Annotated in this window: 53 protein-coding genes and 4 pseudogenes (1 of these 57 cut by a window edge); 32 read left to right on the forward strand and 25 right to left on the reverse strand. The window is 70.3% G+C overall.

The annotated features are described in order from the left end of the window. Window positions 1-248: 248 nt before the first annotated feature. Entirely contained in the window at window positions 249-542 is a 294-nt protein-coding gene (locus tag FE633_RS24470) for a putative quinol monooxygenase (protein ID WP_138047340.1), read from the reverse strand. A gap of 428 nt (window positions 543-970) precedes the next feature. Here FE633_RS24470 and FE633_RS24475 point away from each other — a divergent pair, with 428 nt between their 5' ends. The 4 genes from FE633_RS24475 to FE633_RS24490 all read left to right on the forward strand — a co-directional run bounded on the left by FE633_RS24475 (window position 971) and on the right by FE633_RS24490 (window position 5,094). Beyond that, a complete protein-coding gene (locus tag FE633_RS24475; protein WP_138047341.1) occupies window positions 971-1,996 on the forward strand; it encodes a sugar ABC transporter substrate-binding protein in 1,026 nt (341 codons plus the stop codon). Window positions 1,997-2,148: 152 nt separating this feature from the next. Next, window positions 2,149-3,144, forward strand: a complete 996-nt coding sequence (locus FE633_RS24480) for an ABC transporter permease (RefSeq protein ID WP_138047342.1) — start codon at window positions 2,149-2,151, stop codon at window positions 3,142-3,144. Continuing rightward, entirely contained in the window at window positions 3,141-3,974 is an 834-nt protein-coding gene (locus tag FE633_RS24485; protein ID WP_138047343.1) for an ATP-binding cassette domain-containing protein, read from the forward strand. Before FE633_RS24480 ends, FE633_RS24485 begins: the two co-directional genes overlap by 4 nt. A gap of 73 nt (window positions 3,975-4,047) precedes the next feature. Next, window positions 4,048-5,094, forward strand: coding sequence for a LacI family DNA-binding transcriptional regulator (locus FE633_RS24490; protein WP_138047344.1), 1,047 nt, complete (start codon window positions 4,048-4,050; stop codon window positions 5,092-5,094). A 27-nt stretch (window positions 5,095-5,121) separates the two neighbouring features. On the opposite strand, the gene FE633_RS24495 is transcribed toward FE633_RS24490, so the two are convergent. Together FE633_RS24495 and FE633_RS24500 are read right to left on the reverse strand one after the other, a co-directional pair. Next, entirely contained in the window at window positions 5,122-6,936 is a 1,815-nt protein-coding gene (locus FE633_RS24495; RefSeq protein ID WP_138047345.1) for a DUF6055 domain-containing protein, read from the reverse strand. 171 nt (window positions 6,937-7,107) lie between these two features. Further along, window positions 7,108-8,451 (reverse strand): glycoside hydrolase family protein, encoded by a 1,344-nt coding sequence (locus FE633_RS24500; protein ID WP_138047346.1) that lies wholly within the window; start codon window positions 8,449-8,451, stop codon window positions 7,108-7,110. A 113-nt stretch (window positions 8,452-8,564) separates the two neighbouring features. Here FE633_RS24500 and FE633_RS24505 point away from each other — a divergent pair, with 113 nt between their 5' ends. The 3 genes from FE633_RS24505 to FE633_RS24515 all read left to right on the forward strand — a co-directional run bounded on the left by FE633_RS24505 (window position 8,565) and on the right by FE633_RS24515 (window position 11,787). Continuing rightward, on the forward strand, window positions 8,565-9,908 hold the full coding sequence (locus FE633_RS24505) for a sugar ABC transporter substrate-binding protein (protein ID WP_246113814.1): 1,344 nt from the start codon (window positions 8,565-8,567) through the stop codon (window positions 9,906-9,908). A 158-nt stretch (window positions 9,909-10,066) separates the two neighbouring features. Continuing rightward, complete coding sequence (locus FE633_RS24510) at window positions 10,067-10,942, forward strand: carbohydrate ABC transporter permease (RefSeq protein ID WP_138047348.1); 876 nt, start codon at window positions 10,067-10,069, stop codon at window positions 10,940-10,942. After that, complete coding sequence (locus tag FE633_RS24515; RefSeq protein WP_138047349.1) at window positions 10,939-11,787, forward strand: carbohydrate ABC transporter permease; 849 nt, start codon at window positions 10,939-10,941, stop codon at window positions 11,785-11,787. The genes FE633_RS24510 and FE633_RS24515 overlap by 4 nt, the downstream gene beginning before the upstream one ends. 25 nt (window positions 11,788-11,812) lie before the next feature. Here FE633_RS24515 and FE633_RS24520 read toward each other — a convergent pair whose 3' ends face one another. Beyond that, window positions 11,813-14,287, reverse strand: coding sequence for a SpoIIE family protein phosphatase (locus FE633_RS24520; protein ID WP_138047350.1), 2,475 nt, complete (start codon window positions 14,285-14,287; stop codon window positions 11,813-11,815). A gap of 130 nt (window positions 14,288-14,417) precedes the next feature. Further along, a complete protein-coding gene (locus tag FE633_RS24525; protein ID WP_138047351.1) occupies window positions 14,418-15,365 on the reverse strand; it encodes an ROK family protein in 948 nt (315 codons plus the stop codon). 212 nt (window positions 15,366-15,577) lie between these two features. On the opposite strand from FE633_RS24525, the gene FE633_RS24530 reads away from it, so the two are divergent. From FE633_RS24530 to FE633_RS49540, 4 genes are all read left to right on the forward strand, one after another. Continuing rightward, window positions 15,578-17,596 carry a SpoIIE family protein phosphatase gene (locus FE633_RS24530; protein WP_212747271.1) on the forward strand — a complete coding sequence of 673 codons (2,019 nt, stop codon included), beginning with the start codon at window positions 15,578-15,580 and terminating at the stop codon, window positions 17,594-17,596. A gap of 85 nt (window positions 17,597-17,681) precedes the next feature. After that, window positions 17,682-17,813 carry a hypothetical protein gene (locus FE633_RS49280; RefSeq protein ID WP_281291250.1) on the forward strand — a complete coding sequence of 44 codons (132 nt, stop codon included), beginning with the start codon at window positions 17,682-17,684 and terminating at the stop codon, window positions 17,811-17,813. Between the two features lie 134 nt (window positions 17,814-17,947). Next, a complete protein-coding gene (locus FE633_RS24535; protein WP_246113815.1) occupies window positions 17,948-19,075 on the forward strand; it encodes a PP2C family protein-serine/threonine phosphatase in 1,128 nt (375 codons plus the stop codon). 210 nt (window positions 19,076-19,285) lie between these two features. Next, a complete protein-coding gene (locus FE633_RS49540; RefSeq protein ID WP_342791209.1) occupies window positions 19,286-20,452 on the forward strand; it encodes a sigma-70 family RNA polymerase sigma factor in 1,167 nt (388 codons plus the stop codon). Window positions 20,453-20,531: 79 nt separating this feature from the next. Here FE633_RS49540 and FE633_RS24545 read toward each other — a convergent pair whose 3' ends face one another. Continuing rightward, window positions 20,532-20,876 (reverse strand): ArsR/SmtB family transcription factor, encoded by a 345-nt coding sequence (locus FE633_RS24545; RefSeq protein ID WP_138047354.1) that lies wholly within the window; start codon window positions 20,874-20,876, stop codon window positions 20,532-20,534. Window positions 20,877-21,012: 136 nt separating this feature from the next. On the opposite strand from FE633_RS24545, the gene FE633_RS24550 reads away from it, so the two are divergent. After that, window positions 21,013-21,990: a quinone oxidoreductase family protein gene (locus FE633_RS24550; RefSeq protein WP_138047355.1), complete on the forward strand. Its 978-nt coding sequence runs from the start codon at window positions 21,013-21,015 to the stop codon at window positions 21,988-21,990. Between the two features lie 155 nt (window positions 21,991-22,145). After that, window positions 22,146-23,150: a LacI family DNA-binding transcriptional regulator gene (locus tag FE633_RS24555; RefSeq protein WP_138047356.1), complete on the forward strand. Its 1,005-nt coding sequence runs from the start codon at window positions 22,146-22,148 to the stop codon at window positions 23,148-23,150. Between the two features lie 299 nt (window positions 23,151-23,449). Here the strand turns inward: FE633_RS24555 and FE633_RS24560 are convergent, their stop codons facing one another. The 3 genes from FE633_RS24560 to FE633_RS24570 form a co-directional block, all read right to left on the reverse strand. Continuing rightward, window positions 23,450-24,922 (reverse strand): streptophobe family protein, encoded by a 1,473-nt coding sequence (locus FE633_RS24560; protein WP_246113816.1) that lies wholly within the window; start codon window positions 24,920-24,922, stop codon window positions 23,450-23,452. A gap of 311 nt (window positions 24,923-25,233) precedes the next feature. After that, entirely contained in the window at window positions 25,234-25,911 is a 678-nt protein-coding gene (locus tag FE633_RS24565; protein WP_138047357.1) for a response regulator transcription factor, read from the reverse strand. Beyond that, entirely contained in the window at window positions 25,908-27,134 is a 1,227-nt protein-coding gene (locus tag FE633_RS24570; RefSeq protein WP_212747272.1) for a sensor histidine kinase, read from the reverse strand. The genes FE633_RS24565 and FE633_RS24570 overlap by 4 nt, the downstream gene beginning before the upstream one ends. Before the next feature lie 295 nt (window positions 27,135-27,429). On the opposite strand from FE633_RS24570, the gene FE633_RS24575 reads away from it, so the two are divergent. Continuing rightward, on the forward strand, window positions 27,430-29,613 hold the full coding sequence (locus tag FE633_RS24575; protein WP_138047358.1) for an MMPL family transporter: 2,184 nt from the start codon (window positions 27,430-27,432) through the stop codon (window positions 29,611-29,613). 1 nt (window position 29,614) lies between these two features. Here the strand turns inward: FE633_RS24575 and FE633_RS24580 are convergent. The 6 genes and pseudogenes from FE633_RS24580 to FE633_RS24600 form a co-directional block, all read right to left on the reverse strand. Then, a pseudogene (locus FE633_RS24580) lies at window positions 29,615-29,854 on the reverse strand (DUF2255 family protein); the annotation flags it as partial. Between the two features lie 36 nt (window positions 29,855-29,890). Continuing rightward, complete coding sequence (locus FE633_RS47410) at window positions 29,891-30,052, reverse strand: hypothetical protein (RefSeq protein WP_171060109.1); 162 nt, start codon at window positions 30,050-30,052, stop codon at window positions 29,891-29,893. Window positions 30,053-30,136: 84 nt separating this feature from the next. Further along, complete coding sequence (locus FE633_RS24585; RefSeq protein ID WP_138047360.1) at window positions 30,137-30,802, reverse strand: SDR family NAD(P)-dependent oxidoreductase; 666 nt, start codon at window positions 30,800-30,802, stop codon at window positions 30,137-30,139. Continuing rightward, a pseudogene (locus FE633_RS24590) lies at window positions 30,799-31,029 on the reverse strand (alcohol dehydrogenase); the annotation flags it as partial. The gene FE633_RS24585 and the pseudogene FE633_RS24590, both read right to left, overlap by 4 nt. A gap of 179 nt (window positions 31,030-31,208) precedes the next feature. Next, window positions 31,209-31,374, reverse strand: a pseudogene (locus FE633_RS49830) (cation transporter); the annotation flags it as partial. A 396-nt stretch (window positions 31,375-31,770) separates the two neighbouring features. After that, window positions 31,771-32,985: a DUF418 domain-containing protein gene (locus FE633_RS24600; RefSeq protein WP_138047361.1), complete on the reverse strand. Its 1,215-nt coding sequence runs from the start codon at window positions 32,983-32,985 to the stop codon at window positions 31,771-31,773. 190 nt (window positions 32,986-33,175) lie between these two features. Here FE633_RS24600 and FE633_RS24605 point away from each other — a divergent pair, with 190 nt between their 5' ends. Further along, window positions 33,176-33,847: a response regulator gene (locus tag FE633_RS24605; RefSeq protein ID WP_171060110.1), complete on the forward strand. Its 672-nt coding sequence runs from the start codon at window positions 33,176-33,178 to the stop codon at window positions 33,845-33,847. After that, window positions 33,844-34,962, forward strand: a complete 1,119-nt coding sequence (locus FE633_RS24610) for a sensor histidine kinase (RefSeq protein WP_138047362.1) — start codon at window positions 33,844-33,846, stop codon at window positions 34,960-34,962. The genes FE633_RS24605 and FE633_RS24610 overlap by 4 nt, the downstream gene beginning before the upstream one ends. 332 nt (window positions 34,963-35,294) lie before the next feature. On the opposite strand, the gene FE633_RS48655 is transcribed toward FE633_RS24610, so the two are convergent. Beyond that, window positions 35,295-35,483: a nuclear transport factor 2 family protein gene (locus tag FE633_RS48655; RefSeq protein WP_342791211.1), complete on the reverse strand. Its 189-nt coding sequence runs from the start codon at window positions 35,481-35,483 to the stop codon at window positions 35,295-35,297. 6 nt (window positions 35,484-35,489) lie between these two features. Further along, window positions 35,490-35,843 carry a nuclear transport factor 2 family protein gene (locus FE633_RS48660; RefSeq protein WP_246113818.1) on the reverse strand — a complete coding sequence of 118 codons (354 nt, stop codon included), beginning with the start codon at window positions 35,841-35,843 and terminating at the stop codon, window positions 35,490-35,492. A gap of 314 nt (window positions 35,844-36,157) precedes the next feature. Here FE633_RS48660 and FE633_RS24620 point away from each other — a divergent pair, with 314 nt between their 5' ends. The 3 genes from FE633_RS24620 (at window position 36,158) to FE633_RS24630 (ending at window position 38,439) form a co-directional block, all read left to right on the forward strand. Further along, on the forward strand, window positions 36,158-36,739 hold the full coding sequence (locus FE633_RS24620) for a TetR/AcrR family transcriptional regulator (RefSeq protein WP_138047363.1): 582 nt from the start codon (window positions 36,158-36,160) through the stop codon (window positions 36,737-36,739). 342 nt (window positions 36,740-37,081) lie between these two features. Next, window positions 37,082-37,708: an NAD(P)-dependent oxidoreductase gene (locus FE633_RS24625; protein ID WP_138047364.1), complete on the forward strand. Its 627-nt coding sequence runs from the start codon at window positions 37,082-37,084 to the stop codon at window positions 37,706-37,708. A 254-nt stretch (window positions 37,709-37,962) separates the two neighbouring features. Beyond that, complete coding sequence (locus tag FE633_RS24630) at window positions 37,963-38,439, forward strand: tautomerase family protein (RefSeq protein ID WP_138047365.1); 477 nt, start codon at window positions 37,963-37,965, stop codon at window positions 38,437-38,439. 28 nt (window positions 38,440-38,467) lie between these two features. On the opposite strand, the gene FE633_RS24635 is transcribed toward FE633_RS24630, so the two are convergent. Beyond that, window positions 38,468-39,052, reverse strand: a complete 585-nt coding sequence (locus FE633_RS24635; RefSeq protein WP_246113819.1) for a TetR/AcrR family transcriptional regulator — start codon at window positions 39,050-39,052, stop codon at window positions 38,468-38,470. 189 nt (window positions 39,053-39,241) lie between these two features. On the opposite strand from FE633_RS24635, the gene FE633_RS48665 reads away from it, so the two are divergent. The 8 genes and pseudogenes from FE633_RS48665 (at window position 39,242) to FE633_RS24670 (ending at window position 46,133) form a co-directional block, all read left to right on the forward strand. Further along, on the forward strand, window positions 39,242-39,565 hold the full coding sequence (locus FE633_RS48665; protein WP_246113820.1) for a hypothetical protein: 324 nt from the start codon (window positions 39,242-39,244) through the stop codon (window positions 39,563-39,565). Continuing rightward, window positions 39,490-39,915: a PaaI family thioesterase gene (locus tag FE633_RS48670; protein WP_246113821.1), complete on the forward strand. Its 426-nt coding sequence runs from the start codon at window positions 39,490-39,492 to the stop codon at window positions 39,913-39,915. The genes FE633_RS48665 and FE633_RS48670 overlap by 76 nt, the downstream gene beginning before the upstream one ends. Before the next feature lie 227 nt (window positions 39,916-40,142). Next, window positions 40,143-41,186, forward strand: coding sequence for an AraC family transcriptional regulator (locus tag FE633_RS24645; RefSeq protein WP_138047367.1), 1,044 nt, complete (start codon window positions 40,143-40,145; stop codon window positions 41,184-41,186). 56 nt (window positions 41,187-41,242) lie between these two features. Beyond that, a complete protein-coding gene (locus tag FE633_RS24650; protein ID WP_138047368.1) occupies window positions 41,243-42,763 on the forward strand; it encodes a flavin-containing monooxygenase in 1,521 nt (506 codons plus the stop codon). Window positions 42,764-42,765: 2 nt separating this feature from the next. Next, window positions 42,766-43,902 carry a serine hydrolase domain-containing protein gene (locus tag FE633_RS24655; RefSeq protein ID WP_138047369.1) on the forward strand — a complete coding sequence of 379 codons (1,137 nt, stop codon included), beginning with the start codon at window positions 42,766-42,768 and terminating at the stop codon, window positions 43,900-43,902. A gap of 136 nt (window positions 43,903-44,038) precedes the next feature. Next, window positions 44,039-44,652: pseudogene (locus tag FE633_RS48675) on the forward strand (AMP-binding protein). Window positions 44,653-44,713: 61 nt separating this feature from the next. Continuing rightward, window positions 44,714-45,037 (forward strand): putative quinol monooxygenase, encoded by a 324-nt coding sequence (locus FE633_RS24665; protein WP_138047370.1) that lies wholly within the window; start codon window positions 44,714-44,716, stop codon window positions 45,035-45,037. Window positions 45,038-45,113: 76 nt separating this feature from the next. Beyond that, window positions 45,114-46,133 (forward strand): zinc-dependent alcohol dehydrogenase, encoded by a 1,020-nt coding sequence (locus tag FE633_RS24670; RefSeq protein WP_138047371.1) that lies wholly within the window; start codon window positions 45,114-45,116, stop codon window positions 46,131-46,133. A gap of 332 nt (window positions 46,134-46,465) precedes the next feature. Here FE633_RS24670 and FE633_RS48680 read toward each other — a convergent pair whose 3' ends face one another. Together FE633_RS48680 and FE633_RS24680 are read right to left on the reverse strand one after the other, a co-directional pair. Then, on the reverse strand, window positions 46,466-46,675 hold the full coding sequence (locus tag FE633_RS48680) for an MmyB family transcriptional regulator (RefSeq protein ID WP_281291255.1): 210 nt from the start codon (window positions 46,673-46,675) through the stop codon (window positions 46,466-46,468). Window positions 46,676-46,851: 176 nt separating this feature from the next. After that, on the reverse strand, window positions 46,852-47,817 hold the full coding sequence (locus FE633_RS24680; RefSeq protein ID WP_138047372.1) for a pirin family protein: 966 nt from the start codon (window positions 47,815-47,817) through the stop codon (window positions 46,852-46,854). Between the two features lie 132 nt (window positions 47,818-47,949). Here FE633_RS24680 and FE633_RS24685 point away from each other — a divergent pair, with 132 nt between their 5' ends. The 3 genes from FE633_RS24685 (at window position 47,950) to FE633_RS24695 (ending at window position 49,328) form a co-directional block, all read left to right on the forward strand. Continuing rightward, on the forward strand, window positions 47,950-48,432 hold the full coding sequence (locus FE633_RS24685) for a MarR family winged helix-turn-helix transcriptional regulator (protein ID WP_138047373.1): 483 nt from the start codon (window positions 47,950-47,952) through the stop codon (window positions 48,430-48,432). Further along, window positions 48,429-48,875 carry a MarR family winged helix-turn-helix transcriptional regulator gene (locus FE633_RS24690; RefSeq protein ID WP_138047374.1) on the forward strand — a complete coding sequence of 149 codons (447 nt, stop codon included), beginning with the start codon at window positions 48,429-48,431 and terminating at the stop codon, window positions 48,873-48,875. Before FE633_RS24685 ends, FE633_RS24690 begins: the two co-directional genes overlap by 4 nt. Before the next feature lie 105 nt (window positions 48,876-48,980). Further along, complete coding sequence (locus FE633_RS24695) at window positions 48,981-49,328, forward strand: tetratricopeptide repeat protein (protein ID WP_138047375.1); 348 nt, start codon at window positions 48,981-48,983, stop codon at window positions 49,326-49,328. A gap of 190 nt (window positions 49,329-49,518) precedes the next feature. On the opposite strand, the gene FE633_RS24700 is transcribed toward FE633_RS24695, so the two are convergent. After that, on the reverse strand, window positions 49,519-50,919 hold the full coding sequence (locus tag FE633_RS24700; RefSeq protein ID WP_138047376.1) for a PepSY-associated TM helix domain-containing protein: 1,401 nt from the start codon (window positions 50,917-50,919) through the stop codon (window positions 49,519-49,521). A 187-nt stretch (window positions 50,920-51,106) separates the two neighbouring features. On the opposite strand from FE633_RS24700, the gene FE633_RS24705 reads away from it, so the two are divergent. Next, window positions 51,107-51,760, forward strand: a complete 654-nt coding sequence (locus FE633_RS24705) for a peptide deformylase (protein WP_138047377.1) — start codon at window positions 51,107-51,109, stop codon at window positions 51,758-51,760. 102 nt (window positions 51,761-51,862) lie between these two features. Here FE633_RS24705 and FE633_RS24710 read toward each other — a convergent pair whose 3' ends face one another. Next, window positions 51,863-52,390, reverse strand: coding sequence for a hypothetical protein (locus FE633_RS24710; protein WP_246113822.1), 528 nt, complete (start codon window positions 52,388-52,390; stop codon window positions 51,863-51,865). 45 nt (window positions 52,391-52,435) lie between these two features. Then, complete coding sequence (locus FE633_RS24715; RefSeq protein WP_138047379.1) at window positions 52,436-53,866, reverse strand: dihydrolipoyl dehydrogenase family protein; 1,431 nt, start codon at window positions 53,864-53,866, stop codon at window positions 52,436-52,438. Window positions 53,867-53,985: 119 nt separating this feature from the next. Between FE633_RS24715 and trxA the strand changes: the two genes are divergently transcribed. Then, a complete protein-coding gene (gene trxA / locus FE633_RS24720) occupies window positions 53,986-54,372 on the forward strand; it encodes a thioredoxin (RefSeq protein ID WP_138047380.1) in 387 nt (128 codons plus the stop codon). Between the two features lie 70 nt (window positions 54,373-54,442). On the opposite strand, the gene FE633_RS24725 is transcribed toward trxA, so the two are convergent. Further along, window positions 54,443-55,879 carry a benzaldehyde dehydrogenase gene (locus FE633_RS24725; RefSeq protein ID WP_138047381.1) on the reverse strand — a complete coding sequence of 479 codons (1,437 nt, stop codon included), beginning with the start codon at window positions 55,877-55,879 and terminating at the stop codon, window positions 54,443-54,445. 103 nt (window positions 55,880-55,982) lie between these two features. Further along, window positions 55,983-56,635, reverse strand: partial view of a LacI family DNA-binding transcriptional regulator gene (locus FE633_RS24730; protein WP_138047382.1) — the 3' portion only. The gene runs 382 nt beyond the window's last position; the window shows 653 of its 1,035 coding nt (coding positions 383-1,035); the start codon falls outside the window, past its right edge; it ends in the stop codon at window positions 55,983-55,985.

Genomic DNA, 56,635 nt, shown 5'->3' on the forward strand with positions numbered 1-56,635 from the left:
GGCGCGCGAGGCCGAGGCCGAGGAGCGCCGGGTCCGCGACCGGCAGCGCGACAGCGACCGCGCGGCGCGCCAGGCCCAGCGCCGCGCCGACGCCGCGGCCGCACGCCTGAAGCGCCTGTCCGGCGACATGTAGTCGTCCCGCCCCCAACTCCCCCGTCCCCACGTCGTCGACCGGCCGGCGAGAGGAAAACGCCCTACGGCGCCCAGAGTTCACCAGGGGTCACCAGGGATGGGACAACCGGCCCGGATCAGGCCAGGGGGTCGATGAAGGTCAGTACCGAGGCGTCCTCTTCGATCAGCGGGGCGAGCGCGATGTTGAACGGCCCGCCGTACGGGGCGTTCAGGTGCGCCTGGAAGGCGTCTTCGTCCCGGTACACCTCGAAGATCCAGTAGGCGCGTGGGTTGGACGCCTTGGTGTAGACGTCGAAGGCGAGGTTGCCGTCTTCCTCGCGCACCTTCCGGGCGTAGTCCCGCATCAGGCGGGCGACGTCGTCCTCCTCCCCTTTGCGGGCGGTGAATTCGGCGAACAGGGTCTTCGTCACGGTGTCGCGTCCTCGCGTTGTGGGGTGCGGACGGTTGTCCACGGCGCTCGACCGAGCCATGTCATCGTTGACTTATGTCAGCGATGACATCGAACGGGAACCGATGATGAGCGAAGCCTCGTCGCCGCGTCAACCGTTCGAACGTGACTGCTCCTGAAGGTCCCGCACGAGAAGCCCCCGCGGGTCCCCCGACCGCCGTGTCCGCGCGCCTGCGATGGCCGTCGGCAGCCGCGACGACCTGCGCCCGTTCGCCGTCCCGCGACTTCGGGACGTTGCCGAATTGTGACGGGTGCAAGGCATTGACGTTCCCGGGAGCCGGGTCCATCATCCTCGGCAAGTGTCAACGATGACATAAGTCAACGATGACACCAGGGGACGGCATGCATCGATGCCGGCCGCCTCATCCGCAACCCAGCAGGAGCCCCTCCATGTTGCGCACCACTCGTTCGACCGCCTTCCTCCTCAGATCTGCCGCATGCCTGGGCGTCGCGGCCCTCTCCCTGACGGCTTGTGGGCCCGGCTCCGGGTCGGATTCCACCGGCTCCGGCTCGGGGAAGGATGTCAAGGTCGGTCTGATCACCAAGACCGACACCAACCCGTTCTTCGTGAAGATGAAGGAAGGCGCGGAGAAGTCCGCCAAGGAAAACGGCGTAAAGCTGGTCAGCGCGGCGGGCAAGTTCGACGGGGACAATGCCGGGCAGGTCACCGCCATCGAGAACATGGTCGCCTCCGGGGTGAAGGGCATCCTGATCACCCCGAGTGACTCCAAGGCCATCCTGCCCGCGATCGAGAAGGCCCGGGCCAAGGGAATCCTGGTCATCGCCCTGGACAGCCCGACCGAGCCGCAGGACGCGGTCGACGCCCTCTTCGCCACCAACAACTTCAAGGCCGGCCAGCTGATCGGCGAGTACGCCAAGGCGGCCATGAAGGGCAAGAAGGCCACGATAGCCACGCTCGACCTGGCGCCGGGTGTCGCCGTCGGGGTCCAGCGGCACGACGGCTTCTTGAAGGGGTTCGGCATCGGCGCGAAGGACCCGGCGGTCGTCTGTTCCCAGGACACCGCGGGCGACCAGTCCAAGGGGCAGACCGCCATGGAGAACTGCCTTCAGAAGTCGCCCGGCATCAACGTCGTATACACCATCAACGAGCCTGCCGCGCTGGGTGCGTACACCGCGCTGAAGGCCAAGGGCCGGGAGAAGGACGTTCTGATCGTCTCCGTCGACGGCGGCTGCACCGGCACCCAGGCCGTCAAGGACGGCAAGATCGCCGCGACGTCGCAGCAGTACCCGCTGAAGATGGCCGCCGAGGGCGTCAAGGCCGTCGCGACGTTCGCCAAGGACGGCAAGAAGGCGTCCGGTTACACCGACACCGGCGTCACCCTGATCAGCGACAAGCCGCAGGACGGGGTCACGTCCAAGGACACCGCCTACGGCCTGGACAACTGCTGGGGCTAAAACCGCGTTTCCGAGGCCCGTTCGACGCCGCCTCTCCCCCTAAGCGGGGCGGCCGGTCCCAACCCCTCCCCGGCCTGGGACGGCCGCCCCCTCGTCTGCTTGTCCTCCGGCAAGGAGTGACAAGGGCTTCTGTCTTCCGACAAGGACTTCGCATGACTGCCACGTCCACGCCGTACGCCGACCTCAAGGCGCCGACCACGGCCCGCAGGCTGCTCACGGCGCCGACCGCCGGCCCGCTGGCCGCCCTCCTGATTGCCTGTCTGTTCTTCTCCCTGACGACCGACCAGTTCCTCACCGGCGGGAACTTCTCCCTGATCGTGCAGCAGGTCATGGTCGTCGGCACCCTCGCCATCGGACAGACCCTGATCATCCTCACCGCGGGCATCGACCTGTCGTGCGGGACCGTGATGGCGTTCGGCAGCATCGTGATCGCCAAGATGGCGGCCGAGGGCTCCGTGCCGCCCCTCGTCGCCATCGCTCTGGGGCTGGCCGTCTGCGGCGGCTTCGGCCTGGCCAACGGGCTGCTGGTGCAGAAGATCCCGCTGCCCCCGTTCATCGTCACCCTCGGCATGCTCAACGTGGCGTTCGCGCTGACGCACATCTATTCCGAAGAGCAGACGATCAGCAACCTACCCGGGCCGGTGACCGCACTGGGGGAGACCTTCCCGCTCGGCTACACGGACATCACCTACGGGTCCCTGTTCACCATCGCCCTCTTCCTCCTCTTCGCGTACGCGCTGAGCAACACCTCCTGGGGCCGGCACGTCTACGCCCTGGGCAACAACAAGGAAGCGGCGCGGCTGAACGGCCTGCGCACCTCCCCGCTGACCATCGGCATCTACACCACGGCCGGCGTCCTGTACGGAATCGCCGCGCTGCTGCTCATCTCCCGCACCGGAGTCGGCGACCCCCAGGCAGGCCAGACCGACAACCTCGACAGCATCACCGCCGTGGTCCTCGGCGGCACCAGCCTCTTCGGCGGACGCGGATCGGTCCTGGGCACCTTCATCGGTGTCCTCATCGTGGGCGTTTTCCGCAACGGCCTGCAGCTGATGGGCGTCGCCTCCATCTACCAGACCCTGATCACCGGAGTACTGGTGATCCTGGCGGTGACCGTCGACCAGATCTCCCGGAAGAAGGCCCGATGACCGCCACCGCTCCCTCCCCCGTTCTGCAGGCCCGCGGTCTGGTCAAGCACTACGGCCACGTCACCGCCATCGACGGCGCCGACTTCGACCTCCTGCCCGGCGAGGTCCTCGCCGTCATCGGCGACAACGGAGCCGGCAAGACCAGCCTCATCAAGGCCCTCACCGGCGCTCTGGTCCCCGACGCGGGCGAGATACGTCTCAACGGCGAACCCATCCAGTTCTCCGGGCCGCAGAGTGCGCGCAGCCACGGCATCGAAACGGTCTACCAGGACCTCGCGGTGGCCGCCTCCATGGACATCGCCTCCAACATGTTCCTCGGCCGCGAACTGCGCCGCCCCGGCCTCCTCGGCAGCGCCTTCCGCATGCTCGACAAGAAGCGCATGCGGAAGGAGGCGGCCGAGCACATGGCCGACCTGAAGATCGGCCTGCGCTCGCTCACCCAGGCGGTCGAGACGCTCTCCGGCGGCCAGCGCCAGGCCGTCGCGGTCGCCCGCGCCGTGGCATGGGCCCGCAGCGTCGTCGTCATGGACGAACCCACCGCCGCCCTCGGCGTCAAGGAGTCCGGCCAGGTCCTGGACCTCATCCGCCGCGTCCGCGACAAGGGCATGCCGGTCGTCCTGATCAGCCACAACATGCCTCATGTCTTCGAGATCGCCGACCGGATCCACGTCCACCGGCTGGGCCGCCGCGCCGCCGTGATCAGGCCCTCCGACTACTCGATGGCGGAGGTCGTCGCCATCATGACCGGCGCGCTCACGGTCGACGAGGCCGGAGGTACTGTCGTCGCGGACTCGGATGCCGCGAAGGCCGCGGGAGTCCAGGCCAACTGACCATCACTCAGCACTTATCGGTTCCGGCCGGCGCAGCGGCCGGAACCGATGAGCACACAGGAAACGGCTCTACATGGCAGCGAACCGCCGCCCCACCCTGGCCGACGTCGCCCGAGAAGTAGGCGTCAGCGCCAAGACGGTCTCTCGTGTTCTCAACGGGGACGGACCCGTTTCACCCCGGACCAGGGAACAGGTTCTCGCGGCCGTGGCCGAACTCGGCTTCCAGCCGAACCTCATGGCACGCAACATCCGGGTCGGCGGACCCGACACCACCATAGGACTGGTCGTCCCCGACCTCGGCAACCCCTTCTTCGGAGCCGTGGCCGGCGGTATCGAGGACACCGTCCGCGACCGCGGCCTGACCCTGCTCATGGGCTCCTCCGCCGAGGACCCCGACCGTGAACGTGACCTGACGGAGAAGTTCCTGGCCCGCCGAGTCAGCATCCTGATGGTCGTGCCGTCCGCCGGCGCCGACCACTCCCACCTCAGGACCCATCGCGCCACGGGCCTGCCCGTGGTCTTCATCGACCGGCCGGCTGTCGGCATTTCCGCGGACAGCGTTGTCAGCTCCAACCGTGCGGGCGCGCACGACGGTGTCGCCCACCTGATCGCCCACGGTCACCGGCGTATCGGTTTCGTCGGCGATCTTCCCGCCAAGCTCTACACACGCCGCGAACGTCTGAGCGGATACCGCTCGGCGCTGCGGGAAGCCGGCATTGCCCATGACCGCTCCCTGGTCACCAGTGCCCACGACCAGCATGGGGCGGCCGACGCGACCTCCCAGCTCCTCGCCCTGGCGGATCCCCCGACAGCCCTGTTCGCCGGAAACAACATGGTCGCGCTGGGAATCGTCGCCGAACTCTCCCGCAGCAAACGGAAGGACATCGCCGTCGTCGCCTTCGACGACCTGCCGCTCGCCGAGGCACTTGAACCGGCCCTGACCGTCGTCGCGCAGGACCCCGAAGAAATCGGCAGGACAGCCGCGGCCACCGCCCTGGCACGGCTGGACGGCGACCGCTCCCGCACTCGCTCCCGCACGATCACCGTCCCCACCCGGCTGATCGTCCGAGGCTCGGGCGAGCGCCCTGCCCCCGCGATGCAGGGTGCTGCCTCCAACTGACGTGCGGCGGCGGGTGGATCGACGCACTCACTGGATGGTGATCGCGAGTTCCTCGTCCGTGAACGTGCGGTGCTGCGGGTTGATGTCGCTCTCGCCGCCCCTGCCGTCGCAACCGCGGTCGGGATGGAACATCAGGTACGTGCCGGACGAGCAGGTGATCCACATCTCGGCGTCTCCGCCGAGCACGGTGCTGCCCGAGAGGTCGGCGCCTCCCTGAACGATGGCGTTGTCCTTGACGACTGCGTTGCCGCTGATCCGGGCGCCGGAGTTGACCCAGGCCAGGCCTTCGATACGGGCGTTGCCGGTCACGGTCGAGCTGCCGAACACCGCGGCGCGTGGGCCGACGTACACGGTGGAGGCGACACTGGCCCGGTTGTCGACCCAGCCGCCGCCGTTGGAGTGCCAGTGGCCGCCGCCCGTCGCGGCCGGTTTCTGGTGGCCGGGTTCGTGGCCGGAGGGGGTGGCGCCGCTGATACGGAACTCGTACGGATAGCGGTGGTTCTTGGGATAGCCGTCGAGGAAGCCGTAGTGGTGCACGGTGTTCGGGGTGCCGGTGACGACCAGGTAGACCTCCTTCTCGCCTGGTTGGGTCTGGAAGCTGATCTGGCCGTCGGAGCTGCTGGAGACGGTCCCGTAGCGGGGAGTGCCGTTCCTGACGGCCACGAAACCGTACGACCAGCCGGAGCCCCCAGCCGCGTTGACGTGCCCCTTGAGGTGCAGCTTGATCAGGGCTCCGTCACTGGCGGGCACCAGCTTGATCTTGTTGTAGCCGTAGTCGGAGGGCGCGAGGGCGTCCGGGATCGCGTAGTGGCCGGCCGACTGGTTCACGGCGTTCACGGGGACGCCGTTGTAGGCGTTGACGAAGCCCGCGCCGTACACGTTGTTGATGAACGGCATGATGTGACTGCGGTTGGAGTAGTCGTACGTGACCTGGCGTTGGGTGTACTCGGCGACTCTTGTGTTGAGCTGAGCCTGTGTCAGGTCGTTGATGCGGCGGTACGTCTCCAGCGGGTGCTCGGTGTTTCTCGCCTGGTTCCAGATGTCGTTGAAGGTCTTGATGCCGCCGTACTTGTCGACGAGGTACTGGATCAGCATCCAGTTGCCGTAGTGGTGGCGGCTGGAGGAGTACGCCAGGCTCTCGGTGCGCAGGAACCGGGTCAGGTCGCCCGCGCCGCCGTCCGGGTACACCTGCATCGCCATGAACTCGGCGCTGCTCTCCCAGAACGTGCCGGCCGACGGGTCGGTGAGGCCCGCGCCCCCGCCCTTGCCGAGGAACGTGTAGTTCTGGAAGACGTGGCCGAGTTCATGGGCCAGTCCCCAGGAACCGGGCGCGGCCGCGGCGGGCGCGATGTTGATGACGCCGACCCTGCCGTCTGCCGAGCCGCCGGTGGCCCAGGCATCGAGTTCCGTGCGGTTCCAGGTTCGCGTGACGATCACATTGATCTTGTGCTGGGCCAGCAGACCAGTCTCGGGGGTGAACTTCATGGTGTTCACGTAGAAGGAGTACAGGTTTTCCAGCTGGCTGAGAATGTTGTCCGGGTCGAACCGGTAGTCCGAGGGGGCGTTCTTCGGGTTGGTACCCGACTTCTCGCCCCACAGCAGGATGAAGTTGGCCGATTCCTTGGTGCGCTCCTGCTTCCACGGGACCTCACCCGTCGCGGCCCAACTGGGCGGGATGTAGACGCTCTTCGCCGCCGCCGCGGTCCGCGCCTCCGCGGGCGGCGCGGCGTCCGGGTGGGCCGACACGGGGGTGACCGCCAGGGCGGCGCCCAGCGCCCATACCGCCAGTACGACGCCGGAGCGTCGCGTACATGTCAATAAGCCTCGCGCAGTGATCGTCATGTGGGGACCCTCTGTTCGACGAATCGACTCGGCTCCGCTTCCCTCACGAAGCCGCGACATGGTGCCATGGGAGCGCTCCCGTGACCAGTCAACTGCGGCCGCCGGAAACGCCGTTGACCCCTGGGACAGGGCGAGGACCGAGCGCCTCGCCGACTGCCGCCGCGACCCGGGTCACCCAGCGACGCCCGGCCAGATCGCCGAGGCGTCGTCGCGGTGCGGGCTCGGCAGGCGTACGGGGCACACCGGAACGGAGCGGGCGGCCCCTTCCCCGGTCGCCGTCCAGGTCACGGGGTGACCCGAGTAGCACATGGTCATCAGCACGAACACGCCGTCCGCGTACACCTCGACGTACTCACCGACGGTCAGGATGCGCAGTCGCCGTACGGGCCGGGCGAGCACCGTCGCCTGGAGCACGGATCCGCCGGGTCCGGTCACCCGGACGCGTTTCTCGTCGCAGTGAACCGCGAGCGCGGGGCCGCCGGTGTCCCTGCGCAGGACCACCTCGGTCCGTCCGGTGATGTCGATGTCCCCGACCGCATGCGGAACCGATTGGTCCGTGGGCTCCTCCAGCCAGTCGTCCAGGCCGCTCCACCACTCCAGCCGGGCCACGGCACCGGCCGGGCCACCAGGTGCCACGCTCAGCACCTTGGGCTGGGCCAGCATGCCCCGGCACAGATCACCGGAGTCCCGCAGACCGACCCGGCGGGGGGCGGTGTGCAGTACGACCCTGGCACCGTCCGGCGCCGTGATCACCCGGGGGGCGTAGGCGCCCGGCGGAGCGACCGGGCCCAGGCGCTCCCACGGCCCCTCCAGCCGTGGCGCCGACCAGGCATCGAACCAGCCGGCGGAGCCCACACCGCCGAACAGCAGCCAGCCGTCTGCCGTCCGCTCCAGCACCGGACATTCCAACTCGTCGACGTCGCCGGGTGAGAGGAGCGGCGGGTGCACCTGCCAGTGCGTCAGATCGGGCGACGTGGCGAACCCGACGCAGCCACTGACCTCCAGTGGCAGGGAGGCGTCACTGGCGCAGACGACCATGGCCCAGCCGGTTCCCTCGTCGTCGCGGACGACGAACGGATCGCGCCAGCCCATCGCCTCGCCCGTCCGGTACCAGCGCGGGTCGGCCCGTACCACCGGGCCGGTTCCGTGGCGGCGCCAGGCGGTCCCGTCCCGGCGGTCGGAGAACGCCAGCCCCACGGACTGGAGCGGCCAACCGGCGGCCGTCAGCCCCTCGACGCCCGTGTAGAACATCGCCAGCCCGTCCCCGTACGGAAACGGATGCATCGTCCATACGGCCTGCTGGTCGAACCGACCCGGCAGTCCGACGCCGAAGGCGGTGTCCCGCGTCTCCCAGGCCACCAGATCGGTGGACGTGGCTCTGCCGAACGAGGTCTCCATGTGCAGATGGTCGAAGCGGTCCGTCCAGGGGCCCTGCAGGTGGAGCACCGTGTAGCGGCCGCCGTCGGACATGACGGCGAAGTCGTTCACGCAGAGGCCGGGCGGGGCGTAGCGCATGCGCGGTTCCTCTCGCCGTGGTGCCGCCCACGCACTGACGCGCGCCAGCGGCTGCCGTCGGAGACTCACAGACATAGCATGACATTTCCTTACAAGTTCCTGGGAGGCCCATCGTGATCGGACCGAGTCGACATCGGATCGTCCGCTGGAGTGCGGCGCTGGTTCTGCCCCTCACAGCTCTCACCGCGTGCGGCGGTGACACTGAGGCTGAAAGCTCGACGCAGAGCGAAGCCGGCAGCGGCAAGGGCGACATCACCATTTGGGCGCACCAGGGCCAGGCGAGTGAGGACAAGGCCCTCCAGGACGCCGTCGCGTCCTTCAACAGCTCGCAGACCGACGTCCAGGCGAGCCTGAGGCTGATCCCCGCCGACGACTACACCAGGACCATCACGGCCACCGACGCATCGGACCTGCCCGACGTGCTGGAGTTCGACGGTCCGACCATGGCGAACTTCATCTACAACCGGAAGCTCACGCCCATCTCCTCGTACGTCTCGTCCAAGACGGTCGACAACGCCACCGACGCCATCAAGGACCAGGGCACGGCGGACGGGCAGCTCTACGGGCTCGGCATGTTCGACTCCGCCCTCGGGCTGTACGGAAACAAGCAACTGCTGGACGCCGCCGGCGTGGACTACCCGAAGGGCCTGTCCGACGCGTGGACCGACGAGCAGTTCACCGACGCCCTCAAGAAGCTCGCCACCAAGGACTCCGACGGCAAGGTCCTGGACATCCAGGAGGCCGAGGGCCTCGGCACCGAATGGGGGACGTACGGCTTCTCCCCCATCCTCTGGTCGGCCGGAGGCAAGCTCATCCAGGACGACAAGGCCACCGGGGTGATGAACACACCCGAAGCGGTCGACGCGTTCAAGACCTTCCAGTCCTGGAAGCCGTACGTCGACCCGAACACCGACGCCAACGCGATGACGGCCAGGCGGGTCGCACTGAGCTGGGTCGGCCACTGGCTCTACCCGGCGTACAGCAAGGCCCTCGGTTCCGACCTGGTCATCATGCCGTTGCCGGACTTCGGCAACGGGCCGAAGACAGGTCAGGGCTCGTGGGCCTGGGGTCTCGGCGCCGAGACCAAGAACGGCAAGGCGGCCGGGAAGTTCCTGGACTTTCTGCTGAACGACCAGAGCGTCACCGCGATGACCAACGCCAACGGCGCGCCGCCCGGAACCAAATCGGTGCTCGCGACGAGCCCGCTGTACAAGCGTGGTGGACCGCTGCAGCTGTTCGCCGAACAACTCGACAAACCCTGCGGCGACGTGGACATCACCAAGTCCTGTGTGGCCGTCACCCGGCCCATCACCGCCGGTTACCCGGTGATCACCTCCGAGTTCAGCTCGGCGGTGAACTCCATCTTCGGGGGCACGGACCCGGAGTCCGCGCTGTCCGAGGCGGCCCGGGCGATCGACCGGGACTACGCGGACAACGACGACTACAAGCTGAACTGAGCGGGTGAGGAAGGGCGGTGGTGGCGCACCGGGGCCGCCGGTCCGGCCCTCGGACAGGCGGCCGGACCGGCGGCCGGACCAGGGGCAGGATCGGGGGCCGGACCAGGGGCCGGACCAGGGGCCGGGGCGCGGGCCGGGACGGGGTGCACGGTCTGCTGATGTCAGTACCCACCCTGTTCGGGCTGATCGCCTTCGTCGGCGTGCCCTTCGGCTACGCGGTCGTGCTGTCCTTCTACAACGTGCGGCTCGGTTCCCCCCGGCCGCCGGAGTTCTTCGGGCTGGAGCAGTACCGGCGGCTGTTCACCGACCCCGACCTGTCGGAGCCGTTCCTGCGGTCGCTGCTGAACAATCTCACCTTCGCCGCCGCCGTCGTCCCGCTGCAGACCGGCATCGCCCTCGCGCTGGCCGTGCTGCTCAACCGCCGGTTGAAGGGGATCGGCTTCTTCCGGTCCCTCTTCTTCCTGCCGGTGATCTTCCCGATGGCGCTGGTCGCCGTCATCTGGCGGCTGATCCTCGCCCGCAGTGAACAGGGCATGCTCAACACCGTTCTGTCGTACGTCACCTTCGACCACTGGACCGCGTACGACTGGCTGGGCTCGGCCGAGACCGCGATGGCCTCCGTGGTGGTGCTGTCGGTGTGGCAGGGCGTCGGATTCCAGATGGTCATCCTGCTGGCCGGGCTGCAACAGATCCCTGAGGAGCTGTACGAGGCGGCGAAGATCGACCGGGCCGGCCGCTGGCAGCAGTTCCGCCATGTGACGCTGCCGGGCATCCGGGGCACGCTGGTCTTCGTCGCGCTGCTGACGTCGGTGCTGGCCTTCCGTGTCTTCGACCAGGTCTACATTCTGATCCGGGGCGGCGGAGGGCTCGACGAGGAAGCCACTCGAACCGTCATGTACGAGGCCGTCACGACCGCCTTCGACCAGGGCAACATCGGGATGGCGTCGGCGATCACGGTGGTCTTCTTCGTCATCGTCGTCGCCCTGACGCTCCTGCAGCGCCATGTCGTACGCACCGAGAGCGAGCCGGGGTGAGCCCCCAGGGCCCGTACGGCCGACTGCGCCGCGCCGGCGGTTACCTCGCGCTGAGCGTTCTCGCCGTCCTCTTCGTCCTGCCCGCGATCTATCTGATCATCGGGAGCTTCAAGCCCCCGGACGAGGTGCTCGACGGCCTGTCCGGCTTTGTCCCGACCCATCTGACGCTGCGCAACTACCAAGGGGTGTTCGAGAGCCTTTCCTCCGAAAGCACCGGCTACTTCTGGCAGTTCATGGCCGTGTCGCTCACCGTGGCGGCCGTGGTGGTCGTGGGCGGGCTGCTGGTCAACTCGATGGCGGGGTACGCACTGTCCCGGCTGCGCTGGCGAGGACGCGACGGAGTGTTCACCATCGTGCTGCTGTTGATGCTGGTGCCGTTCGAGTCGGTGGCCGTGCCGCTGTTCTACATGTTCAACGACCATCGGAACACGCTGCACATCCTGGCCCTGCCGTTCATCGCCAACGCCTTCTCGGTGTACCAGTTCCACGCGTTCTTCAGCGGCATTCCGCGCAGTATCGAGGAAGCGGCCCGGATCGACGGCGCGGGGCCGTGGCGCACCCTCTTCTGGATCGTCGTCCCGATGTCCGCACCCGTCTTCGCCTCCGTCGCCGTCCTGACCTTCCTGATCCAGTGGGGTTCCTTCCTCTGGCCGGTGCTCATGATCTCCGACCCCGCGGTACGGCCGCTGCCGCTGGAGATGAGCGTCTTCCAGAGCCAGGAGCCACCCGACTGGGGCCGGATCCTGGCCTTCGGAGTGCTGCTCGTCGCCCCGGTCCTGGTGATGTTCGCGGTCTTCCAGCGCTGGTTCGTGCAGGGCGTGGCGAGTGCGGCCGTCAGAGAGTGAGCGAGCAGGGTGAGTGAGGAGGCGATCAGGCCTCGCGGAGGGACTGTTCGGCCCAGATGATCTTGCCCGTGGGGGTCTGTCGAGTGCCCCAGCGGTCGGTGAGCTGGGCGACGAGCAGGAGGCCACGGCCGCTCTCGTCGTACGTGCGGGCCCGGCGCAGGTGCGGTGTGGCGCTACTGCCGTCGGCGACCTCACAGATCAGGGACTGGTCCTGGATCAGCCGAAGCCGGATCGGGGCCTCGGCGTGCCGGATGGCATTGGTCACGAGCTCGCTGACCACCAGTTCCGTGGTGAAGGTGAGGTCTTCGAGCCCCCAGTGCATCAGCTGGTCGGACGCCACCTTTCGGGCTTCGGCGACGACGGAGGGATCCGCGGCCAGATCCCAGCTGCTGACCTGACCGGGACCGAGGGAACGGGTCCTGGCGATGAGCAGGGCGACATCATCGGTGGGGACCGTGGGAAGCAGTCGCTCGAGAACGGTGCCGCAGGTGCTGTCCAGGGAGTGCCCGGAACGGCGGGCCAGCACACGGCAGAGTTCGTCGAGGTTGCCGGGCCGGGCGTCGATCAGGCCGTCGGTGTAGAGGGCGAGCAGGCTGCCTTCGGGCAGCTCCAGCTCGGTGGCCTCGAAGGGCAGGCCGCCCACGCCGAGCCTGGGGCCGGCCGGGATGTTGAGCAGCTCGACCGTGCCGTCGCTCCTGACAAGAGCGGGCTCCGGGCCACCGGCACGGGCGATGGTGCATTGGCGGGAGATCGGGTCGTACACCGCGTACAGACAGGTGGCGCCCATGTCGTCGGCGGTCTCGGTGCGCTCGGCCCCCTCGTCGGTGCCGGCCCCGTCCGTGCTGCCCCCGTAGCGGCCGGTGCCGTCGGCACGGCTGCCGTCCGCGGCCAGTCGGATGACCAGGTCGTCCAGCTGGGTGAGGAGTTCGTCGGGGGCCAGGTCGACGTCGGCCAGGGTCCGTACGGCGATACGCAGCCGCCCCATGGCTGCCGACGCGTGGATCCCATGACCGATGACATCTCCGACGACCAGGGCGACCCGGGCACCGGACAGCGGGATCACGTCGAACCAGTCGCCGCCCAGGCCTACCTGCGAGCTGCCCGGCAGATAGCGCGTGGCGACCTCCACGGCATGCTGCTGCGGCAGTTGCCTCGGCAGCAGGCTGCGCTGCAGGGTCAGGACGGAGTGCCGCTCGCGGGTGTAGCGGCGGGCGTTGTCGACGCAGACCGCCGCCCTGGCCACCATTTCGCCGGCCAGGGCCAGGTCGTCCGCCGCGAAGGGCGCCGGGCGCCGACGGACGAAGACCGCCACGCCGAGGGTGGTGCCGCGGGCACGCACCGGTATCGACATCACCGAGTGGAAGCCGTAGTCGCGTACCCGGGCGGCCCGAGCGGGATCCGACAGGGCCCACCGGTCGAAGTCGCTGTCTCCCAGCGCGCTCACGACGGGCCGGCCGGAGGCCAGGGCGCGGGCAGGCGGCGAGTAGTCCGGGTAGGTGTCCACCGCGCCCAGCGCGACCACGGCCTCGGGGACGCCCTCGAGCACGGACTGATGCGCGACACGGCGCAGGGCGATGGTGCCGTCGACCGGACCCGACAGCGGTTCGCCGCCGTGCAGTACGGAATCCAGCAGATCGACGCTGACGAAGTCGGCGAACCGCGGGACGGCCATGCCCGCCAGTTCGTCGGCTGTACGCCTGACGTCCAGTGTGGTGCCGATCCGGGCGCCCGCCTCGTTGAGCAAGGCCAGTCGCTGCCGCGCTTCGAACTGCTCGGTGATGTCACATCCCGCGGTGAATACTCCGTACACCCTGCCCGACGGATCCGCCACGGGCGACATGTTGACGGCCCAGGTCAGCTCCCGGGCCCCGGGCGCCATCGGAGCGGAGACCTCATAGCGGATCCCCTGGCCGGTCGCCGCCACGCGGCGCATCGTCTCGGTCACATGCTCGGAGAACGCGGGGGCGGACGGCACCCCCTGCTCCCGGGCGTCCCCGTACAGATCCTCGACGACACGGCCGAGCGCCTGATCGTCCGCTTCGAGGCCGAGCAGGCGGCGGTTCGCGGCGTTGATCCGCACGGTCCGTCCGTCGGCGTCGTAGATCGCGAGGGTGAGCGGGGACAGCTCGAACGCCCACTTCATCAGCTGCGCCTCGTCCGGCGAGTGCATCAGGAACCACTGGGGCTGACCGTCGGCGTCCAGCGTCGACCATGCCCGCAGGTCCGCGTCCAGTCGGCGGCCGTCCTGGTGCCGCAGCGCGATCCTGCCGCTCCAGCTCTGCGACGCGGCCGCGTGCCGCAGGTCGGCCGCGGGCGGATCGTCCGCCAGCAGGAGGGAGGCGGGGTGGCCGATCACATCGGAGGGTCCGTAACCGAGCAACCTCCAGGCACCCGGGCTCCACGCGGTGACCAGGCCCCGTGCGTCGACGGCTGCCACCGCCTCCGTCGTTTCGACGAGACCCTCGCCCCCGCCCCGAGGGGTTTCATCGAACGGATCCATCGTCACTCACCTCGTCGCGGAGCGCCGGCGACCATGCTCCCCGTACGAAGCCGGTCGTCTCCGGAGCCCCACACCTTCCAGCCTATTGCTCGGGTGGGAAGCACCACTGGTGGCCGCGGCAGCAGGGGCATCACCCCTCTGCCTCCGCGGCCGTGGGGGGCGGGACGGGGACGGTGGCCGTGGAGGGCGGGAGGGGAACGGTCAGGGCTGCGCCCAGAGCCGGGGCCCATAGACCGAGGGATGCGGACAGCAGGTCCGGTTCGCAGGTCGAGCTCGGACGCTCGGCGAGCGAGGCCCTGATCTCGTCCGCCATCCAGGGGAGCACGGCGGACGCGATCTCGCCGCCCACCACCGCCGCCTGAGTGGGAAAGGCCGCGGCCAGGCTGTTCAGAATGATGCCGACGGCATGCCCGCTTTCGGCGAGCACATCCACGGCGACCTGGTCGCCGTCCTCGGCGGCCCGGGCCACCGCCGTCACTCCGGACGGATTCCAACTGGCGCGGGCCCGAAAGCGGCGCACGATGGCCTGTCCGCTGGCGAAGGTCTCCAGACATCCCCGTCCGCCGCAGCCCGGACAGTGGGCGCCACCGGGCTCCACGGTCAGGTGGCCGAACTCGCCGAGGCGGTCGTCCGCACTCGCCAGGATCCGCCCCCCGAAAGCGTAGGCACCGCCCACGCCGCCCCTGTGCAGCATGATGAAGAGCACGTTCTCCAGCCCTTTCGCCGCGCCCAGCACAAGCTCGCCGTGCCCGAACGCGCGGGCGTCATTGAGAATCTCGGTCGGGCACCCGACCCGGTACGCCAGTTCGTCCCGAAGCGGGTAGCCGGCCCATGGGCCGACAAGGTTCATGCTGCCCGCCCCGACGACACCCGTCGTGCGGTTCAGGTCCCCGGGGACCGCCACGCCCAGCCGGTCCGCACGGTGTTCCCGGGTCGTCCGGGCCACCGCGTCGATCGCGTGCAACAGCCCCGCGCGAGGAGTCCTGGCGCTGCCCCTGGTCTCGATCGAGTCCCCGACGATCAGCGCCCACCTCAGCTCGTCGACGCCCATCTCGACGCCGAGCAGACGCTCCACCACGGGCTCCCCCTTCGGGAGGCGTCCATAATGTTCGCAAGTCGAATATTTTTATCATTACCCTGCATATGGGCTGATAATCGAAACTTGAGCCCGGGAATCCTCGCGGAGGGAGGTGGCGGGTGACCTTTCCACCCCCTCCCTCCGGCGTTCCAGCGCGTGACATGGGCCGCTCTCGCGGCTTGCCGGAGCCTCCGGTTCCCGGGCCGGGTGGCGTGGTCATCGTGCTGGACGCCGGCGGCCACATCACGCTGTGGAACCGATCGGTCGAGGACATGCTGGGCTGGACGGGCGAGTACGTCCTGGGCCGCCGCTTCGACCACCTGATGGACACCGGCGACACGGCACCGGAGAGGCCGGCGGACACCCTCGCCGAGTTGCTGAGCTCCGAATGCTGGAGCGGCCCTCTGTGCCTGCGTCACCGCGACGGCCACCGCGTCCACGTCCACGTACAGGCGTCCCTCCTCGTCGACGGCGACGGCAGAGATTTCGTCCACGCCGCGCTCACCGAGACGAGCGGGCCGAACACCGGGCCGGCCGGCCTGGCGGCCCTGGAATCGCACTTCGACTCGTCCCCGCTGGGTGTCGCGATCTTCGACACCGACCTGAGATGCCTCAGGGCCAACGAGGCCCTGGCACGGCTCGACGGTCGTCCGCTGGTGAACCACCTGGGCCGCACCGTGGACGAGCTGATCGGCGAGCCGGTCGGCCGCCGGCTCGCCGAGGTACAGCGGCAGGTGCTCAGGACCGGCAGACCAGTGCTGGACATGACCTTGCCGGGGCCGGACGGGCACCGTTCGGTGTCCTGCAGCCGCCTGGAGGACACGGATCACAGGGTGATCGGCGTCGGCTGCACGGTCATGGACATAACGGAACGACGCCGCCTCGCCCGGCAGAACGAGATCGCCCGCGAACGGCTCTCCCTCCTCAACGATCTCGGCTCACGCCTCGCCGACCTGCTCGAGATCCCCCGGATCGCCGAACGGCTGGCCGACACCCTGGTCCCCAGGTTCAGCGACTACGCCGGAGTCATCGTCCTCGAATCCGTGGTCACCGAAAGTGAACTCCCCCGGCATCCGCCCACCCACCGCACCCCACTGATCCAGTTGGGCGTCGCCGCGAGACAGTACAAACCGCCGGTGAAACGGATGCTGCGGCTCGGTCAGTCGGTCGGCGTCGCGGAGCACTCGGCCGCCGGCGAGGCGCTCAGCACCGGCCTCCCTCAACTCATCGACTCGCCCGAGCAGTTGCGGTCCGCCACCTACCCGGGCGATCCCAAGACCCGCGCCGCCCTGGAACTGGGCGTCCACTCGATGATGATGCTGCCGCTGCGCGTCGGAGGCATCGTGCTCGGCCTGCTGGTGGTCTATCGCGCCGACGACAGCCCGCCGTTCGACCCTGACGACCTGGCCTTCGCCATGAGGCTGGCCGGCCGTGCCAGCACCTCACTGGACAACGCCCGGCTCTACGCACGCGAGCGTGAGGGCGCGCTCATGCTGCAGCGTGCCCTCATGCCCCAGCACGTGCCCGAACCGCCCGGGGTGCACATCGCGTTCCGGTACGTCCCGGGCACCGCCCGCAACGAGGCGGGCGGCGACTGGTTCGACGTCACACAGCTCGCCGGGGGCCAGGTGGCCCTGGTCATCGGTGATGTCACGGGCCACGGACTGCGCGCCGCCGCCACGATGGGCCTGCTGCGTACCGCCGTACGCACCCTCTCCATCCTCGATCTCCCACCGGCCGAGCTGCTGCAGCACATCGACGCCATCGCCGCCGACCTGGCCCACGGTCCGGACGAGTCCCTCATGGCGACCTGCATATACGCCGTGTACGACCCCTCGCGCAGGCGCTGTGTCATCGCGCGAGCGGGGCATGTGCCGCCGATGATCGTCGATCCCGAACCCATCGCCGGGGGCGTCCGCAGGGTCCGGGTCCTGGACGTGCCGGCCGGGGCACCGCTCGGCGTCGGCGGTGTGAAGTTCGAGGAGGTGGCCTTCGACGTGCCGGACGACTCGGTGCTCGCTCTCTACACCGACGGTCTCATCGAGGCCCGAGGCGAGGACATCGGCGAGGGACTCAAGCGCCTCGGCTCACAACTGGCCCAGCCGCACGCCTCGTTGGAGGCGGCCTGCGACAGCGTGCTCAGCCTCGTCGAGCCCGGTACCGAGCGCGACGACGTGGCACTGCTCCTGGCCCAACTCGTGGGTCTCCCAGACAACCCGCCGCCTCCGTGAACGCCGAACCGGCGCCACGGCTGGCGCAACCACGGCAACCGCCCCGGAGCCGGGCAGGTCCTCGCCTTCGGGCAGCAGCACCACGGTGGAGCACTGCGAGACCGCGCCCCGCTACGCCAGGAAACAGCCGATCCGCGTCGCCGTCGATCTGCTCAAGGATCGCCCGAAGCTGACGGGGAAGGTCATGAACACCGACCTGGCCCCCACCCAGGGCTGACCGGGCGGCCGCGGGACGCGGGCAGCGGCGGTGGCACCCGCGCCCTGCCGGCCCACGTCCTCGGCCGGGCGCATCAGTCGCGGGAAGGCGTGCTTCCTTGCCGCTCTCGGGCGCGTCACTTTTTTACAGATATGATGCGTTTTGTGCTTGTCCTGAGGCGACTGCGGCGCCGTCGTCGTCCGTACGGCGGCCGGTGGGAAGCTGTCCGGCTGTCACCGGTGATCCTCACCATCCTCATCGCCGCGCTGGCGTTCTCCACACCGAGGGAGATCGCCATAAGCCGCCTCCTGCCTGCCGCGCCCGCCCTGGCCGCCTCGATGTGGCCCGTGCTCCCCACGATCTTGCTGGGGACGTTCTGCCTGCTGGTCATGGTGGGACTGAGCTTCGTCTACACCGACCTGGGGACGCCCTACACGGCGGCTGCGATCGTCGCGGTCACCTTGGCGGCCGCCTACGCAAGCCACGTCCGGCTCCGACGGGAGGAGGCGCTCTTCCAGATCCGGCTCGTCGCCGACACAGCGCAGAAGGTGCTGATGCGCCCCCTGCCCAGCCGCCTCGAGGGCATCGAGATCGAGTCTCTGTACGTGGCGGCCCAGGCGCAGGCTCGAATCGGCGGCGACTTCTACGAAGCAGCCGTCACCCCGTACGGGGTCCGGCTGCTCCTCGGTGACGTGCGCGGCAAGGGCCTCTCCGCCGTGGGAACGGCGTCAGCGGTGATCAGCTCCTTCCGGGAGGCCGCGCACGACGAGCCCGATCTGCGGGGCGTCATCCATCGCCTGGAGACCAGCATGGCGCGCCATGGTGCCGCGTTCCCCTCCCCGGACCTGCCGGAGCGATTCGCCACCGCTCTGATCGCCGAGATCCCGCACGGCGGCAGCCACCTCAGACTTCTCAACTGCGGGCACCCCCCGCCGCTGCTCGTACACCACGGGAAAATGTGCGTTCTGGAGCCCACCGCCCCCTCGCCGCCCCTCAACCTCGCGGCGCTCATCGGAGACCGCTACTACATCGACACCGTGGCCTTCGCCCCGGGAGACCAGCTGCTGCTCTACACCGACGGTGTAACGGAGACCCGGGACCGCGCCGGCGACTTCTTCCCGCTGCCGGACTGGATGCGCCGACAAGGTCCGGCAGCGCCCCCGGGACTGCTCGACCGGCTTCACCGGGACCTGCTCGTTTTCAGCGGCGGAAGGCTCGACGACGACATCGCCGCGCTCGCCGTGCGATGCCCGGAGCACCGGGCACTGGAGCATCCGGCGTAACCGGCGAGCATTTGCTCCGGCTCGGCCACCGGCGGATCGCGCTTTGAGAGCGGCGGCCAAGCGCTCGGCACCACGGTGCTGCTTGTTCCCCGGGCATGGAGTTTCACCTGTTGTCCATGTTTTCTGTTATCCGCGCGCCCGGCGGGATCCCCTAATCGGGGGCACGGTTCGAATGGAACGGACGGGAGCGGCGAGTGCGGACGTACGGCAATGTGGACAGCGCGACGGTGGTGGCGGCCCAGGCCGGGGACCAGCACGCCCGCGACCTGCTGGTCGAGACGTATCTGCCGCTACAACATCGTGGGCCATGCCCTGAACGGTCACGCCGACGTCGACGACGTGGTCCAGGACACCATGGTCGCGATGGTGCGCGGGCTGCCCGGTGTGCGCGAACCCGAGCGGTTCCGGTCCTGGGTGGTGGCGATCGCCGTGAACGAGATGAGCGGGGCACGCCGTCACCGGGCGGGGACGTCCGTCGTGCCGGGCACGATGGACGAGCTGGCCGAGGCCCCCGACCCGGCGGCGGACTTCGTCGGACTGGCCATCCTCCGGCTGGGCCTGTCCGGCCAGCGCCGTGAGACGGCCGAGGCCACCCGCTGGCTCGGGCCCGGGGACCGGGAGCTGCTGGCGCTGTGGTGGCTGGAGGCCGGGGGCGAGCTGACCCGCGAAGAGCTGGCCACGGCGGCCGGGCTCACGCCGGAGCATGCCGCCGTGCGGGTGCAGCGGGTCAAGGAGCGACTGCAGACGGCCCGGACCGTGGTCCGCGCGTTGCGCACCGAGCCATGCTGCCCGCAGCTGTCGGAGGCGGCCTCCGGCTGGGACGGGCAGCCGAGCGCACTGTGGCGCAAGCGGCTGGCCCGGCACGTGCGCGAGTGCGCCCACTGCGGCTCGGTCACATCCCAGCTGGTGCCCGCCGAGCGGCTCCTGGTGGGCTTGGGCCTGGTGCCGTCGGCGGCGGGGTTGGGACGTTGGGCGTCGTCGGCTTCCTCGGTGCCCTCGGCGCACGCCGCGCAGCAGCCGTACCGGGCGCACATGACCCAGCCGACCCAGCCCGCTCCGCACACGACGGCCGGGACCGGGAAGGGGGCCCTGAGCCCCGCCCGTCACCGGGCCGGGAGCACCGAGGCCCGCTGCGCGAACGGCACCTGCACCGGCCGCTTCACCGGCACCCATCTCGTCCTGATCGACACCGCCGGCCACCGGCTCACCCCGGACACCGTGGTTCCGGCCCATATATCCGGTGACATCACCGTCCTCCCGGGCGGCGACCTGTCCTGGGCCTTCGTCGCGGCCACTCCCAACTACCGCTCCCCCCTCGCCGGTTCGCCGACGACCACGACCCTCTCGCTGGCCCGCCTGCGCCTGACCGGCGGGTGACGGGCCTCGCCGGGCGTACCCCTGCCGGGTCCCGGTCAGTGTGGGAGCGAGCATGAAACGGTCAGCCCGAGCCGCCTGCTCAATCGGCGCCGTCGTCGCGGAGGAGCAGGTGGAGCAGCCCGGGGAAGCGCGCGTCGAACTCCTCGCGGCGCAGTCGGTTGACCCGTTTGGGCCCCTGGTCGCGTTGTTCGACCAGGCCGGCGCCGCGCAGGACCGAGAAGTGGTGGCTGAGTGCTGCTTTGCCGACGGGTACGTCGAAGCTGCCACAGCTGCGCGTCCAGTCGGCGGAGCCCGCGAGCTCGCGGATCAACTGAATGCGCACAGGATCGGCGAGCGCGGACAGCGCGGTCAGGACGGAAACCTCCTCGGGATCCGTGTGCACCGGCGCCGCACGGTGACTACCGCCCGCAGCCTGGTTCGACATGCCCCTCCCGTCGCCACGCGCATCCTCGACGGGCCACCGCGCGGAGTCTTCCGGCCACTTGCTGAGTGTTCGACGAATACCTTACAGTCCGAGTGTTCGCTTTCCATTGAACACTTGCGAAGGATGCGTTCCGCTTATGCGTGCAGTCGAGATCCGGGAGTACGGCGATCCCGAGGTGCTGAAGGTCGTGCAGGTCGAGACCCCCGAGCCGGGGGCGGGCCAGGTCACCATCGACGCCGCCTATGTAGGCGTGAACTTCGCCGACCTCAAGGCGCGCGCCGAGGGCTACCGGGTGGAATCGCTGCCCTTCCGCCCCGGCCTGGAGGTCTCCGGACGTATCCGGGCCGTCGGCCCCGGTGTCGAGGGGCTGCGCCCGGGGCAGGAAGTCGCCGCGCTCGTCAACAGCGGCGCGTACGCGGAGGTGGTCGTCGCCGAGACCGCCACCGTGTTCCCGCTCCCCGCGGGCCTGGACCTGCGGACCGCGGCCACCCTCCCCACCGTGCTGCCGACCGCGCACGCCCTGCTCCACGAGGTGGGGCGACTGCGCGCCGGAGAGAGCGTGCTGGTGCACGGCGCCGCGGGAGGCATCGGCACGGTGGCCGGGCAACTGGCCCGGGCGGCGGACGCCGGCGCGGTGTACGGCGTGGTCTCCTCCACGGCCAAGGCCGGGCACGCCCTCAAGCACGGCTACGACGAGGTGTTCACCAGCGACACCTTCGCCGACGACGTCCGCCGCGCCACCGGCGGCAGGGGGGTCGACCTGGTGCTCGACCCGGTGGGCGGCGACACCCTTCGCCGCGGCCTCGACACACTGGCCGTCTTCGGACGCCTGGTGTCCTTCGGCAACGCCGGCGGGGCCGAGCCCTGGCACGTCGGGCCGCCCGAGCTCTACGCGCAGGGCCGTTCGGTCGCGGGCTTCTCCATCCTGGCTCTCGCACAGTCGGCGCCCGAGGCACTGCGCTCGCTCACCGAACGCGCCTTCCGCAAGGTCACCGACGGCACCGTGAACCTTCCGGTCACCGCGGAATTCCCGCTCTCGGACGCCTCCGAAGCCCACCGGCTGATGGGCGGACGCACATCCACGGGCAAGCTGCTGCTGCGCGTCGCCGACTGAACACAGCCGCTCCGGAGCCAACGGCGGATGCGCCGGTGCCATCGCACCGACTCTGTGCAACGTCGCCGGAAAGGTTTGCTGCCCTAAAACCCCTGGCAGAGCGCGAGCCACTCCCTCTCATTGACGGGAATGAAACGGGATGCAAACCTCGGGGCGTGCAGGTCACCATTCGAGAGGTCGCGAAAGCGGCCGGCGTCTCCCCCTCCACCGTGTCCCGGGCGCTGGCGCCGGGCGGGACGGTGAGCGCAGCCACCCGGGACCGCGTGGTGGCGGCGGCCGACCGTCTCGGCTACCAGCCGAACCGCGCCGCCCGGGGACTGATCACCGGGCGTACCGGAGCCGTGGGCCTGATCGTGCCGGATCTGCTCAACCCGTTCTTCGCGGAGGCCTGCAAGGGGGCGCAGGCCCGTGCCCGGGGTCTGGGCCACTCACTGATCGTGAGCGACGCCGAGCGCGACGAGGGCCTCGAAATGGACGCGATCCGCACGCTCGCCCCCGAGGTGGACGGCATCGTGCTGGCCTCGTCCCAGCTGAGCGGCGAGGAACTGGGGTCGCTGGGCGCGCTCACCACCAAGCCGGTGGTGCTGCTGCACCGCAGGGAGCCCGGTTTCCCGAGCGTCACGGCCGACCTGGCCGAGGGGATGACGGACGCCCTGACCCATCTGCACGCACTCGGCCATCGCCGGATCGCCTATGTGGGCGGCCCCCGCAGCACCTGGGAGGCGCGGGAACGGGCGGCCGGCATCGAGGCGATGGCACAGTCCGGCACGATCGACCTTGTGCGGGTGGGCAGCGTGGCCCCTCACTTCGACGGCGGCATCACGGGAGCGGCGGACGTGGTACTGGCCAGCGGGGCGACCGCGGTGGTCGCCTTCAACGACATCGTGGCCTTCGGACTGATCAGCCGCTTCACCGCGCGCGGGGTCCGGGTCCCGGACGACATGAGCGTGGTGGGCTGCGACGACATCGCCCTGTCCGGGATGGCCGCCCCTCCGCTGACCACGGTGTCGGTGCCCAAGGCGCACGCCGCGCGGGCCGCCGTGGACCTGCTGTTCCGCACGCTCAGGACTCCCGAGGTCGAAGGAGAGGAGCCCCTGCAGCGGGTGCTGCCGACGCACCTCGTCGTCCGCGGCTCGACAGCGGCGCTCGCGGCGCGCTGACCCGGGCGCCGCCGCCCAGACCTGCGGGACGGTCGAGCCACTGAGCGAGGACGCCGTGACGCCCAGCGGCGTGAAGATGCCTGTCGGATCACCGTGGCGGACAACGCCGGCGTCGACCGCACCCTCGCCGTGCCCCCGAAGGCGCCCGGCGGTGCGACGGTCGGCGTGCGCGTGGCGGTCGGCCCATTGACGAGCGCCGGCTACGGCAAGGGCGGTGACCGGCCGGGCACCGCTGACAAGGCAGAACGCTCAGTCGCCTGTCTTCACCACATCAAGCCCGTTGTCACCGCGCCCCGTTGTCACCGCGCCCCGCGGACATCGCGCACCGCGGACAGCAGGCTTCCGCCGAACCCGGCCAGCCCGCCGACGAGCAATCCGAAGAGGACCGTCCGCAGCACGCTGCCGCTCAGCTCGGCCCGCATGCCACCCATCTCGCTGCCGAACATACTGATGCCGAAGTGCCCGGACGCCCCCACCAGCCAGGCCGCCCCGCCCAGGACGACGGCCGTGACGACACCGAACCGCTCCGCCATGCCGAAGTGCCCAGCCAGCGGGCCCCGGTAGGGCAGGAGCGGAAGCTTGTGGCCGGGGTGTGTGGCCCGGGCAGCCCGATAGGCACAGGCCAGCAGGATCAGGACGGTCACCGTGAGGGCCGCGAACCACAGCGGCCAGCCGCCCGCCGACGGAGACCTCAGGTGTTCGGTACGGTCGAGCTGCCGGCCGCCACCCATCGCACCCGTACCGTCCATGCCACCCATGCCGCCCATGAGAGAGGCGAGCGGGTTGCTGCCGCCTTCGCTCCGCACCGGATACGCCGCGGCCGTCCACGAGGAACCGACGCCCAGTGTCAGAAACACGGCCAGGAAGTTCGGGGCGAGCAACAGAGCGGCCCCAGCCGCCGAGCCGGCCCGGCCGCCGACCACCGCCCCGACGACCGCCAGGACCACCAGCGGTACGGCCGCCAGGACGAGAACCGTACGTACGACAGCCGACAGACTCCGGCCCCAGCCGGTGCGAAGCCCGTCCAGGGCGCCGCCCAGCGGCAGCCGCACCCGGCGGCTGATCAGGACTCCCACGCCGAGTACGACGGCCACCCACAACACCGCGCCGAAGCCGGCCGAGCCCGCGCCCACGTGGTACGTCATCGTCGGCTGGGCCCCTGTACCGCCGCCCATCAGACCGCCCAGACCACCACTCCCGCCGCCGAAGAGTTCAGCCAGTCCACCACCACCGCCGCCGCCCCCGGCAGACCGGCCCCCACCGGTTCCGCCCATCCCGGTCATCGCCGACGCGGGCATGTCGGCCGATCCCTTCGCGAGGCCGGCCACGATCATGAGCGTGAACAGCGCCGCGGTCCCCGCTCCGGCGGCCCGCACGGCCAGTTCACCTGCGGTGAACCGCCGCCGCTGCGCCTGACGCAGCCGCCACGAGAACGCGATCCACAGGACGACGGCGCCGACCAGCGTGACTCCGAGCGGTACGACATCGGCCGCGCCGCTCATCGACGGGCTGATGCCACCACCACCGCCGAACAGGGAGGCCGGCCCGCCCATCGACCCGGTGTCCCCGGAGACATCCGAACCCGCGTTGACCGAGCCGCCGACGGCCATGGCCGTCAACGCCATCGTCAACGACCACAGCGACCCGAAGGACCCAGCGTCGAGCAGGGCCAGCGCCGGCGCGGACACGGTCGCCATGGCGACCACCGCGCACAGCGTGGCCGCAGCCCCTTCCAGAGCGTTCTGCCACGGGCCGATCAACTGCACGGGCACGGTGCTGTGTTGGGGTCGCGGACTCGTACCAGCGGACTGGAATCGGGCCTGGCCTGGCCTGGCGACGAGGTGTGGTGGCAACCATGCAGGAAACGCTCCGCTTCGCTCGCGGGGAAGCACGCGGCACCAACGGGGAGCTCACGGCGCCGCGTGCCAGGAGACCCGCACACACTGGCGGTCACGGTTACGACGTTCCCGAGAGGTTCTGGGAGGTTTCTGAGAGTCGACGGGAGAACGCCGCAGGTCACGGGCGCGCACGACCAAAAGGCCACCCCGTTTCCAAGGAAGCTCCCAGAACCTCGGAAGTGGTCTCAGTGACCGACGTCGTGGTCGCCCGCTTCGACGAGTCCGCTCTCGTAGGCGAAGATCACGATCTGGATGCGGTCACGCAGACCGAGTTTGGTGAGGATGCTCGACACATGCGATTTGACGGTGGCGGGCCCGATGAAGAGCTGGGCGGCGATCTCCGAGTTGCTCGCACCCCGCGCGACGGCGACCACGATCTCGCGTTCGCGGTCGGTGAGCCGCTGCAGGCGGCCCGCCACGGTCGTGTTGACGACACGTCGCTCCGCGAACTGGTCGATCAGGCGCCGGGTGATCGACGGTGCCAGCAGTGCACCGCCCTCGGCCACGGTGCGCACGGCGGTGGCGAGTTGCTCGGGGGGAATGTCCTTGAGCACGAAGGCGCTGGCACCGGCACGCAGCGCCTTGTAGACGTATTCGTCCGGATCGAACGTGGTCAGGATCAGCACCCGCACGTCCCAGTCCGCCTCCCGCAGGATCCGGGAGGTGGCCTCGATGCCGTCCATGCCGGGCATGCGGATGTCCATGAGGATCACGTCCGGACGATGCCTGCGTGCCGCGTCGACTGCCTCGAGTCCGGTCCCGGCCTCGGCCATGACCTCGATGTCGTCATGGACCCGCAGAATCATGACGAAGCCCCGGCGGACCAGCGCCTGGTCATCCACCACGACGACACGGATGCTCACGCGGGCTCTCCTCCCGTAGGCAGATGGGCGGCCAGCCGGAATCCACCGCCGGGACGCGGCCCCGCATCGAGACTGCCGCCGAGGAGGAGTGCTCTCTCCCGCATGCCGACGATCCCATGGCCGGGCAGACCGCCGTGGGCGCCGGCCGACACGGACTGGACGGCGGCTCCACGACCGTCGTCGAGCACCTCGATGGTGAGGCCGCCGCTCTCGAAGCTCAGGCGCACCTCGGCGCGGGTCCGCGGTCCGCTGTGTTTGAGCACGTTGGTCAATGCCTCTTGGACGATGCGGTACGCCGACAGCTCCACGCGGGCCGGGAGAGCGGCCTGGACATCGCCGGTGACCGACACGTCCAGTCCGGCCTCGCGGACCTGCTCGACGAGCTGGTGAAGGTCGGCCAGCCGGGGCTGGGGGCCCAGCCGGTCGCGGTCGGCGTCCGGCCGGAGTACTCCCAGCAGGTGCCGCAGTTCGTCCAGCGCCTGGCGCCCGGCCTGCTCCACCGCCGCCATCGCTTCGAGGGCCTCCTGGGGATCCTCGGCGGCCACCATCCGGGCCGCGCCCGCCTGCACCGTCATCATGCTCACCCGGTGGGCGACCACGTCGTGCAGTTCGCGGGCGATGTGAGTGCGCTCCTCGGCGACGATCCGGCGCGCCTCGGCGGCCTGTTCCTCGCGGAGTCGGGCGGCACGCTCCGCACGCAGCCGCAGCCGCCGGCCGATGTACCAGGCCACGAACATGACCACGGCGCCGAAGCCGACGTCCCCCCAGGGGGAGGAGTGCAGCAGGCCGTCGATCACGAGCGCGATGATGGCCGCGGCGAAGCCCGCGGCGGTGCCGAGGCGGCTCCGCCGCGTGTCCGCGGCGTACCGCCCAACGCTGTACAGCGCGACGATCACGAACCCGCCCCCGGCGGAGTAGCTGCTCCCCAGCGTCGGGCCCCAGGCGACGAGTGCCACGGACAGGACCGCGAGAGGTTCGCGGCGACGCCGGTAGAGCGCCCCACCGGCCACGGCGTACAGCAGCACGACCGGGACGGGCACCTCGGTGATCGGGCGGACGCCGAGCGCGTCTCCGGGTGCCTCCTCCAAGAACACCGTGGCCAGGAACATGGCGGCGGCGAGGACGGCGTCCGCGCCCCGCGGCCACCGGGCGAAGGGCCCGCGGAACCTGCCCGGCACGCCGGAGACCGGCGTCTTTGAGGACAGCGCCGTGCGCTTCATCATCGCTCCGTCAAAAGGCTTCCGGTGCCCTGGCGTTGGTCATCAGGGTGCACCGGGCAGGCCATCGTAGGCCCAGGTCGCAGGTGCAGTCACCCGTCTGTGGGCGGATCCCGGGTTCCCCCGTCAGGGGGAGGTGCCGCCGCGTTGTCCCCGTCCCGCGCGGGAGCCCCGTACCCGTCCGGTGGCGGGGGACAGCACCGGCGCCCGAACCCACGATGGAACCGCTCAAGACTCCTGCCGCCGGCGCGCCACGGACCGGCGGCGGACGGCGGCCATCTCACGGGGAGCCCACACAGCCATGAACCGATTCACCCGTCGCATCGGCAGCTCGAGCGCGCGCCGACCATGGGTCACCATCGCCACCTGGGCGGTTGCCCTCCTCCTGGTACTGCCTCTGGCCGCAACGCTGGGCGGCTCGTTCGTCGACGACCTGGTCGCTCCCGGCAGCCAGAGCGAGGAGGCGATGGAACTGCTCGAAGAGCGCTTCCCGGAAGCGTCCGGCGGCGAGGCCATGGCGGTCTTCGCCGCACCGGAAGGGCAGCGCCTGGAGCGCCACCGGTCCGCCGTCGACGCCGCGGTCGCCCGCATCGCCGACGTGGAGCACGTCGCCACCGCGGCCGACCCCTTCACCGCCGGCACGCTCTCACCCGACGGACGTATCGGCTTCGCCCGGATCACGTTCGACGTACCCGCGATGGACGTGGACCCCGGGGAGATCGAGGCCCTGACCGAGGCGATCGAGCCCGCACGCGCGGGCGGTGTCGTCGCCGAACTGGGTGGCGACGCCGTCTTCATCAACGCCGAGACGGAGACATCGGGTGCGGAGGCGGCGGGCCTGCTGACCGCACTCGTCATCCTGGTCGTGGCGTTCGGCACGATCGTCGCCGCACTGGTGCCGATCGCGCTCGCCCTGGTGGCCGTCGCCGCGGGCCTGGGCAGCGTCATGCTGCTGGCCAACGCGATGGACGTCTCCACCGCCGCCCCCACGATCGGCGCGATGATCGGCCTGGGCATCGGCATCGACTACGCCCTGTTCATCGTGGCCCGTCACCGTGAGAACCACGCCGCCGGCCAGGACAACGCCACCGCACTGTCGAACGCCATGGGATCCGCGGGCGCGGCCGTCCTGTTCGCCGGCGGCGCCGTCATCATGGCGATGGCCGCTCTCGCGCTGACCGGCCTGGGCTTCCTGACATCGATCGGCCTGAGCACCTCCCTGGTCGTTCTCTTCGCCGTGGCGGCCGCCCTGACGTTGCTGCCCGCGCTGCTGTCGCTCCTCGGCGACCGAGTCCACCAAGGACGCACAGCACGCCGCCGGGGAGCACCCCGCCGGGGCCGCAAGCGCACTCTCAAGAAGCCCGAGGACACGGCATGGTGGCGCTTCGCCCACCGGGTGTCCGGCCGGCCGTGGCGCCACCTGCTCGCCGCATCCGCCGTCCTGCTCGCACTGGCCGCCCCCGCGCTGCGCATGGAGACCGGCTTCCCCGACGCCGGCGACGACTCCACGAGCACCACCCACCGCCGCGCCTACGACCTGCTCGCCGAGGGCTTCGGCCCGGGCTTCAACGCCCCCCTGCTGATCGTCGCCGACCTGACCCGCCCCGGCGTGGGCGCCGAGGACATCCCCGCACTGTCCCGGCGCGTCGCCGCCGTCCCCGGCATCGCCACGGTCGGCGAGCCACAGACCTCGGCGGCCGGGGACACCGTCGTGCTGCCCGTGCTCCCCACCACCGCCCCCGCGGACGCCGAGACCTCCCGGACCCTTGAGCGCGTCCGTGACCTCGCCCCAGACAACGTCGCCATATCCGGCCTGACCGCCATGACCGACGACCTCACCGAACAACTCGCCCACACCCTGCCCGTCTTCATCGCCGCGATCCTGGCGGCGTCGTTCCTGCTGCTGATGGTGGTGTTCCGCTCCGTCGCACTGCCGCTGAAGGCCGCTGTGGTCAACCTCCTGTCCATCGGCGGGGCATACGGCGTGGTGGTCGCCGTCTTCCAGTGGGGCTGGCTCGGGGCCCTGTTCAACCTGGAGGGCACCTTCCAGATCGCCTCGCCCATGCCGACGATCTTCTTCGCTGTCCTGTTCGCCCTGTCCATGGACTACGAGGTGTTCCTGCTCTCGCGCGTCCGCGAGGAGTACGACGCCACGGGCGACCCGAGCGAATCGGTGGCCCGCGGCATGGCGGCCACGGGCCGGGTGATCACCTCTGCCGCACTGATCATGACGGTGGTGTTCCTCAGCTTCGTCGCCAACCCGTCACCGCTCGTCAAGATGATGGGCCTGGGCCTGGCGACCGCGATCGTGCTCGACGCGACCATCGTCCGCATGGTGCTCGTGCCCGCGACCATGGCGCTGCTGGGACGCGCGACCTGGTGGCTGCCCCGCTGGCTCGACCACCGGCTGCCCCGCATCGGCGTCGAGGACACCGCCCGGCAGCCTCACCCCGAGCCAGTGCTCGCTCCCGCGGCCGGAACGTAGGTCAGCGGGGCAAGAGCCGCATGGTCGTGGATGCCGCCTCGGGGCTGGTGATCCGCCGGGTGGTGTTCGCCGAGTACCGGCCGTACTTGGCGCGGTAGGCCGCGTCGACCCGGTCGTTGATCGCACCGTCCACGTCGACGAAGGCGACGTCCCGGTCGACGCCTCCGGCCCGGATGCGGCCCTCGTGGCGGGACCGGGTGGCGCGGAACCAGTCGGAGGTCGGGCCGTTCACGGAACGGACGTAGACGCGCCCTGGTTCACTTCTGCGGGGCCGGCTTCAGGGACAGGGCGGCTCAGCGACGGCCAGCGCGGTCAGCCCCACCGCCATGAGGAACAGGCCGAACGCGATGGGCACCCGTGCCGGGCCCCAGGCCAGGCCCAGTTCATGTGCCACGGCCGCTACGGCTCCGGCGGTGCCGATGACCAGCAGGGTGCTCATCAGGACGATGCCCCGCAGGTCCCGGCGAATCTCCCGCAGCGAGGTGGAAGTTCGAGACCGAGCATGGTGTGTCTCCCGGCCCGTTCAGGAGTCGAGGTCGTCGGCGAAGTGGCGGAAGCCTTGCCGGTCCCGGTGCATTCCCCACAGGGTCTCCGCCAGGACGGCCGGGTCCTTGCGGTGGTGGCCGGGGACGATCGCGCCGGGGATGATCAGCTGTGCGACGTGGATGCCCTCGTCCGCGACGGTGTCATGCAGCAGCCGGGCGTAGGCGCTCTCGGCGGCGAAGGCGATCGAGGTGCCCGCGCGGTCGGGGTGCGGAACCACGGCCGTGCCGCCGTTCACGAAGAGGATCGTGCCGCGGCCGAGCGCCCGCATGTCCGGCAGCACCTGCTGTACGGCTGCGACCGGGCCGTAGACGGAGAACTCGACGGGGCCGGCGAGGTCCGCCGGGGTCGTCTCCAGGACCGGCCGCATGAAGTCCCGGTGCGGGACCGGGCTGTACTGGAGGATCCCGATCGGGCCCAGGGTGGCGTGCGCCGCGTCCAGGGCGGTCTGCAGGGCTTTCGGGTCGCGTACGTCGGCGGTGAAGCCGCGTGCCGTGACGCCGTCGCCCGCGAGGTCGGCGGCCAGGGTGTCCAGCCTGGCCTGGTCGCGGGCGATGAGCGCGACGGCGTGGCCCTCGCGGCCGAATCGGCGGGCGACCGCGGTCCCGAGACCTGGTCCGGCTCCAATGACGGCGATCGTGGTCATGATGTGGTCCCGAGGGTGGAGGTGTCGATCACGAAGCGGTAGCGCATGTCGGAGGTGAGGAGGCGGTCATACGCCTCGTTGATCCTCTCGGCCGAGATGATTTCCACCTCGGTGCCTACCCCGTGTGCGGCGCAGAAGTCGAGCATCTCCTGCGTGGTGCGGATGCCGCCGATCTGGAAGCCGGCGAAGGCGCGCTGGTCGCGCACCGGACTGGAGCGGTTGAGGGAGAACTTCGGGGTGGCGCGACGCGAGGTCCAGCCTGCTGCCCGGGCGGGCGAGGTGGGCCGACCCGCTCAGGCTGATGCGCCTGTTCGGCATCACCGAGCAGACCGCCATGCGCTACGTCACCGCCGCCCACCCCGAGCGCACGGCCAAGCTGCCCCGGTAGTCGGAGTGGCGAGCCGTGTCAGCAGCAGTTGCAGTCGGGCCAGCAGCCGCAGGCGTCCGCCTCTACGGCGGACGGGATGGCCGGCGCACAGCAACCCTTGCCTTGCCAGGCGTCGAGACCTTCCTTGATGGCGATGGGGTCGGCCCAGGACCAGGCCGAGCAAGAGGACGGCGGCGAGGTAGGTGCGCTGAGCTCCGCGGGAACGGGCTGCGCGTCAGGCGACCGTTCTTCACGCTTCGAGATGTCGAGTCATGAAGCACGAAAAACGGTCGCCGACTGTGCCACGCAGACCCCAGATCCCGTGACCTGCGACATCGAACGCCAGGCTCAGGCCCCGACGGAGGCCGAGTCCTTTGAGGATCTTGGCGGTCCTTGCCGATCAACGCTCATCCTTGACGTTTTCGCAGGTCAGAGAGGTTGAGTAATGTCGAAGCCTTTCAGCTCTTGGCAGTCTGTTCCTGTCCTCGTGTCCCGAACGCCGCATGACCTGCCCGGGTGATCGAGGCCGCTCGTTGGTGGTCGGCCACTGCGGGAATCGCGCTTCTTGCGGTTGGCGAGGTCGCGCTTCCTCAGATGCGTCTCATTGAACGCGCCGGGCCATCTCGGTCGCCCGGCCCATCAGCCATTCGAGCGGCCCTCGCTGGAAGAAGCGGGACCAGATGGTGGCGAGGACGGTGACGGACGCGATGAAGCCGAGCAGGATGTACAGGCGCTGGACGGTCGCTTCCTCGGTGTTCAGGAGCCAGATGGCGACGATGTGGTAGACGTACGCCGTCAGCGACATCGAGCCGACCGCGATGACGGGTTTGGCCAGGCGGCGCAGCCGGGGGAAGGTGTCCATCGCGGCCAGGCACGCGGTGATCACCAGGATCGCCACACCGGTGGCGCCCACGATGGACGGCGTCGCCTCGCTGTGCGGGGCCGCGGCCAGCATCCCGGCCGGGCTGTCGCCGAAGATGCCGATGCTGTCGGGCGATACGGACGGCATGGACGACATTGACGACATGCCCGATCCTTGTTCGGCTTTCCGGACGGCCTCGGCGGCACCTGGTACGAGACGCAGCGCCAGCCAGGAGCCGCCGTAGCCGGTGACGGCGAGGGCGACGCCGGTGAGGGCGAGGCGTATCCGGACAGCCGTGACAGCCAGATCGCAGCGGGCGACAGCCATACCGGCGATGACGAACGGGACCCAGGTCAGGGCCGGATAGCCGCCGGTGAAGAGCAGCGAGACGATGCCGTCGGCCTGGCCGAAGGTGGGGAATACGCGGTCGCCGACCACCGGCTTCAGCACGTACAGCAACTGCGGGCCCACTAGGGCCCAGCCCGCCGCGATCAGCGCCAGCGGCTTGGCGCCCAGCCGGTACAGCGGCAGCACGAGCAGGAAGAACAGACCGTAGAAGGCGAGGATCGGCACCACCGGAGTACCGGTCAAGGTCAGGGCGGTGCCCAGGGCAATCAGGATCACGGCCCGGATGATCACCTTGGCGACGGCCTGGCGGCCGGCCAGGCCGGTCTTGGGTGTGCGGCGCCCGGTGATGAGGGCGACCGCGAAGCCGGCCAGGACGGCGAACAGGGCGGAGGAGCGGCCCTGCGCCAGCTCCATCAGGAAGCCGATGACACCGTCCTGGCCCGGGGCGGGGCCGACATGGACCGCATACATGCCGAAGACGGCCAGGCCCCGGGCCAGGTCCAGTCCGACCAGCCGGCCCACGCCGGGCGCGCCCGGCGTGGGCGCACCGCGCTCGTGTTCAGGCGATGGTGCGTCGGTCGGCGGGGAGTCTGCGTGCTGTGTCATGGCTCTCAGGCTGGAGACCGGGCGAGCCGCGGAGTATCCGGCAGAAGGCTGCCGTGCCCCTGCCGACTGGAGGGTGATACCCCGCCGGGTGGCTGGAGCTGGCACCCGAGACGCTGCAGGGACGCTCTGGGGCTTTAGGGTCGAGGCGGTATGAGCCGGGCGGTAGGGACGAAGGTGAGGCGGAGCGCACGTGATCCGGGTAGTGGTGGTGGACGACGAGGCCTTGGTGCGGTCGGGGTTCGGGCTCATCCTGGGCGCGGCCGAGGACATCGAGGTCGTCGCGACCGCAAGCGGCGGCGACGCCGTGGAGACCGTCCGCCGCGAGCGGCCCGACGTGGTCTTGCTGGACATCCGGATGCCGGACGTCGACGGCCTCACCGTCCTGCGCGAGCTGCGGACGATGCCGGACGCTCCCGTGGTGGCGATGCTGACCACGTTCGACGCCGACGAGTACATCCTGACCGCGCTGCACTCCGGCGCGGCCGGTTTCCTCCTCAAGGACACCGAGCCGGACCAACTCGCCCACTTGGTGCGCACCCTGGCCGCGGGCGGCGTGGTGCTCTCCCCCAAGGCGTCGCGGACCCTGCTGCACAGCCACCCCGGCACCGAGGCGGCCGTCGACGAGGAGGCGGCCCGCGTCCGGCTGCTCACCGCCCGCGAGCGGGACGTCCTCCTCCTGGTGGCGGAGGGCCTGTCGAACGCCGACATCGGGTCCCGCATCCACCTGGGTGCCGGCACAGTCAAGGACCACGTCAGCGCGATCCTCACCAAGCTGCGGGTGACCAGCCGGGTGCAGGCCGCGCTGCTGGCGCAGCGGGCCGGGCTGCTCGACGAGCGCCCGCAGCCGGAGGCCACACGATGAATCGCGCACGTGTCCTGTGGGAGCGGGTTCCCGCGCCGGTCGTCGACATCGTCCTGGTGGCGGTGGCCGCCCTGGACGTATGGCCGAGCCTGTGGGACGACACGCGTCCCGGCGTCGCGCCGGCCACGTTCGGCTGCGCCGCGCTGGCCTTCCGGCGCAGGTTCCCGCTCTGCGTCTTCCTGCTCACCTTGCCCATCGCGCTGACGCAGCCGATCGCCCTCGCCCCGCTCGTGGCGCTGTTCACCCTGGCCGAACGCTCCCGCAACCGTCCTCTCCTCGCGGGATGCGTCGCCCTGGCCGCAGTCGCGGGCAGTATTCCGTGGCCCCTGGCCAGTTTCGCCGAGGTCGGCCGGACCATGACGCTGATCGACTTCGTGTACAGCCTGGCCACCGCCGCGGCCCCGGTCCTCTTCGGACAACTCCTCCAGGCGCACCGGGACTTGGCGCGGCGGCTGACGGAGATCGAGGAGGCCAGGGAGCACGAGCGGGCCCTGCACGCCCAGGCCGTGCTCGCCCGCGAACGCGCCCAGCTGGCCCGCGAGATGCACGACGTGGTCTCCCACCAGGTCAGCCTGATCGCCGTACAGGCCGGAGCCATGCAGGTAGCCGCCAAGGACCCGAACGCCAAAGAGGCCGCCCGCACGATCCGTTCGCTGGGCGTCACCACACTCGACGAACTGCGCACCATGGTCACGCTGCTGCGCGCCTCCGGCGGCCAAGCCACCGAGCTGACGCCTCAGCCCACCCTGGCCGACCTGCACAAACTCGTGGAATCCAGCGGCACTCACGCACAGCTGAAAGGTGAACTCCCGCCCACCGTGGGCACACCGGCCCAACGGGCCCTGTACCGCACGGTCCAGGAAGCGCTGACCAACGTCCGCAAGCACGCCCCCGGCGCCAACGCCCGCGTCGAGCTGTGGCAGGACGGCGACAACGTCGGAGTGACCGTCGCCAACACCCCGCCCACACGTCCCTCCTTGTCCCTGCCCGGATCACAGCACGGTTTGGTCGGCCTGCGGGAACGGGCCGACATCCTCCACGGCACCCTGGAGGCTGGCCCGACCACGGAGGGCGGCTACCGGGTGCGGCTGCGGATTCCCCTCAGCGCGGACTGACCGACCAGGACCTCATGCCGGCACGTCGGCTGCGCCGGCTCACCAGACCCGCCGCTCGGGCTCCGTGCGCCCCACTTCGGGGACCTTCTGCAGACGTGTGGCCTCGACGTCCAGTCGGCAGGATGCGCCCGGTGGCTTGAAATCTTTCCTCGGCCGAGCCGGGCGACGACACCGCATGCCTCCGCGAACGCCGGTCACCGTTCCTGGAGACCGCAGCAGCGTGGTGCCCGAGGTGACCCGGTGCCACCGGTGATGTGCGGGCCGGCGAGCCGACGGAAGCCGCTCGGGGGGGGCTGGCGCTACCGCAAGGCGTGTGCGAGGCAGCGGTGCGCTCAGAACATGGTGTTGTCGTTGGCCGATGTTTCAGGCACTGCCTGGAGTACGTCCCAGTGCTCGACGATCTTGCCGTTCTTCAGCCGGAGGATGTCTGCCGCCGCCGTGCCGCGGTCGGTCGGGGAGGTCGTCACGTGGCTGTGCAGCATGACGAGATCGCCGTCGGCGAGGGCCCTCTTGAAGTCGATCCTGACTTATGGGGCCGCCGCGATGAAGGCTTCCGCCCAGGCGACGAATGCCTCCTTGCCGTCGGCGATCTGGGGGTTGTGCTGGATGTAGGGGGCGCCCAGGTAGCGGTCTGCGGCCTCCCGGGGCTTCTTGTGGTTGATGGCGAGGTCCAGGAACGCGATCGCGATGCGCTTGTTGCCCACTTCCTGGCTCACCCGGACGCCGTGCGGGATGGCCGCAGCGAGTGCCTCCGCCGGTGCCGGTGCCGGCAGCGGGGTGCCGGCACCGGCGGAGGCTGTGGTGCATGCGGTCAGCGCGGCCGCGGCGAGGATGTCCGCGCTGAGGAAGGTGGCACCGCGGCGGAGCACAGGGGTGTTCATGCTTGTCTCCAGAGTTGTACCCGGCTGTTGGTCCGTGGTCCCGGATCGACCTTCGGCACAGATCTGGAACGTGTCGGGAGCGATCCGGCAGGCAGACGAATCAGGAGGCGTGTCCGAAGAGGGGGCAAGGCCGGGTCATGATCAGGCAGGGATATGGAGGGCGGACGCCGGTGGCCCACGCCACCGGCCAATGACGCCGAACGATTTCGCCCACTATGGTGAAACACAAGCGGACAGCAGTCCGGTATGGAGAACGTAGCGGACTGGTGTCCGGTTAAGCAAGAGCTTCGGATGCAAGCCCGGGAGGAGGGCATGTGAAGTCAAGGACTGGCGGGCCGCAGCGGTCGGACGCGCAGCGCAACCGGGAGCGCATCCTGGAGGTGGCACTGGTCGAACTGTCGCGTTCTCCGGACGCCCCGCTGATCACGATCGCCAAGAAGGCGGGCGTCGGACAGGGCACGCTCTACCGCAACTTCCCCAATCGCGAAGCGCTCATCCTCGAGGTGTACCGCCACGAGGTGCAGCAACTCACCGACAGTGCGGCCGAATTGCTGAGGACCACGGAGCCCGACCAGGCCCTGCGTACGTGGATGGACCGCCTCGCCCGCTTCATCATGGCCAAGACCGGGCTGGCCGACGCGCTACGTCAGGCCGCCGGCACGACGGGAGGGCCGGAGTCGTCGGGATACTCGCTGGTGGTCGGATCGATCGAATCCCTGCTCAATGCCAACCACGAGGCCGGCACCATCCGCCCGGGGGTGACCGCCGACGACTTCCTCCTCGCCATCGCCGGCATCTGGCAGATCGACATCCGCGGAGACTGGCACGCCAAGACCACCCGGCTGCTGGACCTCATCATGGACGGCCTGCGCGCGGGGGCGCCGGGGCGGCACTGAGGGCAGCCGGGCCCGCGGCAGCGGCGAGAGGCCGGGGGTGGTCGGCGGAATCCGTGCGACTTCCCCGCCCTGCCGTCTGCCGCTCTGGATCCGCTCGGTGAATACGTCCGGCTCGGCCCCTTCGCGCCGTGCCCCCCTCACCAGTCTCTGTGGACTCGCTGTCCGGCGTCCATGCTCGGCCGTACCGGGATCCGGTCTTGCTAACCGGACAGGTGTCCGCTACCTTCTGGATAGCGGACAGCTATCCGCTTCGGCCTCTGTCTTTGCGACACACATGCGACCGCTGACGCGACAGGCGCACGCGCACCCCGCCCCCACACGCTCACGGAAGATTCCCTTGCCATGAAACTGCTCATCCTCGGTGCGACCGGCCCCACCGGTCGCCATGTCGTCGACCTGGCCCTGCGCTCCGGTGACTCGGTCACCACCTTCGTACGCAACCCGGCGGCTCTCGGTGACCTGGCCGACAAAGTCACGGTGGTCACCGGAGACGCCACCTCGCACCGCGACGTCCTCGCCGGCGCGGCCGGTCACGACGCGATCATCTCCGCCCTCGGCAGGAGCACCTCGGTGCGCGCCGACGAACTCTTCACGCGCTCCTCTGCGGCCGCGATCGGCGCCGCCAAGGAAGCGGGCATCTCCCGACTGGTGTGGCTGTCCTCCTTCGGCGTCGGCCACACCCTCGGCTGGTCGAGCACCACACAGAAGGCGATCTACCGCACGCTGCTGCGGTCGATCTACGCCGACAAGGACATCGCGGACGAGCGCATCCGCTCCAGCGGGCTGGACTGGACCGTGGTCTACCCGACCCGGCTGACCCACGGCCCCGCCAAGGGCGCCTACAAGGCGGGAGACCGGCTGCCGATGAAGGGCAACCCGACCATCAGCCGCGCGGACGTGGCCGGCTTCATGCACCAGGCGGCACATGACAGCGAATGGATCCACCGCAGCCCCGTGATCACCGACTGACGATTTCGCAGAGCGGTGGAGCGACGAGGTGTCCCGCTGACCGTCGTGGATCTGGGTCGGCCCGACCCCCGCGATCGCTTCAGCAGTGAGATGCCCCTCGTGCGGCCCGATCAGCATGTCGCCTGGGCCGCCATTCACGAGACGCCCTCTGACCCGTGGCGTGCCCTGGACCGTACCCGGGGGCGGACCAGATATGACAGTTGTTATGGAGGTGTGTAATCTGCCGCCCATAACGACTGTCATAGGAGGATGTCGTGACCATCATCACCGTGAACACGCCCAAGGGGCGCCTGACCCTGGAGCAGCGCCGCGAGCTGGCCGAGACGCTGACGGACGCGGTACTGGTGCCCGAGGTGGGCCAGTTCGCTCCGGCCGCGCGGCCCGGGTTCCAGGTGCACTTCGTGGAGCGCGAGCGGGACATGATGGCCATCGGCGGCCGACTGCTGGCGGACGCCGACCCGGAACTCGACGTGATGGTGATCGATCTCGCGGTCATGGACGCCGCCTGGCCGCCGGAGGTACGGGCCGAGGTCATCGAGCGCGTGCTGGCCGCGCTGGCGGCGGCCTGCGGGCTGGAGAAGCCGGCGCCGGCCTGGTGGGTCAACTTCCGGGTGATCGACGAGGGCAGCTGGGGCTCGTCCGGCGGTGTGCTGTCGATCCTGCCGCTGCTTCAGAGCGGAGTGTTCACGGAGGAGCGGGTCAAGGCGGTCCGTGCCGCGCTGGGGACCTGAAGCCCGAGCTGTCGAGTGCGAGCCGGGCTCAGTCCTTGACCGCGGCAAGGATGAGCGCCCGCAGCTGCTCGGCGGTGCGATCGAGGGGCTGGGTGCTGCGCTTGGCACGGCACATGGCCACGGTTCCCTCGACGGCCGCGACGATGAGCGTCGCGAGGTCCGCCGCCCGCTCGGGCTCGGCACCGTGCTCATGCAGGGAGTCGGCGAGCAGTCCCTCCCATGTGGTGAAGACGTCGGCAGCCGCCGCCAGGACGGCGGACGTCTCGCCGGCGGCCGGTTCCTCGATGGAGACCGCGAGGACGGGGCAACCGGCTCGGAAGTCACTGTCGACGACGATCTTGCGCCAGAGAGCGAGGAAAGCTTGCAGACCGGCGACCGGACCAGCCCGCAGTTCCTTGCGCAGGTTGCGCGAGGTCCACTCGCCCGTGTAGCGCACGGCCTCGGTGACCAGTTGCTGCTTGCCCTCGGGGAAGTAGTGGTACGTCGACCCGAGCGGCGCCCTGGCGTGCTTGGCCGTCTCGCGGATGCTCGTCGCGTTCAGGCCACGCCGACTGATCATGTCGGCCGCACCGGCCACGATCCGATCACGCGCTGACGGACTGGACTTGGTCACCTGCGAACCCCTTCTGATCCCTGGACTATAACAATTGTCATAGTCTACCGCCATCGTCTCCAGTAGCGACTGTCATAGGTCCTGCTGTGTCGCCGAAACGGACACGCACAGCGTCTCAAGCCCATCTTCGTCCGGGCCGTTGGCTGACCACGCCACCCAGAACTCGCCCCCCACACACGGAGAAAGCCGATGCACACCCCCCTCACCGAGCCGCCCGCTGGAGCGGGAGCCGAGTCCCTGGAACACCAGAAGGCGGCCATCACCCGCCTGGGACACGAACTGCGCGCACTGGTGGAAGCCACGGTCCGCACCGCCGCCTCGCCTGACACCCTCCACCGGGTGGCGGACGGCGTCCGCCATGTCACCGGCCAGTTGACCGGGCGACGGCGCACACGAGCGGAGATCCCCGAAGTGGACGGGTTCCCCGGGGGCCGCGGATGTACAGCCCTGTCGTCGGGGCGGGCAGCCCGCTGGCCCCGCCCGTGCACATCACGCCCACCGACGACGGCCTGATCGGTCACTGCACGCTGGGCTTCGCCCACGAAGGCCCGCCCGGCTACGGCCACGGCGGCTTGAGCGCCATGCTCCTGGACGAACTCATGGGCCAGGCCTGCACCGCCGCTGGAACTCCCGGTCTGACCGTCTCCCTCCAGATGCGCTACCACCAGCCCATACCGCTGGAGACACCACTGCGAATCCTCGGACGCGTCACCGGCACGGAGAACCGCAAGATCTTCGTGACCGGAGCGATCACCACCCAGGCGGCCCCTTCCACAAACCTGGTCACCGCGGACGGTGTCTTCATCGCGCCCGACCCCGACCAGGTCCGCGCACTGTTCCCCGGCCTGCGGGAAGAAGCGTGACAGAGGGCTGCTGAGACGTGGCCCGGTCGGGCACCCCGCCACACCTGCGTGGCCATCTTCCGCGAGGGCTGCCCTGGTTCGGCGCACGGGCTGAGACGCCAGGCGCGCGGACCGATCCGCCCTCCTGTGACCGGGGCCCGTACGAAGCTGCGGATGTCCGTGCCATAGGTGCGACCGGGCTGGATTCGTGGAGACCGCGCCGTGTCGCCGACGAGGATGGTTGACGCATGCAGATGGAGATCCGGGCCGCTGCGATCCGCGGCATCGATCGTCTGATCGACGACCTTGGTGGCGACGGGGCGGCACTGTTGTCCGAGTTCGGTGTTTCGCCCGCTGATCTGGACTCCGAGCACGGGCTGTTGCCGACGGTGACGGCCGGGCGGATCCTGCGCAGTGCCACGAAGAGACTCAACTGCCCGGACTTCGGGCTGCGTCTGGCGGCGTATCAGGACCTTTCCATGCTCGGCCCACTGGCTCTGGCGGTCGGGAACTGCGACACCGTCGGAGAGGGGCTGGACTGCGCGTCGCGATTCCTGTACGTGCACAACCAGGGGATTCGTCTGTCGCGCGCACAGGATCCCGAACACTACGCGGGGGTCGGGGCGATCGAATACCGGATGCTGCATCCGGACATCCCGTACGAACCGCAGACGATCGACGCGGGTCTGGGGCTGCTGCACCGCAATCTCATCACGATGAGCGGGGGTTACGAGCTGCTCGGGGTGTACATGCCCCATCCACCGCTGACCGACGAGTCGGTGTACACCGACTTCTTCCGCGCGCCGGTCCGGTTCGACACCGGCCGTGCCCTGTTGCGGCTGCCGACGAAGCTCTTCGCCCAGCCGATGTCGACCCCGGTCAATCCCGAACTGCGGCGCATGGTCGTGGAGTACCTGGAGGCGCACTACACCGATCCACGCGAGAGCGTCGTGACCACGGTGCGGTCGGCGGTCAGCCGCGCACTGGGCACGGTCCCGGCGAGGATCGATCTGGTCGCGGAGTGGCTGCACATGCATCCGCGCACGTTGCAGCGCCGACTGGCGCAGGAGGGCACCTCGTTCCAGGCGATCGTCGACGACGTCCGCAAGAACGCGGCGCACCGGCTGCTGACGGGGACCGACATGCCGTTCTCCCAGGTCGCGTCGCTGGTGGAGCTGGCCGGACAGGCGGCCCTCACTCGTGCGGCGCGCCGCTGGTTCGGCAGGACGCCGACGCAGGTCCGCCGTGACGCCAGGTACGCGTCCACCGCACGGCGTGTCGCGCAGAGTTAAATTTTTGTCGCCTGGGGTTAAGCGACGTCTTCGGAGCGCTTCCATACTCGGGTGCCATGACCAGTCCCCCTCACGCCTCGCTGCCCGGTCATGTCGACGTCCTGATCGTCGGCGCGGGTATCTCCGGTATCGACGCCGCGTACCGAGTGCAGTCACAGTGTCCCGATCGGTCGTACGCCGTGCTGGAAGCCCGCGAGTCCCTGGGCGGGACGTGGGACCTGTTCCGGTATCCGGGGGTCCGTGCCGACTCCGACATCTACACGCTCAGTTTTCCCTTCCAGCCCTGGACCGGCGAGAACTCCATGGCCGACGGGGACGAGATCCTCGACTACCTGCGGCGCACCGTGGACCGCTTCGGCATCGACCGCCACATCCACTGCTCCACGAAGGTGGTCGCGGCCAACTGGTCGGGCAAGACGGCCCGTTGGACGGTGACCGTCGAGCAGCGCGAGGGCGACGACGGACCGCGGCGGTCCACCGTGACCTGCTCATTCCTCTACCTGTGCACCGGCTACTACGACTACGAGCGCGGGCACGACCCGCAGTTCCCGGGCATCGAGTCCTTCGCCGGGACGGTGGCGCATCCGCAGTTCTGGCCCGAGGGGCTCGACCACACGGGCAAGCGTGTCGTAGTGATCGGCAGCGGCGCGACCGCGATCACCATCGTCCCCGCGATGGCCCGCGACGCGGCGAAGGTGACCATGCTGCAACGCACGCCGACCTGGATCAGCGCGTTGCCGCGGCGCGACCGGTTCGCCGCCAGGGTCAGGCGGCGGCTGCCCGCCGCACTTGCGCACCGGGTCATCAGGGCGCGCAACGCCACCTACTCCAACGGCTTCTACCACTACTGCCGGCGCTTCCCGGACCGCGCGCGGACGCTGCTGACCAGGGCCGCCGCGCGACGGATCGGCGAGGAGGCGGTGCGCGAGCACTTCACCCCGTCGTACGCGCCGTGGGACCAGAGGGTGTGCATCACGGCCGACGCGGACCTGTTCAAGGCGATCCAGCGCGAGGAGGTCGAGGTGGTCACCGATCACATCGACGGCTTCCTCGCCGAGGGGATCCAGCTGCGGTCGGGCAGGGTGCTGCCGGCCGACATCGTGGTGACGGCGACCGGGCTGCGCATGCTGGCGTTCGGCCATATCGCGGTGAGCGTCGACGGCGAGCCGGTCGAGCCCGCGCGTCACCTGCTGTGGCGGGGCACCATGCTCAGCGACGTGCCGAACCTCGCGCTCTGCTTCGGTTACGTCAACCTGTCCTGGACGATGCGGGCGGATCTCACCGCGCGGCTGGTGTGCCGCGTCCTCAACCACATGCGCCGCGCGGACCTCGCGGCGGTCACCCCGCCCGCGGAGCCCGGTGTCCGGGAGCAGCCCATGATCGAGCTGGCGTCCGGCTACGTCCAGAGGGGCGTCCAGAGCTTCCCCCGGCAGGGCCACCGCGCCCCGTGGCGGATGCGCCAGACCTATCTGCTGGACACCGCCGACATCGCGCGCGCGAGCCTTGGCCGCGAGTTGCACGGCGTGCCTGGCGCGTCGGTGCGGCCGGTCGGCGACTGCACCCGGCTGGGAGGCTGACCATGGCGGATCTGGACGGAGTGTGCGACGAGCGCTTCGCGGAGGTGGCCGCGCGGCTGTCCGAGAACCTCGACGCGGGCGACGAACTCGGCGCCTCGATCGCGGTCCTGGTAGACGGGGAGCCAGTGGTCGACCTGTGGGGCGGCTGGGCCGACCAGCGCCGTACCGCGCCGTGGCGGCGCGACACGATCACCAACGTCTGGTCGTGCACGAAGACGGTCACGTCCCTGGCGGCGCTGCTGCTGGTGGAGCGCGGACTGCTCGACGTCGACGCCCCGGTGGCCCGGTACTGGCCGGAGTTCGCCGCGCGCGGCAAGGAGGGCGTGCTCGTCCGGCACCTGCTGTCGCACACCTCCGGCGTCTCGGGGTGGGACCGGCCGGTGACCGTCGCGGACGTCCGCGACGTGCCGGCGTCGACGGCCCGGCTGGCCGCGCAGGCACCGTGGTGGCCTCCGGGCACGGCGTCCGGCTACCACCTGCTCAACTACGGGCACTTGGTGGGCGCGTTGGTCAGGCGGATCGACGGGCGCACCCTGGGCCGGTTCGTCGCCGAGGAGATCGCCGGTCCGCTCGGTGCCGACTTCCACATCGGTCTGCCGGACTCCGAGTTCGCCAGGGTCGCCGATGTCGTACCGCCGCCGCTGCGGTCGAGTGATCTCGTCGGCGCCGATCCGAACGGTGTGGCGATGAAGACGTTCACCGGTCCCCTGGGCGGTGCCGAGGAGTCGTGGCGCCCCGAGTGGCGCCGCGCCGAGATCGGCGCGGCGAACGGCCACGGCAACGCCCGGTCGCTCGCCAGGATCCACTCCGTCATCGCCTGCGGGGGCACGCTCGACGGCGTACGCCTGCTGTCGCCACGGACCATCGACCTGATCTTCCGTCAGGCGACGGACGGGCCGGATCTGGTGCTCGGGGCGCACTTGCGCTTCGGCATCGGGTTCGGGCTGCCGTCCCCGGCGGTGCCGTATCTCCCGGAAGGACGGATCTGTTTCTGGACCGGATGGGGTGGATCGGTGGTCGTGATCGACACCGAACGCCGGGCGGCGATCTCGTACGTCATGAACAACATGGGCACCGGGCTGCTCGGCAGCGACCGCACGACCCAGTACGTCAAGGCCGCTTTCGCGGCCCTGGATTGAAGGTGCGCCAATGAGTTTCGCCAGTCCCCACGCCGACGTGGAGCTGCCTGATCCTGGGCTGCACGCCTACCTGTTCGCGGGTCTGGGCCCCGCCGAGCTGGACCGGGTCGCGCTGGTCTCCGCGGAGTCCGGTGAGATGCTGACGTACGGGTCTTTGCGGGCCGGCGTCGACGGGTTCGCCGCCGAGCTGACGGCGCGTGGCGCCGGCCCCGGCGACACGGTGGCGCTGCTGTGCCCGAACGTGCCGGCGTTCGCGGTCGCGTTCCACGGGATCCTGCGGGCGGGCGCCACCGTGACCACGGTGAACGTGCTGTCCACCGCTGCGGAGATCGCCAAACAGCTGACCGCCTCCGGGGCGCGGACGCTGGTGACGCTGACGGCCCTGGCCTCGACGGCCGGGGAAGCGGTGGGCGCGGCCGGGCTCGACGCCGCCGCGACCCTGCTGCTGGACGCCGAGCGTCCGCGTCCGCCTCGGCGCCTGCGCCCGACCGGTTCGACCCGGCCGAGCGAGTGGCCGTGCTGCCCTACAGCTCCGGCACCACGGGCGTACCGAAGGGCGTGATGCTGACCCATCGCAACCTGGTGGCCAACATCGCGCAGCTCGCGCCGGTGCTGGACCTGCGTTCCGACGACGTCGTGCTGGCGGTCCTGCCGTTCTTCCACATCTACGGCATGACGGCGCTGATGAACACGACGCTGGCCGCACGCGGCCGCATCGTCACCATGGCCCGGTTCGACCAACCCCTGTGACCAGCGGCCTGCAACATCTGCCATAGTTATGACGAGTGTTATATCGAGAGAGGTGTACCCCATGCCCGAGCCGGTAGTCCTGGTGGCGACCATGGTCGCCAAGCCGGGCCAGGAAGAGCTGGTCGAGAAGACGTTGACGGCAGCGGTGCCCGCGGTGCACGCCGAACCCGGATGTCTGCGCTACGCGCTGCACCGCAAGGCGGGCACCACCGGCGAGTTCTTCATGATCGAGAAGTGGACCTCGCAGGAGGCGCTGGGCGCGCACATGAAGGGTGCCGCGATGCGCGAGGTGGGCGTCGCCCTGGCACAGGCACTGGCCGGACCGCCGGACGTGGTCTTCCTGGACGCCGTCCCCGCCGGCGACCCGGACGCCGGCGCCGTCTGACCGACCACGGGGGCCGGTCCGACGGGCAACACCGGTCGGCCCGGCCCGGGACCCCACGAAACCGAGGAGCTTTCCCATGAAGAGCCTGATGTTCGTCGCGCCCGGACAGCTGCGCTTCGACGAGGTCGACGCCCCCGCCATCGTCGAGGGCACGGACGCGCTCGTGCGCCCGCTCGCGGCCACGACCTGCGATCTCGACCACCATGTCATCGCCGACAAGACCCCGTTCTCCGGATTCGGCCCGTTCCCGCTCGGTCACGAGTGCGTGGGCACGGTGGTAGAGGTCGGCCCCGACTGCACGGAGGTCGCGGTCGGCGACGTCGTCGGCGTCGCGTGGCACATCGCGTGCGGCACCTGCGCGCAGTGCGAGCTCGGGCACACCGCCCGCTGTCTCGCCCACGGCGACGCCCAGTACGGCCTTCCGGTGAACGGAGCCTGGGGCGGGACCTTCGACGAACTCATCCGCGTTCCCTACGCGGACTTCAACCTCGCCAAGCTGCCCGCCGGGGTCGACCCCGTGCACCTGGCCTCGATCGGCGACAATCTCGCCCTCGGCTGGGAGACGGTGATGCCGACCGTCGCCCAGATCACCGACCCGAAGATCGCGGTCTTCGGCGGAACCGGCTCCATCGGCCTGTACTGCGTCGACGTCGCAGTCCACTGCGCCGGCGCCCGCACCGTCTACTACGACGACGACCCGGTCAGGATGAAGGTCGCCGAGCAGCTCGGCGCCGAGGTCCACGACGTCAACGGCAAGCGGGAGAAGGACTTCCACCTCGCCGTGGACGCCAGCTGCAACCCCGAGCGGCTGCGCAAGGCGCTGCTGTCGGTCGTGCCCGAGGGCCACGTCAACAGCGTCGGCATCTACTTCGACGAGGTCCAGCTCCCCCTGCTCGCGCTCTACCAGCGCGGAGTCCACTTCCACAACGGCAAGGGACACGCGCGGCCGAACATGACGCCGACCCTGGAGGCGGTGGCCGCCGGCACGCTCCACCCCGAGCTGGTCACCAGCGGAATCTACGGCTGGGACGAGATCCCCGGCGTGCTGACCTCCGACCGGGCCGGCCACAAGCCGATCTTCGTCCTGGAGAACTGAGGCATCGGGGCCGTCGGTCTGTCGCGGAGAGCACCGCTCGAATGGCGACGCCGAGGTGATCGGCGGCCCGTCCGAGCGGTGCGGGCCGCTCAGCAGGAGCGGGGCACCTCGTGCGTCCACGGACCGGATCGCCGCCGCGCCAAGTGCTGTGCCGTCGCCGGCACGGGACTCCGGTCGACGCAACGCTTGATAGCGAAAAGTTCTCCGTCGCCGACAGAGATACCCCCCCAATCCTGCAAAAGGGTGCCGAGGCGTCTGGCCGGACCTCGGTCCCCTTGACCGGGTCCGGCCGGTCGTAGCCCGCCGAGACCAAAGCCAAGGTCAGACGGGCCCTACTCCGCCAGGCTCTGCATGCCGATCACCGACAGCAACTCCAGCTTCTCGGCGGACTCGCTGCCCGGCTCGGCCGAGTAGCCCAGGATGCGCAGGCCACTGCCGTCCACCCGGAGCACGTTGTATTCCAGCGTCAGCATGCCCACCTGCGGTTGGTCGAGCCTCTTGTGGAGGACTTCCAGACTGCCGACGACGCCCGCATCCCACAGCTCGGCGAACTACTCGCTTCCTGCGCGCAGCTCGGCGATCATCCGCCGCAATTGGACGGCCCCACGGAGACCGACAGAGCCCCTGGCAGCAAACCCCAACCCCATGAGCTGGGGACGGGCGGGCAAGTCGCGGTAGCCACTCGACCCGCGCGACCGTCATCCCGCATTTCCCCTGGTCAGCGGACTCTTCCCCGCGGTTTGAGCGGCACGGGCGGGAGTTGGGGAGCAGGCAGTGGAGCACCGTCGTATCCCTTCACCTCACCGAACCGGGAGCCCGTCATCCAGTCCGAACGGGCCTGTGCGATGTCATCTTGGGATCTGCCGATGAAGTTCCACCACATGATCAGCTCCTCCTCGAAGGGTTCGCCGCCGAGGAGCATGAGGCCCGCGTCCGATTCGGCGCGCAGGGGCAGTTCGGAGCGTCCGCAGCCGAGGTAGAGCATGGAGCCCGGGAGGACCGGCACCCCGTCGACACGGGCTTCGCCGGACATGGACAGGACGGCGTACTCGAAGTCCGGCTCCAACGGAAGGCGTACGTCGGTGCCCTGGGCGAGCGCCAGGTCGGCGCCGACGATCGGGGTGTACGTCGTACCGGGTGAGGTGGCGCCGTCGACGGAGCCGAGGATGAGCGTGGCTCGCAGACCGGGAGCCGTGACGACGGGCAGTTCCGCGTGGTACTCGAAGCGCGGGTCGGTGTGGCGGTGGCCGTCGGGCAGGGCGACCCACAGCTGCGCCCCGTGCAGAAAGCGGGCGTGCGACTTCGGGCTCTCCTCCGAATGGGCGATGGCCCGGCCGGATGTCATCAGGCCCAGCTCACGCGAACGGATCGTCTGGAGGCTGCCGGTCGAGTCGCGGTGCAGCACCTCGCCCTCGTGCAGCCAGCTGACGGTCTGCAGGCCCATGTGCGGATGGGGCGGGACCTGCATGCCGGGCTCGTCGGCGATGTCGTCGGGACCGTAGTGATCGACGAAGCACCAGGCGCCGACCATGCGCCGGCCCAAGTTGGGCAGCAGGCGGCGGACTTCGGTGGACTCGCCGAGCTTGACCTTGCGGGGGCTGAGGAGCTCGCGCACCGGTTCGGCCACCACGAAACCCCGGCCGCCGCACAGAGCGGGAACCGCCTCACGCTCAAGATTGCTCATGACGCTCAACCTAGACCCGTGAAGGCCTCTCCGTCAGGCCCGTCCCCCGGACCGCCGAGCGACACGGGGCGCAGAACCGGCGCACGCGCCAGTTACTAGCCATGGATATAGTAGCCATGTACTGTATCTCTCATGAGCACAACACCCGAGGGCGCGACGCCCGGATTCCTCGTCTGGCGTCTGTCGATGAAGTGGCGGGTTGCCGTGGACCGGGCGGTGGCACCCCTGGGCCTCACACACGCGCAGTACTCACTGGTGGCGTCGTTGCACGGCATGCACCGGTCCGGACTCCGTCCCAGTCAGCGGCAACTCGCCGACCACACCGGACTCGAACCGCTGTACGTGTCGAAGCTCGCCCGGGCCCTGGAGGCCGCCGGTCTCGTCGAGCGCACCCGGGACCCCTCCGACCCCCGCGCGGTGCAGCTGTCACTGACCGAGCAGGGGCAGGAGGTCACTCGCCGCGCGATCAAGGTCGTACACGGACTCCTGGAGCAGTTGCTCACGCCGCTCGGGGGCCTCGACAGTCAGCGCGCCCAGGCGTTCAGCCGCGAGCTGGCGACCCTGCTCGACGCACCTCTTGATCCACCCACCGAGAACGAGACGGAGCAGTCATGACCACCAGCACACCCACCGTCGACGGCCGGATCATAGGCCTGGCCCACTACGCGGGCCGCGCCGTCCTCGAGCGCGTACTGGCCGGCAGCGGCCACACGTTCACCCAGTTCGTGACACTCAGGGCCGCCGCGGTCGGCGGCGACTTCGTGGAGCGCGACCGGCTGGTGGACAGCGTGACCGGGACCCTGAAGATCGAAGCACCGGCCATACAGGCCGCCGTCGACGAGCTGACGACCGCGCACCTGCTCGAAGGGGTTCGCACGGAAAAGTCCCGGCTGCGCGTCACGGACGCCGGCCGACAGCTGTACGAGCGCGTCGCCGCCGAGACCGCCGAAGCCTCCGCCCGCATCTACGCCGGGATCCCGCCCGAGGACCTGGCGACGGCAGGCCGTGTACTGGCACTCGTCACCGAGCGGGCGAACGCCGAACTGGCTCGCGCCTAGCCGGCAGACGAGGTCGCGGGACACCCCCACACGGTCGGCACAGTCGACGAGGTCATGGAATATTCAACAAAACTGTGCCGTTGTGGCCGTCGAAGGAGGTCGACAGTGGACACGACGTACTACGACCACGGCACGGCCGCGGAGCGCTGGGAGCGTGCGCGGATGTTCTTCGACGCCAAGGACTACGCCGCGGCGGCACGGACCCTGGACGGCCTGGTCGAGGAGGTGCCGGAGCAGGTCGGACCGCGCCTGCTGCTGGCCCGTGCGTACTACCACTCGGCCCAACTGCGCCGCGCCGAGGCCCAGTTGCGGGTGCTCGTCGAGCGCGACCCCGTGGAGCACTACGCCCGCCTGATGCTCGGACGCACACTCCAGCGGCAGGGGCGGCACGAGGAGGCCGAGCCGCACATGAAGCTCGCGTCGGCTCTCGCCGGGGACTTCGAGTCACTGTGAGCGCCTGCCGAAGGTCCGCCCACAAGGGACGCGCCCCTCGCGCGCCGGCGCGCGGTGCGGCCGGAGGCACCCCCGCCACCGGCCGCGCCCGCGCCCACCCACAACAACGCCGGCGACACCCGAACAGCTCCCCCACCAAGGCGAACGCCCCCGCTACCGTGCACGGCCACCCGGGATGGGCCATGCGCACCTACTGGGCGTACGTGCGCTTGCCGCGGCGGTACGCGATTTCGCCGAGGGTCACGTCCGCGGCGATGAAGACCGCCAGGGGGATGCCGAGGAGTGGGACGAAGTAGCCGAGGACGGCGATGGCGGCCATGAGCGGGACGAGGACGTGGGCGGGGACCTGCTGCCAGGCGCCGCGCGGGATGGGGCGGCCGAAGGCGGAGTCGCGGCCGCGCTGCCACCACATGCGGTAGCCCCACAGGATCAGCAGGATCAGAGAGAGGGCGAGGCCCATCAGGGCGATCTGGTTGACGATGCCGAACAGGACGCCGGTGTGCGCGTCGATGCCCCAGCGGGTCAGCTTCGCCAGCACCGGATAGTCGGCGAAGCGCACCACGTCGATCACCTCGCCGGTCGTCGGCTCCACGGCGACCGCGTCCTGCTTGGTGGGCCAGCTGCGCTGGATCTGCTTGACGACGTACGCGGACGACGCGTCGGCCGGCGGCACGATCTCCACCGGGTCGCTCAGGCCCTCGGCGCGCCCGGCCGCCAGGACCTTGTCGAGACCGACCCCGTGCTCGACACCCCCCTCGGCCGAGGCGGACCCGTGGCCGGCGTGCTCGCCGCCCGCCGTCGCCGACACGGAGGGAGTGGCCTGGTGGAGCGAGGTACGCAACGCGTCGATGTGGGAACCGGCGTACGCCGACCAGGTCAGGCCCGTCGCCGACAGGAAGAAGAACCCGGCGGCCGCCCAGACGCCGACCGTGCCGTGCAGCCCCAGCGTGCGGCGGCGACCGCTGGTGCCGCGGAGCTTCCGCTGCGTGCGGCGGCGGCTGAACCACAGGACCAGGCCACCGCCCGCGATCACCCACAGCCAGCTGGCCGCCAGTTCGCTGTAGAGGCGGCCGGTCTCTCCGAGGTGCAGGTTCGCGTGGAACTGGTCGATCCAGGTGCGCAGCGGGAGCGCGCCGGTGGATCCGTACTGTTCCAGCGCGCCGCGCACCTTCCCGGTGTACGGGTCGACGAAGACGGCGAGGGTGCGGTCCTCGTCGACGCCCGGCACGCCGGACAGCAGCACCCTGGTGGTCGCGTCCGCCTCCGGCGAGGGGCGGACGGCGGAGACCGTGCCCTGCGGGTGTGCCTTGCGGGCGGCGGCCACCTGCTCGGAGATGGGCAGCTCGCGGTCGCCGACCGGGACGGTCATCTCATGCCCGTACATGATCTTCTCGGCCTGGAACGACGCCGCGTACAGCAGCCCGGTGGTGGCCGCGACGAGCAGGAAGGGGGCGACGAGGATCCCGGCGTAGAAGTGCAGCCGCAGCACCAAGGGGCGCAGCGCCGCCCAAGGGCCGCGCGGCGGCGCGGGCGTGACGGATTGCGAGGCCTCGGGGGAATCATCCGTCTCGGTCGAGGGAGCGGTGGTCATCAGCTGGCTTCTCCGGTCGGACAGGGGACGGGCCGTGCTCGGCCGTGGCGATCCAGAAGTCGGACTACGGGGGCGGCGAGTTCCCGGGCACTTTTGTGGCGTGCGTCATACGGGGGCTCTGGTTATCCCGGTCGTGCGCGTGCGGCACGGGCTCGCGTGGGGCGATCCGTGTTGGCATGCTGGCGCGATGGCATCTCCCGTTGATCGCACATCTCTCAGGGACCAGGTCGAGGAACTCCTCGCGGGTACCGGCCCGTTGCCCATCGTCAGCGCCGGCGATCCGGTGCTGCGTCGCGTCGCCGAACCCTTCGACGGGCAGCTGGACCCCGCGCTGCTGACGCGCTTCATCAGCGCCCTGCGCGACACGATGTACGCGGCACCGGGCGTCGGCCTCGCCGCGCCGCAGGTGGGCGTACCCCTGCGCCTCGCGGTCATCGAGGATCCGGCGCCTGTACCGGACGAGGTGCGCGAGGCGCGCGGCCGGATACCGCAGCCGTTCCGGGTTCTGGTCAACCCGGAGTACGAGCCCGAGGGCACCGGCCGCGCCGCGTTCTTCGAGGGCTGTCTGAGCGTCCCGGGCTGGCAGGCGGTGGTGGCCCGCCCGCACCACGTACGCCTCCGGTGCCTGGATGAACTCGGCCGACCGGTCGACGAGTTGTTCACCGGCTGGCCCGCCCGCATCGTCCAGCACGAGACGGACCACCTGAACGGCACGCTCTATCTGGACCGTGCGGAGCTGCGCTCCCTGTCCTCGAACGAGGCGATGGCGGAGCGGTGGACACAGCCGACCCCCCGGCGGGCAGCCGCGGAACTCGGCTTCGCCTGGGACGAGGAGAGGTGAGGGCACCGGGCCGGCATGCCCGGTGCCCTCACGTCCTCAAGGCACCTTCCTCAAGGGGCCATCCTCAAGGGGCCATCCTCACGGCACCGTCCTCAAGGGGCCTCACCGGCCCAGGTCGGCATAGCGAACGACCTGGTGCGCGAGTGCGATGACCGCGGCCAGCTCGGCCGCCGAGACCAGGAGCAGGAGCCAGTACAGCGGGCCGAACAACCAGTACACGACGAGGGCGGCGAACGGAGCCACGCAGAACGCCAGCAGGTCCACGGCGAGTTGGATCCGCTTTCGGGAGTGGCGGCGGTGGTCGCTGCGGTGTGCCGACTCCCAGCCGAAGACCTCGGGGTTGCCCGGCGCGAGTTCCTTGAGCCGCGGGGCCAGTTCGTCCCGTACGTAGCGGCCGATCGCCGAGATCTTCTCGTCATTGACCAGGTAGGTCCAGCCGAGGAGCACCGAGAGCGGGGGCAGCAGCAAGAGCATTTCCACGTGGCCGCCGCGGGCCAGCGTGGAGCCGATGACAGCTGCCATGACGCCGAGGGTGGCGTACAGAAGGTTGTCGCGAAAGCCGATGCGGGCCCGCTGTTCCTGCTTGACCTGGTCGTATTCGGCGAGCAGGAGCTGACCGGTGTCGATCAATGCTGTTCCCCCTATCCCCTGTTCCTCCCCATCCCCTCTGCGTCCCTATCCCCTGTACGTCTCCAACAGCCGCAGCCACACCTCGCTCACGGTCGGATAGGCCGGTACCGCGTGCCAGAGCCGGTTCAGCGGGACCTCTCCGGCGACCGCGATCGTCGCGGAGTGGAGGAGTTCGCCCACTCCGGGGCCGACGAAGGTGACGCCGCGGAGGATTTCCTCGTCGAGGTCGACGATCATGCGGGCGCGGCCGCGGTAACCGTCGGCGTAGAGACTGGCGCCGGCGACCGAGGAGAGGTCGAAGTCGACGGCGCGGACGCGGTGGCCGGCCTGTTCCGCCTCGGCGAGGGAGAGGCCGACCGCGGCCGCCTCCGGGTCGGCGAAGACGACCTGGGGGACGGCGGCGTGGTCGGCGGTGGCGGCGTGGGCGCCCCACCGGTCGGACTCCAGGAGGGGCACGCCGGCGGCGCGGGCCGCGATCGCTGCACCCGCGATTCGGGCCTGGTACTTGCCCTGGTGGGTCAGCAGCGCACGGCGGTTGACATCGCCCACCGCGTACAGCCACTCGCTGCCCGTCACCCGGCAGCTGTCGTCGACCGTGAGCCAGGAGCCGGGCTCCAGGCCGACCGTGTCGAGCCCGATGTCGTCGGTGCGCGGAGCGCGGCCGGTGGCGAAGAGGATCTCGTCGGCCTCGATCCGGTCGCCCCGGTCCGTCGTGACCACGACCGTCGGGCCCTCCCGCGTGACCGACTCCACCGATGTGCCGGTCCGCACGTTCGCGCCCGCCTCCGCCAGCGCTTCGGCCACCAGCTCTCCGACGAAGGGCTCCATACGGGGCAGCAGGCCTTTGCCGCGGACGAGGACGGTGACCTCGGAGCCGAGGGCCTGCCAGGCGGTGGCCATCTCGACACCGACGACACCGCCCCCGACGACCACGAGACGGCCTGGTACCGCCTGGGCGCCGGTGGCATCGCGGCTGGTCCACGGCTTGACCCGGTCGATGCCCGGCAGGTCCGGCACGGCGGCGCGGCTGCCCGTGCAGACGGCCACGGCGTGCCGCGCGGTGAGCACGTGCCGCTCGCCCTCGGGCCCGTCAACGGTGACCCGGCGCGGTCCGGCGAGCCGCCCGTGGCCGCGGTAGAGGACGGCTCCTGTGCTCTCGAGCCACTGGACCTGGCCGTCGTCCTTCCAGTGGGAGGTGAAGGAGTCACGGCGGGCGAGGACCGCCGAGGCGTCGAGGGGACCCTGCACGGACTGGCTCAGGCCGGGCAGGCGGCGCGCGTCCGCACGGGCGATGACCGGGCGCAGCAGGGCCTTGCTGGGCATGCAGGCCCAGTACGAGCATTCGCCGCCGACCAGTTCGCTCTCCACGACCGCCGTGGAGAGGCCGGCCGCGCGAGCGCGGTCGGCGACGTTCTCCCCCACGGGGCCGGCTCCGAGTACTACTACGTCGTACGCGATGGATTCCGATTCCGTCATGGGCTCAGTCTGGTTGTTGGTGTGCGCCGTTTCCACACGGGTACGTGCGCGGAATACGCCGCCGGACGGCTCCGTTGTGGACAGCGGAGCCCCGACACCAGGAAGTGGGAATCAACGCCATGAGCAGCACCGTGGAGCTCACCAAGGACAACTTCGATCAGATGGTCACGGACAACGAGTTCGTCCTGATCGATTTCTGGGCGTCCTGGTGCGGTCCGTGCCGGCAGTTCGCACCCGTCTACGAGAAGGCGGCGGAGTCCAACCCCGACCTGGTCTTCGGCAAGGTGGACACGGAGGCGCAGCCGGAGCTGGCCGCGGCCTTCAACATCCAGTCGATCCCGACGCTGATGATCGTCCGCGACCAGGTGGCCGTCTTCGCCCAGCCCGGGGCGCTGCCCGAGTCCGCCCTGACGGACGTCATCGGGCAGGCCCGGAAGCTGGACATGGACGAGGTCCGCAAGTCCATCGCGGAGCAGCAGGGCCAGCAGGCCGAGCAAGCCGAGTAGGCCGATTAGCCGAGCAGGACCAGCGGGGCCGGTATCCAGGCAGGAGCGGTAACCCAGTACGGGTGCCCGCCTAGAACGGGTACCCCGCCACGTCCCCGCGCACCGTCGTCCACCGCACGTCGGTGAAGGCCTCCAGGTTGGACTCGCCGCCGAACCGGGCGCCGGTGCCGGAGGCGGCGCGTCCGCCGAAGGGTGCGACGGCCTCGTCGTTGACGGTCTGGTCGTTGATGTGGACGATCCCGGTGGGTATGCGCTCGGCCAGCTCCAGGCCGCGCGCGCTGTCGGCGGTCACGATGCCGAGGGACAGCCCGTACGGCCCCGCGGCGGCGAGGGCCGCGGCCTCGTCGAGCGTGCCGAAGGAGCGTACGGGCGCGACGGGGCCGAAGACCTCCTCGGAGTACGCCGGGATCCGGTCGTCGACGTCGGCGAGGACGGTCGGCCGGTAGAACAGTTCCTCGTGCGTGCCGCCCGCCGCCAGCTTCGCGCCGAGGGCGGTGCTGGACTCGACCAGGCCGTGGATCTTGCCCAGTTGGGCGCGGTCGATGATCGGCCCGAGGTGGACCTGCTCGCGGTGCGGGTCGCCGACGGCGAGCGAGTCGGCCTTGGCGGCGAGCCGCTCCACGTACTGGTCGTACAGCGAGGCGTGCACCAGGTGGCGGCCGGTCGTCATGCAGATCTGACCCTGGTGGAAGAAGGAGCCCCAGGCCGCCGTGGAGATCACGGCGTCGATGTCGGCGTCCTCCAGGACGATGAGGGCGGAGTTGCCGCCCAGCTCCAGGTGTGCGCGCTTGAGGTGGCGCCCGGCGGCCTCGCCGACGGCGCGTCCGGCGGCGGTGGAGCCGGTGAAGGAGATCACCGGCACCTGGGGGTCGGCGACGAGTGCCTCGCCCGCGTCGGGTCCGCCGGGCAGCACGTGCAGCAGGTCCTCGGGCAGGCCCGCCTCGGCGAAGACCGCCGCGAGTGAGAGTCCGCCGCAGACGGCGGTGCGCGGGTCGGGCTTCAGGACGACACTGTTGCCGAGCGCGAGCGCCGGGGCGACGGAGCGTATGGAGAGGATCAGCGGGGCGTTGAAGGGGGAGATCACGCCGACGACACCCACCGGAACGCGCCGGGTGTAGGAAAGGCGCGGCGCCTCGGAGGGCAGCACCTGGCCGGCCGGACGGGAGGCGAGTGCGGCGGCCTCGTAGCACTCCTGGGCGGCGACGTGCAGTTCGAAGTCGGCCTTGCCCGGTATGGAGCCGGACTCGCGCACGATCCAGTCGCGCAGTTCGTCGGCGTGCGCGGTGAACAGGTCACCGGCCTTGCGCAGCACGGCGGCGCGCACGAAGTGCGGAGCGCGGGCCCAGTCGTGCTGGGCGGCGTGAGCCGCCTGCGCGGCCGCCCGGACGTCCTCGCCGGTGGCGAGGGTGACAGCGCCGAGCGTGTCGCCGGTGGCGGGCTCCGTGATGGCGTACTCAGCCCCTGACAGGGTGCGGGACTGCCAGGTCTTCGGGTCGAGCAGCGGCATGCCTGATCTCCGATCGATGACTCACGGGGCATGGGGAACCCCATGTAGTTGAGCATGCAACATCTTAGTCATGTCGTACGACGGCACGGGCGAAAAGGCGTACTCAGCTCGATGCGCGGTGCAGAACCGTCGCTCCCAGTACCTCGTGCGTCCCGGGCGGGGCACCGAAGTCGCGCACCGCGCGGTCGACCAGTTCGGCGAGCTCCTGTCCGGACGGCAGCTCGATGTGGACGGTGCTCAGGCGCGGGCGCAGCAGCCGGCCGAGCATCAGGTCGTCGGCGCCGATGACGGCCGTCTCGTCCGGGATGGGGATGCCCTCGTCCTGAAGAGCCCTCATCAGCAGCATCGCGTACTCGTCGTTGTACGCGAAGACGGCATCAAGGCCCAGCGCCCGCCAGCGCGCGGCGAGTTGGGCCGCGGACTGCTCCTCGTAGGCCAGCGGTACCTCGGTCAGCGTCGCGCCTGTGCCGTGCAGCGCCTGGCGTACGCCTTCGAGTCGGGGCTTGGCGAAGATGTCCAGGCCGGGGTCCTCGGGCATCACGACACCGATCCGGCGACGGCCCCTGGCCAGCAGGTGCGCGCCGGCGCTGCGGCCGACCACGCTGTGGTCCATGAGCAGTGCGTGCGCGCCCTCGACGCGCTCGGGTCCTAATGTGAGGACGGCGCGGGCGCCGGAGCGCTTGAGGACGGCCACGCCCTGCGGGCCGAGGCCGCTGCCGGGCACCAGCACCGCGACCGGCCGCAACTCCGCCCAGG

It is taken from the genome of Streptomyces montanus, assembly GCF_005786655.1.
Lineage (GTDB): Bacteria > Actinomycetota > Actinomycetes > Streptomycetales > Streptomycetaceae > Streptomyces > Streptomyces sporangiiformans.

Coding starts and splice junctions, on each gene's coding strand:
- FE633_RS24475 (WP_138047341.1), top strand. CDS start 971: ATGTTGCGCACCACTCGTTCGACCGCCTTCCTCCTCAGATCTGCCGCA.
- FE633_RS24480 (WP_138047342.1), top strand. CDS start 2,149: ATGACTGCCACGTCCACGCCGTACGCCGACCTCAAGGCGCCGACCACG.
- FE633_RS24485 (WP_138047343.1), top strand. CDS start 3,141: ATGACCGCCACCGCTCCCTCCCCCGTTCTGCAGGCCCGCGGTCTGGTC.
- FE633_RS24490 (WP_138047344.1), top strand. CDS start 4,048: ATGGCAGCGAACCGCCGCCCCACCCTGGCCGACGTCGCCCGAGAAGTA.
- FE633_RS24495 (WP_138047345.1), bottom strand. CDS start 6,936: ATGACGATCACTGCGCGAGGCTTATTGACATGTACGCGACGCTCCGGC.
- FE633_RS24500 (WP_138047346.1), bottom strand. CDS start 8,451: ATGCGCTACGCCCCGCCCGGCCTCTGCGTGAACGACTTCGCCGTCATG.
- FE633_RS24510 (WP_138047348.1), top strand. CDS start 10,067: ATGTCAGTACCCACCCTGTTCGGGCTGATCGCCTTCGTCGGCGTGCCC.
- FE633_RS24520 (WP_138047350.1), bottom strand. CDS start 14,287: ATGGATCCGTTCGATGAAACCCCTCGGGGCGGGGGCGAGGGTCTCGTC.
- FE633_RS24535 (WP_246113815.1), top strand. CDS start 17,948: ATGCGTTTTGTGCTTGTCCTGAGGCGACTGCGGCGCCGTCGTCGTCCG.
- FE633_RS49540 (WP_342791209.1), top strand. CDS start 19,286: ATGTGGACAGCGCGACGGTGGTGGCGGCCCAGGCCGGGGACCAGCACG.
- FE633_RS24545 (WP_138047354.1), bottom strand. CDS start 20,876: ATGTCGAACCAGGCTGCGGGCGGTAGTCACCGTGCGGCGCCGGTGCAC.
- FE633_RS24550 (WP_138047355.1), top strand. CDS start 21,013: ATGCGTGCAGTCGAGATCCGGGAGTACGGCGATCCCGAGGTGCTGAAG.
- FE633_RS24570 (WP_212747272.1), bottom strand. CDS start 27,134: ATGATGAAGCGCACGGCGCTGTCCTCAAAGACGCCGGTCTCCGGCGTG.
- FE633_RS24575 (WP_138047358.1), top strand. CDS start 27,430: ATGAACCGATTCACCCGTCGCATCGGCAGCTCGAGCGCGCGCCGACCA.
- FE633_RS47410 (WP_171060109.1), bottom strand. CDS start 30,052: ATGAGCACCCTGCTGGTCATCGGCACCGCCGGAGCCGTAGCGGCCGTG.
- FE633_RS24585 (WP_138047360.1), bottom strand. CDS start 30,802: ATGACCACGATCGCCGTCATTGGAGCCGGACCAGGTCTCGGGACCGCG.
- FE633_RS24600 (WP_138047361.1), bottom strand. CDS start 32,985: ATGACACAGCACGCAGACTCCCCGCCGACCGACGCACCATCGCCTGAA.
- FE633_RS24610 (WP_138047362.1), top strand. CDS start 33,844: ATGAATCGCGCACGTGTCCTGTGGGAGCGGGTTCCCGCGCCGGTCGTC.
- FE633_RS48660 (WP_246113818.1), bottom strand. CDS start 35,843: ATGAACACCCCTGTGCTCCGCCGCGGTGCCACCTTCCTCAGCGCGGAC.
- FE633_RS24625 (WP_138047364.1), top strand. CDS start 37,082: ATGAAACTGCTCATCCTCGGTGCGACCGGCCCCACCGGTCGCCATGTC.
- FE633_RS48665 (WP_246113820.1), top strand. CDS start 39,242: ATGCACACCCCCCTCACCGAGCCGCCCGCTGGAGCGGGAGCCGAGTCC.
- FE633_RS48670 (WP_246113821.1), top strand. CDS start 39,490: ATGTACAGCCCTGTCGTCGGGGCGGGCAGCCCGCTGGCCCCGCCCGTG.
- FE633_RS24645 (WP_138047367.1), top strand. CDS start 40,143: ATGCAGATGGAGATCCGGGCCGCTGCGATCCGCGGCATCGATCGTCTG.
- FE633_RS24650 (WP_138047368.1), top strand. CDS start 41,243: ATGACCAGTCCCCCTCACGCCTCGCTGCCCGGTCATGTCGACGTCCTG.
- FE633_RS24655 (WP_138047369.1), top strand. CDS start 42,766: ATGGCGGATCTGGACGGAGTGTGCGACGAGCGCTTCGCGGAGGTGGCC.
- FE633_RS24665 (WP_138047370.1), top strand. CDS start 44,714: ATGCCCGAGCCGGTAGTCCTGGTGGCGACCATGGTCGCCAAGCCGGGC.
- FE633_RS24670 (WP_138047371.1), top strand. CDS start 45,114: ATGAAGAGCCTGATGTTCGTCGCGCCCGGACAGCTGCGCTTCGACGAG.
- FE633_RS24680 (WP_138047372.1), bottom strand. CDS start 47,817: ATGAGCAATCTTGAGCGTGAGGCGGTTCCCGCTCTGTGCGGCGGCCGG.
- FE633_RS24685 (WP_138047373.1), top strand. CDS start 47,950: ATGAGCACAACACCCGAGGGCGCGACGCCCGGATTCCTCGTCTGGCGT.
- FE633_RS24690 (WP_138047374.1), top strand. CDS start 48,429: ATGACCACCAGCACACCCACCGTCGACGGCCGGATCATAGGCCTGGCC.
- FE633_RS24700 (WP_138047376.1), bottom strand. CDS start 50,919: ATGACCACCGCTCCCTCGACCGAGACGGATGATTCCCCCGAGGCCTCG.
- FE633_RS24705 (WP_138047377.1), top strand. CDS start 51,107: ATGGCATCTCCCGTTGATCGCACATCTCTCAGGGACCAGGTCGAGGAA.
- FE633_RS24715 (WP_138047379.1), bottom strand. CDS start 53,866: ATGACGGAATCGGAATCCATCGCGTACGACGTAGTAGTACTCGGAGCC.
- trxA (WP_138047380.1), top strand. CDS start 53,986: ATGAGCAGCACCGTGGAGCTCACCAAGGACAACTTCGATCAGATGGTC.
- FE633_RS24725 (WP_138047381.1), bottom strand. CDS start 55,879: ATGCCGCTGCTCGACCCGAAGACCTGGCAGTCCCGCACCCTGTCAGGG.